The sequence below is a fragment of the Clavibacter capsici genome (assembly GCF_001280205.1).
Taxonomy (GTDB): domain Bacteria; phylum Actinomycetota; class Actinomycetes; order Actinomycetales; family Microbacteriaceae; genus Clavibacter; species Clavibacter capsici.
Genome location: NZ_CP012573.1, coordinates 1,186,584 through 1,243,316 on the forward strand (window position 1 = coordinate 1,186,584; position 56,733 = coordinate 1,243,316).

The window sequence follows — 56,733 nt, forward strand, 5'->3', positions numbered from 1 at the left end:
GCTCGAGCACGCCCAGCGCGCGGGCGCTGCGGGCGGGATCCGGATCCTCCACGAGCAGCTGCAGGGCGAGCCCCGCGAGCAGCGCCTGGAGGTGGTCGGCCTCCGCCTCGGGATCCGCGTCGGGTCGCAGCAGGCCCGCCAGGCGCAGCTGCGCGAGCTGCTCGAGGCACGTCTCGCGCGCGGCGGCGTGCGCGGCGGCGCGCACCTCCCGGAGCCGGGGGTGCGACGCCGCGTCCGCCAGGAGCGCCGCCGTGACCTCGGCCTCGGCCCGTCGCGCGTCGTCGAGGGGGAGGTGCTCGGCGAGGATGCGGACCGCGCGACGCCGGGCGTCCGGATCCTGGCGCCTGCTCCGGATGCGGCCGGCGATGCGCGTCGCGACGAGCGCCGTCGCGTGGGCGACCAGGTCGATCCGGCTGGGGAAGCTGTGCCGCAGCGAGCCGGTGCTGAGGCCGGCCTCGGCGGCGACCGTGCGGACCGAGACGCCGCTCGCGCCGTCGCGGCGGATGACCCGCCACACCGCCTCGGCGAGCTCGTCCTCGCGGCGGGCGTGGTCGATCAGGCGGGGCATGGCGTCACGGTAGCACCGGGATCCGGCGTCCCCGCGGGGGTCCCGGCGAACGCCCGCGGAACGGTAGCGTCGATCGGATGAGCGCCTTCTCGCCGCCCTGCGGCCCGGTCGTCGGCTGGGCGGACGGCGACGTCGTCCGCGCGACCGGCATCCCCTACGCGACCGCCGCCCGCTTCCAGCCGCCCGTCACGCACCCGGACTGGACCGAGCCCCGCGACGCGCGCGACTGGGCGCCCGCCTGTCCGCAGCTGCCCCTTCCGGAGCTCGACGACGTGCTCGGGACCTTCGACCACCTGGCCGTCGACGAGGACTGCCTCCGCGTCTCGGTGACGATGCCGCGCGACGTGCGGCCGGACGACGCGCTCCCGGTGATGGTGTGGATCCACGGCGGCTCCTACGTCTCGGGCGCGGGCGACGTGCCGATCATGGATCCCGCCGCCCTCGTGGCGGAGCAGCGCGTGGTGGTCGTGACGGTCACCTACCGCCTGGGGCTCCTCGGCTACCTGGGCGACGGCGGCGACCGGCCCGCGAACCTCGGCCTCCTCGACCAGCTGGTGGCCCTCCGCTGGGTCGCCCGCAACATCCGCGCGTTCGGCGGCGACCCCGATCGCGTGACCGCGTTCGGCCAGTCGGCGGGCGGCGACGCGGTCGCGCACCTCCTGGCCGTGCCCGAGGCGGCGGGGCTGTTCCGGCGCGCGATCATCCAGAGCGCGCCGCTCGGCATCTCCCGCGGGCGGCGGCGGATGGCGGCGGCGATGGCGCGCGCGTCCCGCGGGCTCACCGCCCGGATGCCCGTGGAGGAGGTGCTCGCCCGGCAGCCCGAGGTCGAGCGCGTCGCGGCGCCGTACGGGCTCATTGGGGCGATGCCCTTCGGCACCCAGTACGGGCACGCGCCGCTGCCGCCCGAGTCCGGGCTCGACGCGGCGTGGGACCGGGCCGCGCCCGGCGTCGACGTGCTCATCGGCAACACGGCGGAGGAGGCGCGGCTGTTCCTGCCGGGGATCCCGTGGCTCGCGCGCCTCACCGGACTGCCCGTCGTCGGCGCGCTCGTGCGGCGGGCTTCGGTCGCGGCGGTCACCGGCATCATCTACGGCGTCCCCGGCCGCCGCTTCGCCCGTCGTCACGCGCGCGCCGGCGGCACCGCGCACCGCTACGTCATCCGCTGGTCGGCGCCCGGCAGCCCGTTCGGCTCCGCCCACACGGTGGACCTGCCGCTGCTCTTCGGCGACGAGGAGGCGTGGCGCGGCGCCGGGCTCCTCGCGGGCGCCGACTGGGACGTGATCCAGCGCGACGCCCGCCGGGTGCGGCAGGTCTGGGGCGACTTCGCGCGCGGGCGGATCCCGACGCGTCAGCTGGTCCCGGGGGTGCTGGAGCTGCGGCGCGTGCGCGGCTAGGCGCCCGCTGCGTCCGGCGCCACCCGCTCGGGGCCGTGCCGTGCCGCTGGTGCGGGTGCCCCCTCGGGCAGGCTGGACGGGTCCGCATCCGGACGCCGCCCGACCCCGAGCCGCCCACCAGGAGCCCCGTGTCCCCGTCGAAGCCGTCCCGCACCGCCCGCGAGCGTCGAGCGACGATGGCCTTGACGGGAGTCCTCATCGCGGTCGTCCTCGTCTTCTCGACGGTGGCCTCGCTGCGCGCCGGCGTCCCGCTGTGGGCGTTCCTGGTGCTCACGGCCGCGGGCATCGTGCTGGCGCTCGTCATCTACGCCGTGAGGAGCGGCGGGATCCGCCTGCTCCTGGCGTTCGGCGTGCTCGCCGCCGCGTTCGCCCTCAACGCCTCGCCGATCGCGGGCGGCTCGATCCCGTTCGTCGCGGGCGCGTTCGTCGGCGCCTTCCTGTCCCGGGACGAGTGGCCGTGGCGTCGGACGCCGGAGGAGCGGCTGCGCGAGCGCCAGCCGCGGTCGCTCGCGAGCATCGGGCCGTGGACGGGATCCGGCATGACGGCGACGCTCGCGGACGTGCCGATCGGACGGCGCGGGGAGACGGAGACCGGCGTGCTGCTCGAGGCCGGCGAGGTGTCGCAGCGGTTCCGCGTCGACGAGCTGCACGGCGTCGCGACCGGTCGCGGTGGCATGGCGGAGTCGGTCGACGCCGACCGGCCTGAGGTGCCCGGCGGCACGGTCTACCTCATCCGCGTCGACACCGCGTCGTCCGACTCCATCATCGGCGAGGTGCTCGTCGGCCTCCCCGGCGACGCGCTCGCGCTCGTGCCCGTCGGCGATCCCATGCCCGGCCCCGCGGCCGTGCTCACGGGATCCGACGCCGCGTCGTTCCGGGCGTGGGCGCTGGCGATCCCGGCGCCCTGAGCCGAGGACGCCTCAGAGCAGCCCGGCGATCGTCCGCGCGACCACGTCCGGATCCGTCACCGGCACCATGTGCGCGCGAGGATCCCGTGCACGAGCCCCCAGGTCAGCCCGCTGCCGCCGAGGCCCGCCTCCAGGACGACGAGGTCGGAGCCGTCGCCCGCGACCATGGTCCGCAGGAGGCGGCCGTCCAGCGTGCTGACCGTCACCTCGCGCCCGAGGGGCCCGGCGGTCACGCCAGCACGGGCCACGGCGGCGGTGTGCGGTCGTCGGTCGCGAGGAGGCCGGCCAGCCAGTCGTCCTCGCGGCCGTCGCGCCCCATCGCGCCGAGGCGGGCGACCCCCTCGAAGCGGAAGCCGCGCGCGCGCGACGGCGGCGGATCCCGTGTTCCCCGCGTACGCGCGCCAGCCGATGCGGGCGAGCCCGAGCCCCGCGGAGGCGTCGAACCCGTGGTCGACGACGGCCGCCGCGGCCTCGCGCATGATCCCGCGACCGCGCGCGTGCGGCGCGAGCCAGTACCCGATCTCCGCCGCGCCGTCCGCGATGCCGTGGAGCCCGACGGTGCCGACGAGCGCGTCGCCCTCGAGCACGGCCCAGGTGAGGCGCTCGCCCGAGGCCCAGCCGTCCGCGCAGGAGTCCGCCACGTAGGAGACCGCGTCCACGCGCGCGTACGGCACGGGGACGGGCACGTAGCGCTGGATCCCCGGGTCCTGGCACGCGGCGTGGATCGCGTCGACGTCGTCCAGCGCGGGCGGCCGGAGGACGAGGTGCGGGGTGCGGAGGGTCACGGGATCCATCGGGCCACGCTACCCGAACGCGGAGTCTCGAATTCCTCGCACGAGGACAACATGAGCACGACGATAAGCGCATACCCGGTCCCCGATGGGACGTCGAAAGAAGACGAGCAGAGCATTGACACCAGATCATGCGAGGAGGAAGCTCTGCCGCATCATCCACATCGCGGGTACATCTACCCGGGAAAAGAGTTTACGCATGAAGGTAAATCGGCGGCTCATCGCGATGGCTGCCTCCCTCGCCGTAGTAGCGGGCACATTGGTCGCGAGTCCGGCCGTGGCCGCTACGCAGCCCGGCCCGGAGCGTCACCATGCGCCGCCTCTCACAGCGGCGCAGATCGCCTCGGGTGAAGCCGCAGCGGCGAAGATCCGCGGCCTCCGGGACACGATCACCACCGTGCACGGGACAGTGCACTTCGATGCCGACGTCGCAATCGAGAGAGGAGCGCTTCCTCTCACCGTCCGGCAGGTGGCGGTCGGGATAGTCGCTGGCGGAGGCACCGTGTCAGGGATCACCGTCGATGACGACGAGGTCGCTGCTGTCGCTCGCATCATCCTCGATTCGAACTGCGTGGGCGAGACCGATTACTCCACCCAGTGGTTCGGGCATCAGCTGAAGCTGAATTCCTGCGATGCGAATCGCCTCATCGGTGCACTCGCTGCTGGAGCGGGAATTGCCACCGTCGCCGCCATCATCACCTCGGAGACGGGCGTCGGGGGAATAGCGGGTGCCCTCATCGCCGGATTGCTTGCGATCGGTGGTGGCGCGCTCGCATTCTGCGCCGCCGATGGGAACGGTCTGATCGTCGATCAAGGGTGGAATGGTGTTCCGTGGTGCGCCGGACAGTGAATGCGACCCCACATGATGCCTGATCGGAATCCCGGGATCGCCTCGGCGGCGAGAAGAGGAGCGTGGCCTCGATGATGGTTCGACACCGGATCCTCTTCGTCACGACACTCACCGTCACCTCGGGCCTGTTGATCGCCGGTCTCATCGTGCTGGCGACCTCGGGACTCGATGACCTCCGTGGCAGGGGCTTGTGTCTCGCGGCCACGGGTCTCGGCATGATGTATGCCATAGGCCGCGGCGCCTGGCGCCGAGGTCATCGCCGCTGAGCGCGCCGTCCTGCTGAGCCGCCCATGATCGTCCTGACGACCGACGGCCCGCCGCCTCCAGGGAGGCGACGGGCCGTCGGGCGGTCAGCGGATCAGTCGCGGGGCTTGCGACCCCGACGCTCGGGGGCCGCGCCGCGCTCGGCGGCACGGGGGCCGCCGCGGTCGGGGCGGATGTCGATCGGCCGGCCGTTGATCTGCGTGCCCGACAGCCGGTCGAGCTTGTCCTGCGACAGGCCGGCCGGCAGCTCGACGAGCGAGAAGTCGGGGCGGATGTCGATGTGGCCGAAGTCCTCCCGGCTGAAGCCGCCCTCGTTCGCGAGCGCACCGACGATCTGGCGGGGCTCGACGCGGTGGCGGCGCCCGACGTCGATGCGGTACGTGGACATGTTCCCGCTGCCGCGCGCGGGACGGGCACGACGCTCGCCGCGGTCGTCGCCGTCGCGCGACGGGCGGTCGTCCCGGCGCTCGCGCTCGACGCGCGGCGGGCGGAGGTCGTCGGCCGAGAGGAGGAGCGGGGTGTCTCCCTGCGCCACGATGGCGAGCGCGGCGGCCACGTCGGACTCGACGACGTCGTGGTGGGTGACGTAGTGGCCCACGATGTCGCGGAAGGCGTCGAGGCGCTCGCGGTCCTGGAGCGCGGCCGTGATGGCGTCGTCGAAGCGCGTGAGGCGCGTGACGTTCACGTCCTCCGCGCTCGGCATGCGCATCTCGGTGAGCGGCTGGCGCGTGGCCTTCTCGATCGCGGTGAGGAGGCGGCGCTCGCGCGGCGTGACGAAGCTGATCGCCGCGCCGCTGCGTCCCGCGCGACCCGTCCGGCCGATGCGGTGGACGTACGACTCGGTGTCGATGGGGATGTCGTAGTTGACGACGTGGCTGATCCGGTCGACGTCGAGCCCGCGGGCGGCGACGTCGGTGGCGACGAGGATGTCGAGCTTGCCGGACTTCAGCTGGTCGACCGTGCGCTCGCGCTGTGCCTGCGCGACGTCGCCGGAGATGGCCGCCGCCGCGTACCCGCGAGCGCGCAGCTTCTCGGCGAGCGTCTCGGTCTCGTTCTTGGTGCGGACGAACACGATCATGCCCTCGAAGTTCTCGACCTCGAGGATCCGCGTGAGGGCGTCGACCTTCTGCGGGTACGACACCATGAGGTAGCGCTGCGTGGTGTTCGCGGAGGTCGTGGTCTTCGCCTTGACCGTGATCTCCTCGGGGTCCTGCAGGTACTTGCCCGAGATGCGGCGGATCTGCGCGGGCATCGTCGCCGAGAACAGCGCGATCTGCTTCGACTTCGGGGTGTCCGCGAGGATCGTCTCCACGTCCTCCGCGAAGCCCATCTTGAGCATCTCGTCGGCCTCGTCGAGCACGAGGTACTTGAGCTCCGAGAGGTCGAGGGTGCCCTTGTCGAGGTGGTCCATGATCCGGCCGGGGGTGCCGACGACCACGTGCACGCCGCGGCGGAGGGCCGACAGCTGCACGCCGTAGCCCTGGCCGCCGTAGACGGGCAGCACGTGCACGCCGCGCATGCCGGACGCGTAGCGCTCGAACGCCTCGCACACCTGGAGCGCGAGCTCGCGGGTGGGCGCGAGCACGAGGGCCTGCGGCGTCTTCTGGGACACGTCGAGGTTGCTGAGGATGGGCAGCGCGAACGCGGCCGTCTTGCCGGTGCCGGTCTGCGCGACGCCGAGGACGTCGCGGCCGGAGAGGAGGGAGGGGATGGTGGCGGCCTGGATCGCGGAGGGCGTCTCGTAGCCCACGTCCTTGAGGGCCTTGAGGACCTGGTCGGAGAGACCCAGGTCGCTGAAGGTCGTGCGGGGGGCGGCGTCCGCGTCGGGGGTGGATGCGGTGTCGTCAGTGCTCATCCCCCAACGGTAGGGGGTCGGCGGCGCCCGGCGCCCCACGCCGGGCGGGATCCGGGAGATGCGGGACGGGATGCGCGGGTGCCGGGTCAGCGCGGGCGGCGGCCGACGTAGGCCGTGCGGGTGCCGCGGAGGCGGAGGTCGGGGATCCGCGCGAGGGCGTGCGGGCCGTCGGCGTCGAGGAGCGCATCGAGGGCCGCGCGGTCGGCGGCGTCCAGGCGGTCGGCTGAGCGATCCCGCACGCGGGCCAGCCAGGCCCGGGCGTAGGGGAGCGTCGCGGACCCGGCGATCGGATCCGCCGGGTCGGGGTCGATGGGGAACGCGCGCGTCGCGACGTCGACGAGGCCCGCGTCCTCGAGCCACGGCGCCCAGTCGGGATGCGAGGGGCCCCCGGTGCCGCCGTGCGTGACGGCGTCGTCGAGGCGGTCGGCGAGGCCCGGGCGGGCGAGCGCGGGGTCGAGGTCGTCGGGCAGGAAGCGCGGCGGGCCGTCCATCTCGACGACCGCGAGGATCCCGCCGGGCGCGAGGCCGTCGCGGACCCGGGCGAGGAGCCGCGCGGGATCGGCGACCTCGTGCAGCACGAGCGACGCCCAGACGACGTCGGCGGGCGGCAGGGCGGGCCAGCGGTCGTCGAGGTCGGCGCGCACGGGATGGATCCGGTCGGCGAGGCCGTCGACGACGGCGCGCTCGGCGACGCGGGCCAGCATCGCGTCGCTCGCGTCGACCGCGTGCACGTCGGCCCGGCCGAAGCGCCGCGCCAGCGCGACGGTGCCGGTGCCGGTCCCCGCGCCCAGGTCGACGACGACGCGGCCGGCGGTGTCGCGGGCGAGGCGGCGGATCCACGTGGTCACCTCCAGCAGGTGCCGGTGCAGGATCCGGGCGTCGAGGTCGAGCATCATGGCGAGGGACGGGTCGGCGGGGCCGGGGGCGGCGTGGGCGTGAGGGTGGGGCATGCCCCCATGCTCGCGGTGTCGTGCTCGACGCGCATACGATCTTGCCCATGACGCAAGAGACCGACCTCGACGCCCTCGTCCGCCAGCGCATCCGCGGCCTCCGCGAGGCCCGCGGCTGGTCGCTCGACGCGCTCGCCGCGCGCTGCTTCCTCAGCCCGTCGACGCTCAGCCGCATCGAGACGGGGCACAGGCGGATCGCGCTCGACCAGCTCGTGCCCATCGCGCAGGCCCTCGAGACCACGCTCGACGCGCTCATCGAGTCGGGCGACGACGCCGACGTCGTGATCCGCCCGCACGTGGACGAGCAGGCGGGGCGCACCACGTGGGTGCTCTCGCGCGGCGGCAGCTCGTCCGGCGTCTTCGTGGCGAAGATGCGCATGACGCCGACGCGCCCGTTCCCGGTCGACCAGCTCGGCGTGCACCCGGGCCGGGACTGGTTCACGGTGCTGTCCGGCACCGCGCGGTTGCAGCTGGGGGAGCGCACGATCCTCGTGGAGGCGGGCGACGCGGCGGAGTTCTCGACCATGGTGCCGCACGCGATCAGCGCGCACCGCGGCGTCACGGAGGTGCTCACGATCCTCGACCGAGACGGGCAGCGGGCGCACCTGCGGACGCCGGGGCGGGGCGCGCGGACGCGTCCGCGGCGGACGCCCGTGCGGCCGAGGGCGGCGGGGCGGACGGCGGGTCCGGGGAGGGCTAGCCCGCTGCGGGAGGCGTCTCGGGGGCGGGCTCCGCGCCCGGGTCGACCGTCGGGGGGACCTCGGGCGGGACCGTGGGCTGGGGCGGCTCGACCGGGGGCGTCGTGGGCTCGACCGGCGGGTCCACGGGCGGGTCGACGGGCGGATCCACCGGGGTGGGCGTCGTCGGGTCGGGCGCGGGGACCGTCGGCGGGGTGGTGGGGTCGGTCGGCGTCGTGGGAGCGGGCGAGCTGGGGGAGCCGTCGTCGCCGCCGTCGTCGCCGGATCCGCCGTTCCCGGTTCCCGGCGGCGTGCCCGGGTCCGTGGATCCGCCGCCGCTGCTGCCGCTGCCGCCGCCCGTGCCGGGGCCCGGGGTGTACGGCCCGGTGCCCGGCCGCGTGCCGGGCCGTGCCGGGACGCCGGGGGCCTTCGGGACGACCGGCAGGGCGATGCGGTCGGGAGCGGGGGTGGCGAGCGTGAGGGTCACCGTCGTGCCGGGGGCGACGCGCGTGCCGGCGGCCGGATCCTGGCTCGCGACGATGCCGACGTCCTGGCGCACGAGCGCGCCGCCCCCGGTGCCGGCGAACGCGATGCCGAAGCCGGCGGCCGCGAGCGTGTCGCCCGCGTCGACGGCACGCATGCGGACGACGTCGACCATCTCCACCAGGCCGTCGGCGGAGACGGGGAGCGGGTTCGCGGGATCGGTGGAGACGGGCACGGGCCGGGCGTCGGAGATCTCGATGGCGTCGGGGTCGGCGACCGTGTCGCGTGCGGTGTCGGGGAGGGCCGCGGCCACGGCGCCGGTCGCGATGAGCGCGAGCGCGAGGCCGGCCGCGACGCCGCCGGTCGCGCGCGTGCGGATGCCGGGGATCCACGCGGCGCCGTTGCGGACCAGCGGGACGAGGCCGGCGATGAGCGCGACCGCGCCGAGCGCGATGAGGAGGCCGGGGATCCCGGCGATGACGGCGGCGGCGACGACGAGCACCGCGGCGACCGCGAGGGCCGCCCACGGCCACGTGCTGCGACCGCGGAGGGCGGGCGCGGTGGTCGTGGTGCGCGGGGTCGGGGCGGACGCCGCGGTGGACGCGGCGCGGGGCGGCGCGGGGACGGCGTCGCGGGGCGCGAGGGCGCCGGCCACCGAGGCCGGCGCGGACGCGGGGCGTCGTCGGGGCGCCCGCGGGCGGGGCGGCGGGGGATCCCGGCGGCGGCACGGGCGTGCCGGTGGGCGGCGCGAGCGGGTAGCCGGCGGGCGGGACCACGGGCGATCCCGTGGGCGGCGCGAGCGGCGGACCGACGGGCGGCGCGTCCGCGGGCGGTGCGTCGGCGGGGGTCTCGGCGGCGGATCCCGCGGGCGTCGCCGGAGCGGCGTCCGCGGCGGCGTCCGCGGCGGCGGGCGCGTAGCCCGCGGGGAGCGGGGACTCCGTGATGAGGCTCGGCTCGGGCGTCGACGACGCGCGGCCCGGGAACACGCGACGGCCGGACACGAGCGCCGTCCAGCGCGACCCGTCCCAGAAGCGCTGGTCGCCCGCGCCGTCGCCGTACCAGCCGGGCTCGTCGGACGACGGCGTGATCGACGTCGGGGACGCGGGCGGCGGGGTCGACGACATGGTGCTCCTCAGGTGGAGAAAAGTCTCCTCCGCTCACAGTAGGCGGCGGTCCCGCGGCCGGGAAGCCCGCACGCGTCGCCGGGGCGGCCCGCGCCACCCCCAGTCAGGGGCGCGGCGCGAGGTCCACCGCGACGCTCCGCGTGCCGGCGTGGCGGAAGCCGTCGGCGCTGCCGGCGAAGGCGACGCAGGTCGGATCCCCCGGGAGCGGGGCGACGACGACGGGGACGGCCGCGCGGGGAGCGACGAGGGCGGTGGGGGCGACGGACACGGGCACGGGATCCTCCTGATCTCCCCGCCCGGGCGGGCGGTGCACCCAGGCTCGCGGACGGGGATCCGGCGCGCGTCCTCCTCGCGGCCCCCGGCCCTCCTCCCGCGGCACGAGATGCGGAGGGCCGAGAGGACAGGCCGCGGCTCAGGCGACGGTGAGCCGGTACCCGCGCTTGATGACGGTCTGGATGATGCCGCCGTCGGGCAGCGACCGCCGCAGCCGCGAGATGGCGACGTCGACCGCGTGGTCGTCGAGCACCTCCGGCGTGGCGCGGGCGAGGACCCGGCGGGGCACGGTCGCGCCCTCGGCCGACACGAGCGCCCGGAACAGCGCGAGCGGGACGGGGCTGAGGGTGAGGCGCTCGCCGTCGATAACCACGAGGCGGCCGCGGAGCTCGACGGTGCCGTGCTGCGTGGCGACGCGCGCGACCCCGGACTCCTCCAGGTGCGCGCACACGAGCCGGATCAGAGCGCCCATGCGGAAGCGGTCGGGCGTGATCGGGAGGATCCCCGCCTCCACGAGCGGCGCCGCGGTCACCGGGCCGACGGCCGCCGCGACCACCATCGTGCGCAGCGCCTCCTGCAGGTCCTCGAGCCGGCCGGCCGCGTCCGCCGTGGTGAACAGGGCCTCGACGGCGGGCGCGCTCGTGAAGGTGACCGCGTCGATCCCGCCGGTGCACACCGCCTCGACGAGTCGCAGCACCCGCGCCGAGTCCTCGTGCACCGTCCAGCGGTACGGCGCGACCGTGAGCACGCGGGCGCCGGCGGCCTCCAGGCGGGCGAGCTGCACCGGATCCGTGAAGCCGTGCAGCTGCACCGCCACCGTCGCCCCGTCGACGTCGCCCCGGAGCACCAGGTCGACGAGCGACGTGGTGGTCTCGCGCTCGCTCATGCCGTGGTCGTCGAGGGAGGCGGCGCGGATGGCGCCGCGCGCCTTGGGGCCGCGGACCAGGATCCGCGCCTCGGCGAGGACCTCGGTCAGCTCGTCGCCGATGCCGGCGGCATCGGCCGCCTCGAACCAGCGGCGGATGCCGTAGGAGGTGGTCGCGAGCAGGATCCCGGGACGGGCCCGGATGATCGCCCGGGTCTCGGCCTCGAGCGCGGAGTCGTCGCTCACGCCGGTCATGCGGATCGTGGGGGCGTGCATCACGTCGGCGCCGCGGCGCTCGAACGCGGCGATGAGGTCCTCGGAGCGCCGGTCGGAGGTGACGGCGATGCGGAAGCCCTCGAGCTGGTCGGGGCGGAAGCCCGGTTCGGCGCCCGGGTCGGCCGCGGCGGCCGCAGCCGCGGCGGATCCGGCGGCAGGAGCGGGCAGGGCGTCGGATCCGGTCATGGCGGCCACTCCCTCGGCGGTCACGGCGTCGCCCGTGCCCGGCGCTCATCCTCCCATGGCGCGTGTCCCGCGGCCGCGGCCTCCTCGGCCCAGCCGGGGACCCGCACCACCTCGCCCACGACGATCACCGCGGGCGAGCGCGGGGCGACCGTGCCGAGGATCCCGGCGACGCCCCCGACGGTGGTGATCGTGGTGCGCTGGTCGATGGCGTAGCCGCGCTCGACGATCGCGAGCGGCATGTCGACGCGCATGCCGTGGCGCTGGAGGCCCGCCGCGAGGTGGGGGAGCGTGTTGACGCCCATGAGCACGACGAGCGTGCCGCCGAGCCCCACGAGGTGCCCGAGCTCCTCCTCGGAGAAGGGCACGTGGCCGGAGACGACCGTGAACGCGCGGCTCACCTCCCGGTGGGTGACGGGGATCCCGGCGGCGGCGGGCACCGCGACCGCGCTCGTGACGCCCGGCACGACGGTCACGGGCACGCCCGCGGCGCGGCACGCGATGACCTCCTCGCCGCCGCGCCCGAAGACGAACGGGTCGCCGCCCTTGAGGCGGACGACCCGGAGGCCGCGGGACGCGTGCTCCACGAGCAGCTCCTCGATCCGGCGCTGCGGCACCGCGTGGTGGCCGGGGGTCTTGCCGACGTCGACGAGCTCCGCGCCGGGGGCGAAGGCGGCCACGTCGTCGGTGGGGCCGAGGCGGTCGTGCAGCACGACGTCGGCCTCGGCGAGGGCGGCGCGCGCGGCGACGGTCATGAGGCCCGGATCCCCCGGGCCGCCGCCCACGAGGGTCACGTGCCCGAGCGGCGTCGGCGCGGTGCCCTCCCGCACCTGGAACCAGACGCGCTCGGCCCGGCAGGCCTCGGCGACGGCGGCGCGGCGGACCGGATCGCCCTCCACCCAGAGCACGAGGTCGGGCAGCGGCCGGCCGTCGAGGGCCGCGGCGTCGAGCGCGGCGCCCGCGGCGTGGTCGGGCACGAGCTCCACGTCGGCGCCGTCCGCGGCGAGGGCCGCGGTGATCCGGCGGGTGGCGGCCGGACCACCCACCACGACGACGCGGCGGCCCTGGACATCGAGGGGGATCGACACGGCTCACACCTTCCGGACGGGGATGGACGGTCCCGACAGCATGACGGATCCGTCGCGCTCCTCCGGGAAGGCGGGCCGCCGCTGGCCGCGCTCCTCGACGCGGGCGAGCGACGGGTCGGGGGTGGTCGGCGCGTTGACGAACGAGCGGAAGCGGCGCAGCCGGTCGGGGTCCGCGAGCGTCGCCGCCCACTCGTCCTCGTAGCCGTCGACCTGCAGCGCCATCGCCTGCTCGAGCTCCGCGGCGATGCCGAGCGCGTCCTCCACGACCACCCGGTGCACGTGCTCCAGGCCGCCCTCGAGCTCCTCCTGCCAGCGGGCCGTGCGCTGCAGCCGCTCGGCCGTGCGCACGTAGTACATGAGGTACCGGTCGATGTAGCGGATGAGGGTCTCGTCGTCGAGGTCCTTGGCGAGCAGCTGCCCGTGGGCGGGCGTGAAGCCGCCGTTGCCGCCGACGTAGAGGTTCCAGCCGGTCTCGGTCGCTATCACGCCGATGTCCTTGGCGCGCGCCTCCGCGCACTCGCGCGCGCAGCCGGAGACGCCCATCTTGAACTTGTGCGGCGATCGCACCCCGCGGTAGCGCAGCTCCAGGTGGACGGCCATGGCGACGGCGTCCTGCACGCCGTAGCGGCACCACGTGGATCCGACGCACGACTTCACGTTGCGGAGCGCCTTGCCGTACGCCTGGCCGGACTCGAAGCCGGCGTCGACGAGGATCCGCCAGATCTCGGGCAGCTGCTCCAGCCGGGCGCCGAACATGTCGATGCGCTGCCCGCCGGTGATCTTCGTGTAGAGGTCGTACCGCTCCGCCACCTCCGCGATGACCTTGAGCTTCGCGGGCGTGATCTCGCCGCCGGGGATGCGCGGGACGACCGAGTAGGTGCCGTCCTTCTGCATGTTGGCGAGCGCGCGGTCGTTGGTGTCCTGCAGCGGTCCCTGGCCGGCGTCGAGGATGTAGCCCTTCGTCTGGGTGGCGAGCACGGACGCCACCACGGGCTTGCAGACGTCGCAGCCGAGGCCGGAGCCCAGGCGCTCGAGGACCTGCGCGGCGGAGGTGAGCCCGAGGATACGCACGGTCTCGAACAGCTCGCTGCGGCTCATGCCGAAGTGCTCGCAGAGGGCGCGCGACACCTCGACGCCGGCGGCCTCGAGCTCGGTGTCGAGGATCTTCTTCACGAGCGGCACGCACGACCCGCACTGGGTACCGGCGCGGCTGCACGCCTTGAGCTCGCCGAGGTCGGTGCAGCCGGGGGCGCCGTCGGATCCGCGGATCGCGTGGCGGACGTCGCCCGCGCTCACGTCGTTGCAGGAGCAGACCTGCACGTCGTCGGGGAGGTCGGTCGCGGCGGGCGGCTCGGCGCCGGCGGCCGAGAGGTAGGCGCCGGGCTCGGATCCCAGCTCGCGGCCGAGCATCGGACGGAGCGCGCTGTACGGGGCCGCGTCGCCGACGAAGACGCCGCCGAGGAGGGTCCTGGCGTCGTCGCTCATCACGATCTTCTGGTACAGCCCGCGGGCCGGATCCGCGTAGACGACCTCGAGCGCGCCCTCCGCGCGGCCCATCGCGTCGCCGAAGGACGCCACCTCGACGCCCGCGAGCTTGAGCTTCGTGGCGTCGTCGATCCCGGGGAAGACGGCCTCGCCGCCCGTGATCCGGTCGGCCACGGTCTCCGCCATGGCGTTCGCGGGAGCGACGAGGCCCACGCACACGCCGTCGACCGCCGCGACCTCGCCGATCGCCCAGACGTGCGGGGCCGAGGTGCGGCACGCCTCGTCGATCGCGACGCCGCCGCGCGGGCCGAGCTCGAGCCCGGCGTCGCGCGCCAGCTCGTCGCGCGGCGTGATCCCGATGGAGAACACGACGACGTCGGCGGAGATCGTGCGGCCGTCGGTGAGCTCCACGCCGGTGACGCGGCCGGTCGGCGTCGTGAGGATCCGGGTGGGCCGGACCCCCAGGTGCAGCTCGATGCCGTGCCCGCGGATGATCCGGCCGAGCGCCTGCCCGGCGCCCTCGTCGAGCTGGGACGACATGAGCCAGCGCCCCGAGTGCACGACCGCCGAGCGCGAGCCCAGCGCGTGCACGCCGCCCGCGGCCTCGAGCCCGAGGAGCCCGCCGCCGACCGTGACCACGTTCGCGGGCCGCCCGTTCCGCTCGCGGAGGCGCTCGATCTCGGCCACGAGGTCGGCGACGTCGGCGAGCGTCCGGTACACGCACCCCGCCGCGGCGCCCTCGATGGGCGGCACGGTCGCGGAGGACCCCGTCGCGAGCACGAGCTCGTCGTAGGGGAGAACCGAACCGTCGTCGAGCGCCACCGTGCGCGCCGCCGGGTCGATGCGGGTCGCGAGACGGCCGGGCCGGCAGTCGAGCGCGACGTGGTCCCAGAACGCGGCCTCGCCGAGCGTCAGGTCGACCTCGCCGGCGAGGCGCTTCGAGAGCTGCACGCGGTCGTACGGGAGGTGCGGCTCGTCGCCGACCACGGTGATCCGGAGGTTGGGCGACGACGCGTCCGCGCGGGCCGCGAGCGACTCGGCGAGCCGGTGGGCCGCGGGGCCGCCGCCCACGACGACGACGCGGCGGACCCCGTCGGCGCCCGTGGTCGGGGACGCGGACGCGCCCGTCGGGACGGCGTGCGGGTCGGGCGGCGTGGCAGCTGGTGCGCTCATGACGGACCTCCTCCTCGGGTGTCCTCTCACGCTAGGGAGGGCCCGTTTCGGGGCCGTTGCCCCCGTGTCACGCCGTGTGACGCGCGCCTCACGCCGATCCCGGACGGCCGAGAGGTCTTCGTTACGCCGCCGTCACGGCGACGGTCGGAGACCGAAACACCGCGTCCCTAGCGTGGCCGACACGAGCCGCCCGGATCCGCGACGGGCCGCATCCACCGCACCACCGAGCACCCACCGCGAGGAGACCGCATGACCATGACGGAGGTCGCCGCGTCCGAGGCCGGCACGACGTCGACGGGCCCCTGGCTCGCCGTCTGCCGGCTCGACCAGCTGGAGCCGCTCTGGGGCGAGGCCGCGCTCGTCGGCGGCGAGCAGGTCGCGCTCCTCCGCCTGCCGGACGGGAGCGTGCGGGCCGTCGACCACGCGGATCCCGCGACCGGCGCCTTCGTGATGGCCCGCGGCATCGTCGGATCCCGCGGCGGCCGCACCACGATCGCCTCGCCGCTGCACAAGGACGTCTTCGACCTCGACTCGGGGGAGTGCCTGACGACGCCCGCCCTGCGGCTGCCCGTGTGGCGGAGCCGCGTGCGCGACGGCGTCGTGGAGGTGGCCCGCTCGGCGGCGCTCGTCGCGGCGTCGCACGGCACCTCGGATCCGGCCGGCCGCCGCGCGGTGACCGCGCTCGTGCAGGCCGTGCGGGAGGCCCGGCCCGACCTCCGCGTCGTGGACGCGCACGTCGACGTGCAGCAGCCCGACGTGCCCGCCGCCATGGACGCGCTCGACGACCCGTCACGCGCGGTCGTCGTGGTGCCGCTGCTCCTCAGCGCGGGCTACCACGTGCACGTCGACCTCGCCGAGGCCGCCGCCGACGCCGCGCCGCGCGAGGTGCGCGTGACGGGCGCGCTCGGGCCGGATCCGCGCCTCGCGACCGTGCTCGCCCGCCGCCTCCGCGAGGCCGGCCTCCGGGACGGCGACCGCGTCGTGCTGGCGGCCGCCGGATCCAGCGACGCGGGCGCCGTCGCCGACTGCCACGCCGTGGGCGGGATGCTCGCGGCGGAGCTCGGGCGCGAGGTCGTCACGTCGTTCATCTCGGCCGCGCGACCGCGCGTGCCCGCGGCCGTCCGCGCCGAGCGGGAGGCCCACCCGGGATCCCGCGTCGTCGTGGCCACCTACCTCCTCGCCCCCGGGTACTTCGCCACCCTCGCCGAGCGCGCGGGAGGGGATGCCACGAGCGCCCCGCTCCTCGTCGACGGCGAGGCGCCGCCCGCGGAGCTCGTCGACATCGTCGTCGAGCTGCACGAGTCGGCGGCCGTGCCCGTGCGCTGACCGCGCCCGGCCGACGCCGCCACCGCCCGCACCCCGGGCGCCGGCCATCCCGCTGCGCCCGCGGCCCCGCCTTCCCGCATCCGTCCTGCACGTCCCGCTCGACCACGACCAGGAGACCCGACATGACCGAACTCCTCCCGCCCGCGACCGAGCGCACCGCGCCCGCTCCCGCGCAGCCCGTCGCGCCGCCTGCCGCCGCGCCCGCCGCCCGCACCGTCGACGCGCACGGCGCCTCCGCCCCCGGGCTCACCTTCCGCGATGGCGCCGTCATCGACGGCTGGGACCCCGAGGACGCGACGCAGTGGGAGGGCGGCGGCTCCCGCATCGCCGCCCGCAACCTGCGCTGGTCGATCCTCGCCGAGTTCCTCGGGTTCGTCGTCTGGCAGCTGTGGTCGATCGTCGTGGTCCAGCTGCCGGCCGCGGGCTTCGACCTCTCCACGGGCCAGGTGTTCTGGCTCATCTCGATCCCGAGCCTCGTCGGCGCGACCCTCCGCTTCCCCTACACGTTCATGGTGCCGCGCTTCGGCGGCCGCAACTGGACGGTGATCTCGGCGCTCCTGCTGCTCATCCCCACGATCGCGCTCGCGGTGTGCGTCGGGAACCCGGACACCCCGTTCGGCGTGCTGCTCCTCGTGGCGGCGCTCGCGGGGTTCGGCGGCGGGAACTTCGCGAGCTCCATGTCGAACATCACCTACTTCTACCCGCAGAGCCGGAAGGGCTGGGCGCTCGGCCTCAACGCCGCGGGCGGCAACCTCGGCGCGTCGGTGGCGCAGCTCGTCGTGCCGCTCGTGATCACGGTGGGCGCGGCGGCCACGCTCGACCTGCCGCTCGCCGGCTGGATCTGGGTGCCGCTCATCCTCGTCGCCGCGTTCGGCGCGTGGCGGCGCATGGACAACCTGTCGCACGCGAAGGCCGACCTCACGGCGTCGCTCGCGGCGCTGAAGGAGCCGCACCTGTGGATCCTCGCGTTCCTCTACGTGGGCACCTTCGGCTCGTTCATCGGGTTCGCCGGCGTCTTCCCGAAGCTCATCTCCGACGAGTTCCCCGAGCTGTCGACCTTCGCGGTCGGCTCGGCGACGCTGTCGCTCGCGTTCCTCGGGTCGCTCATGGGATCCGTCGCCCGGCCGATCGGCGGCCGCCTCGCCGACCGGCACGGCGGCGCCGCGGTCACCATGGGCGCGTTCGTGGTGATGGGCCTCGCGGTGGTCGCGGTGATCATCACCCTCCCGCTCGGCAGCTTCCCGCTCTTCCTCGCGCTCCTCCTCGTGCTCTTCACGGCGAGCGGCATGGGCAACGGCGCGACGTACCGCATGATCCCCGCGGTGTTCGCGCTCCGCTCGGGCACCGCGCGCGCGGGCCGCTCGTCGGGCGACGTGGGCACGCAGCGGAAGACGGCGGCGGCGCTCGGCCTGATCTCCGGTCTCGGCGCGTACGGCGGCTTCATCATCCCGCAGGCGCTCAGCCTCTCGAAGACGGAGACGGGCGGCTACACGACCGGCCTCGGCGGGTTCGTCGTCGCCTACGCGCTGATGCTCGCGGTGACCGGGCTCGTCTACCTGCGGGCGGGCGGGATCCGCCGCGGGACCGCCGCCGGCGCGCGCGTCTGATGCCGGCGGTCGCCGAGGCGGGACCCGGCGCGGACGGCGGCACGGCCGCGGGCACGCGCGGGCACTGCCCGTACTGCGCGCTGCAGTGCGCGATGACGCTGACGCCGACGGGGGCGGGCGCCGCCGCCGGGGCCGCGTCGCCCGCCGGGCCCGTGCTGGAGGTGGCCGGCCGGGACTTCCCCACGAACCGCGGCGGGCTCTGCCGCAAGGGCTGGACGAGCGCGGAGGTGCTCACGGCGGCGGGCCGGCTCACGCACCCGCTCGTGCGGGACGCGTCCGGCGAGCTCGTCCGCGCCACGTGGGACGCGGCGCTCGACCTGGTCGCCGACAGCCTCCGCGACAGTCGCGCGCGGTTCGGCGTGGACTCCGTGGGCGTGTTCGGCGGCGGCGGGCTCACCAACGAGAAGGCGTACCAGCTCGGGAAGTTCGCGCGGATCGCGCTCGGCACCTCCAGGATCGACTACAACGGCCGGTTCTGCATGTCGTCGGCCGCCGCGGCCGGCAACCGCGCGTTCGGCGTCGACCGCGGCCTGCCGTTCCCCGTCGCCGACCTCGACGGCGCGTCGACGATCCTGCTGCTCGGCTCCAACGTCGCCGCGACCATGCCGCCGTTCATCGGCCACCTCGGCGGGGCGCGGGCCGCGGGCGGGCTCGTGGTGGTGGATCCGCGCCGCTCGGCCACGGCGCACCTCGCGGACGACGGGCAGGGGATCCACCTGCAGCCCGCGCCCGGGACCGACCTCGTGCTGCTGCTCGGCCTCATCCACGTCGTGCTCGCGGAGGGGCTCGCCGACGACGCGTACGTGGCCGCGCGCACCACGGGCCTCGACGCCGTGCGCCGGAGCGCCAACGCGTGGTGGCCGGAGCGCGTGCAGCAGGTGACGGGCGTCCCGGTCGCGGAGCTGCGCCGGGTGGCGCGGCGGCTCGCGGACGGACGCGGGACCTTCATCCTCACCGGCCGCGGCGTCGAGCAGCACGTCGACGGCACGGACACCGCGACGGCCGCCATCGACCTCGCGCTCCTGCTGGGGCTCCCGGGCCGGCCCGGATCCGGCTACGGCACCCTCACCGGCCAGGGCAACGGGCAGGGCGGGCGCGAGCACGGGCAGAAGTGCGACCAGCTGCCCGGCTACCGTCGGATCACCGACCCGGCCGCCCGCGCGCACGTCGCCGCGGTGTGGGGCGTCGACCCGGACACCATCCCCGGGCCCGGCGTGCCCGCGGTCGAGCTGCTCGGCGAGCTGGGGGAGCCCGGCGGGATCCGCTGCCTCCTCGTGCACGGATCCAACGTCGTCGTCTCCGCGCCCGACGTCACCGCCGTCCGCCGCGGCCTCGCGCGCCTCGACCTGCTCGTGGTGTGCGACCTCGTGCTCTCCGAGACCGCCGCGCTCGCCGACGTGGTCCTGCCCGTCACGCAGTGGGCCGAGGAGGAGGGCACCACGACCTCGCTCGAGGGCCGCGTGATCCGCCGCCGCCGCGCGATCGACCCGCCGCCGGAGGTGCGGAGCGAGCTCGAGGTGCTGGCGGAGCTCGCCCGGCGGCTCGGCGCGCCCTCCACCTGGCCGACCGACCCCGCCGTCGTGTTCGACGAGCTCGGGCGGGCGTCCGCGGGCGGGATCGCCGACTACTCGGGGCTCAGCCACGCGCTGCTCGACGACGACCAGGTCGCGGGCTTCTGGCCGTACCCGGCCGGATCCACGGGCACGCCGCGCCTCTTCGCCGACCGCTTCGCGCACCCCGACGGACGCGCGCGGCTCGTGGCCGTGACGCCGCGGGACGTGACCGCGGCCGATCCGGCGCCCGTCGGCGGCGCGCTCACCCTCGTCACCGGGCGGCTGCTCGAGCACTACCAGTCGGGCGCGCAGACGCGGCGGGTGCCCGAGCTGCAGGGCGCGCAGCCCGTGGCCCGGCTGCAGATCCACCCGGCCGCGGCCGTCCGGCTCGGCATCGTGCACGGCGCGCCCGTCGCGGTCCGGAACGCGCGCGGCGAGGTGCGGGCGGTCGCGGAGGTGACCGCGGGGATCCGGCACGACACGGTATTCCTGCCCTTCCACTACGCGGGATCCGAGTGCGCGAACCTGCTGACGGCCTCCTCGGTGGATCCCGTCTCGGCCATGCCCGAGTTCAAGCGCACGGCCGTGACGGTGCGTGCGCTCGCGACGCGGACGGACGCGGAGGCGGAGCGTGGCTGAGGCGGGGGACGGCGTGATCCGCGTGCTGGTCGTCGGCCACGGACCCGTCGCCGCGCGCCTCGTCGAGGGCCTCCTGCCGGCGGTGCGGGCGGGGATCCTCGCGGTCGTCGTCGTGGGCGCGGAGGACGGCGACCCGTACAACCGCGTGCTCGTCGCCGAGCACGCGGTGGGCCGCGCCGACCGAGAGCGCCTCGAGGTGGCCGACACGGCCGCGGCGGAGGCGGCCGGCGTGCGGGTGCTGCGGCACGACGCGGTGGTCACGATCGACCGCGGGCGCCGGGTCGCGACCCTGCACTCCGGCGAGGCGCTCGCGTACGACCGGCTCGTGCTGGCCACCGGCGCCCGCGCGCACGTGCCGCCCATGGACGGGCTCGAGGCGTCCCGGCACGCGCGCGGCGACGCCCCGCGGGATCCCGACGCGCTCGACCACGGGCGGCGTCCCCTCCCCGCGGGCGTCGTCGCGCTCCGCGACCTGCGGGACGCGCGCACGGTGCTCGCGGCCGTCCGGGCCGGACGGCGCATCGTCGTGCTCGGCGCGGGCGTGCTCGGCATGGAGCTGGCGCTCGCCGCGGCGGAGCAGGGGGCGGACGTCGTCGCCGTGCACCACGGCGACGTCCCCATGGCGCGCAACCTCGACCGCGGCGGAGGCCGCACCCTCAGCCACGCGGCCGATGCGGCGGGCGTCGCGATGGCCGCCCACGCCCGGGCCGAGGGCGTGCTGCTGCACGACCGCGGGACGGATGACGAGCGCTTCCAGGCGCTGCTGCTCGCGGACGGCGGGCGGATCGACGGCGACCTCCTCGTGCTGTCCTGCGGCGTCACGGCGCGCGACGAGCTGGCATCCGCCGCGGGCCTCGCGGTCGGGCGCGGCGTGCTCGTGGACGCCGGGCTCCGCAGCTGGACCGACCCGGCCGTCTTCGCGATCGGGGACTGCGCGCACGTCGCGGCGCCGGGATCCACGCGGGCCGACGGCCAGGTGCCGGGCGGGCCCTCCGGCCTCATCGGACCGGGCTGGCGGCAGGCCGACGCGCTCGCGGGGCTGCTCGCGGCGGAGGCGGAGGCCCGGCACGGGCGGGCGGCGGGATCCGCGGGCGGGCGCCCGCAGGCGACGCCCGACGCGCCGGCCGGCCCCGGCCCCGGCCCCGGCGGCGACGCCGGGCGTCCGCCCGTCGTGATGCTCAAGGCTGAGGGGGTCGACGTGGTCGCGGGCGGCGACGTGACCGCCGAGCCGTGGGACGACCCGCCCCCGCGGCGCCGCCGCCCCGGTCGTGCGCACGCCGCGTCCTGCGCCGCGGACGAGCCCGCGCCGGGCGCCGTGCCCGCCCCGCGCGAGGTGGCCGTGTGGACCGACCCGGCGCGCGGCGCGTACGTCAAGACCGTGACGCGCGACGGGATCCTCGTGGGCTTCGTCAGCGTCGGCATGCCGCGTGCGGGCGCCGAGCTCACGCTCCTGTTCGAGCGCCGCGGCGAGCTCCCGGCTGACCGCTCGGTGCTCCTCCGCCTCGACGCGGCCGACGCCGGGTCCCTGCCCACGGGGGATCCACTCGCGCCCGACGCGACCGTCTGCTGGTGCAACGGGGTCACCGCCGGCACGATCGCCGAGGCCGCCGCGGACGGCGCCGGCACGGTCGAGGAGATCGGCGCGTGCACGCGGGCGGGCACGGGGTGCGGCACGTGCCGGGGGCGGATCCAGGAGGTGCTCGCCTCCGCGGGCGGCCGGGCGGCGGCGCTGCTCTAGGGGAGCGGGCACGCCGACCCGGGCCGCGGACCGCGCGACGGCTCAGCCGGGCAGCGGGATCGCGCGCACGGCGTCCCCGGCCGGCGTGCCCGCCGACGGCACGACGGCGAGCGCATCCGCCGCGGCGAGACCGCGCAGCATGCCGGGTCCCTGCGCCGCGACCGGCACGAGCCGGCCGTCTTCGTCGAGGGCGCACGCGACGAGCCGGGTCGCGGATCCGCCGCCGGGCAGGTCGGCCGCCGCGGTCCACCGCGGCAGCGCGGGCACGGCGCGACCGGCGAGGCCGTCGGCGAGCGGCGGCGCGAACGACAGCAGGCACGCGATGGCGGCGAGCGGGTTGCCGGGCATGCAGAGGACCGCGCGGCCGTCGGGGAGCTCGGCGAGCATCACCGGGTGGCCGGGGCGCATGCGCACGGCGTCGACCAGGAGGCGGGCGCCGAGCCCGTCGAGGGCGGCGCGCACGTGGTCGGCGGGGCCGCGGGAGCTGCCGCCGGTGGTCACAACGAGCGGGGCGACGGCGCGGGCGAGCGCGTCGCGCGTGGCGCGGGGGTCGTCGGGGACGCGGGTCGCGGATCCGGCGGCGAGGCCGCACGCCGCGAGCAGGGCGGGGAGCGCGGGGCCGATGGCGTCGCGCACACGGCCGGGCGCGGGCACGCCGCGCGCGACGACCTCGTCGCCGAGGTGGATCACGTCGGCCGCGGCGGGCGCGGCCACCCGCAGCAGGTCGTGGCCTGCGGCGGCCGCCAGCCCGAGGCGGGCGGCGGTGAGCCGGGTGCCCGCGCGCAGCAGCACGTCGCCGCGCCGCGCCTCCTCGCCCGCGGGCCGGATCTCCGCGCCGGCACGCGCGCCGCCCGCGGGCGCGAGCGCGTTGACCCGGAGGATCCCGCCCGCGACGTCGCCGTGCTCGCTGCGGAGGACGCCCGCGGTCGCCGGCGGGACGGGCGCGCCCGTCGCGATGGGCCGGGCGTCACCCGGGCCGAGGGCGATCGCGGCGGGCGCGTGGCCCGCGAGCACGGGCGCGCCGACGCGCCAGGGTCCGTGGCCGGCGGATCCGACGGCCCAGCCGTCCATCGCCGAGACCGCGGTGCCGGGGAGGTCCGCGCGGGCGCGGAGGTCGTCGGCGAGGATCCGGCCGCCCGCGGCATCGAGGGCGACGGGCTCCGCGGCCGAAGGGAGCCCGTCGCGCAGCCGCGCGCCGAGCAGGTGCGCCGCGGCGCGGGCGTCGTCCCAGGGCGCGTCGCGGAGGGAGGCGGGCGGCGCGTCCGTCGGGGCGGCCGTCCCGGTCGCCGCGGCGGAGGGGGTCACGCGCGCCCGCCCAGGTCGGATTCGGGGACGGCCGGCACCTCGTCGGCGCGCAGCAGGTCGTCGCCGCCCACCGCGCTGCCGTCGGCGGCGACCGGGCCGACGGGATCCCGCAGGTGGTCGATCTCGGCCGTGATCTCCGCCGCGAGCCGCCGGGCGTCCGCCGCCCCGCCGCCCGCGCGGCCGACGGCGAGCCCCAGCAGGAACGTCGTGAGGGGCGCGGCCGGCCGGGCGATCCCGTGCGCGGCGTCGCGCGCGAGGTCGAGCACGAGGGAGACGTCCACCTCCTGCGCGGGCAGCTCGAGGAGGGCGGCGACGCGGTCGACCCAGTGCTCGAGGACCGCGGGATCCGTGGGCACGGCGGGCGCGGCGGGCGCGGCCGGGCCGGACGTCGGGGCGGCGGGGGAGGCGTCAGCGGGCATCGGTGATCCTGTCGTCGGGGAGGCGGAGCCCGTGGGCGTCCGCGTCGGCGGGCGTGTCGACGTCGGCGCAGAGGCGGGCGGGGAGGTCGGCGTGGGCGACGCGGTCCGCGTCGAGGGCGGCGACGACGCGGCGGAGCGACGCGCCGTCGAGCCCGGTCGCCGCGTCGACCGCGTCGAGCGCGGCCCGGAGCGGCGCCGCGCGGTAGAGGGCGAGGAGCGGCTGGGCGCGGCCTGCGGGGTCGCGGGCGAGGATCGCGTCCCGGCCGTCGGCGTGGGCGGCGTCGTGCCGGAGCGGCAGGAGGGCCGCGACCGCCTCGGGGGCGCGGGCGAGGTCGGCAGCCAGCACGAGGATCCAGGCGGTCGGCGCCGCGCGCGCGAGGTCGCGGACCCCGGCGGCGAGGGCCGCGGCGGGGCCGCCGTGCGCAGGGTCCTCGTCGACCAGCCGCGCGGATCCGGCCGCCCGCCGCTGCGCGTCCGTCGCCCCGCCCGGCCGGTTGCCCGCCCCGACGACGACGACGCGCGCGCACCCGGACGCGGCGCGCACCGCGTCCGCGAGGAGCGACGTGCCGTCGTCGGCGCGGACGAGCGCGGTCTTGTCGATGCCGCCGAGCCGCCGCGCGCGGCCGCCCGCGAGGATGACGGCGGCCGTGTCCGCGGCGTGGAGGGCCCCCGTCGTGCCCGGCTCGCCGCGAGCGGGGCGAGGAGGGCGGGCAGGGCGCGCGGGCACGGCGCGCACGTCGGTCGCTCCTCGGCTCACGGGTCCTCCGGCCTGCCGCGCCCGGTGTCCGGGCCCTCATCGCCTGTCCCCGCCGACGCTAGCCCCCCGGCGTTTCCGGCGCGTTGCGCGAGCGCGTCGCGCCGTTGCCGCGACCTCTCACGTGCCGGACGCGCACGAGAGGCGAGCGGGATCCGCTCAGCGCGCGTCGCCCGCCTCGCGCCGGCCGAGCGCCACGTCCTCCGCGTCGATCATCATGAGCACGGCGCGCACGGCGAGCTCCGGGTAGCGGCCCTCGCGACGGGCGGCGAGCACGGCGGTCCGCTCGGCGTCGATCATGCGGCGCCGGACGCGGTCGTGCGTCAGCCGCTCGGCGGTCGTCTCGGGCAGCGCGTCGTCGAGCGGCCCGTCGTCGCCGTCCTCCGGCGCGAGGTCGCGCGCCGCGAGCCCGGCCGCGCGCGCCTCGTCGAGCAGGCGGTCGCGATCGGAGCGCTCCTGGTCGTCGGCGGAGTGGCCGAGGCGCAGGCGGCGGATGATCGTCGGCAATGCGAGCCCGCCCACGAGCGTCCCGGCCACCATCACGAAGGCGAGGAACTGCAGCAGCTCCCGCTCCGGCGTCTCCTCGGGGAGGAGGAACGCGGCCGCCAGCGTCACCACGCCGCGGACGCCCGCCGACGACACGGCCGTCACCGTCCGCCAGTTCCAGGTGCGGGCGCGGAGCCTCGCCGGCCCGTGGTCGAAGAGCACCTTGGAAGCCGCCACCGACGCGAAGCGCGCGGCCGTGAGCACCACGAGCAGCAGGATCGACAGCCCCGCGATCCGCCAGCCGTCCAGGCTCGACTCCGGCAGCCCCCGCACGATGCCGGCGAGGCTCAGCCCGATGAGGAGGAAGACGGCGTTCTCCAGCAGGAACTGGATCGTCCGCCAGTTCACCGACTCGGCGATGCGCGCCTCGGGCGACTGGATGAGCGGCGCCCGGTAGCCGAGCACGAGGCCCGCGGCGACGACCGCGAGCACGCCGGATCCACCCAGCTCCTGCGCCGGGATGAACGCGACGTACGGGATCGCGAGCGACAGGCTCGTGTCGAGCACGGCGGAGCGCAGGAAGCGGCGCACCGCGGAGAAGAGGAACGCGACGCCGAGCCCGATCGCGACCCCGAGGAGCACCGCGACCGCGAAGCCGCCCGCCACGTCTACCGGGTGCACGACGCCCACGATCGCCGCGATGGCCGTGTTCAGCGCGACCAGCGCGGTCGCGTCGTTGAGGAGGCTCTCCGTCTCGAGGATCGACATCACGCGCCGGGGGAGCCGCACCCGCCCGGCGACCGCCGAGACGGCGACCGCGTCGGTGGGCGCCACGACCGCGCCGAGCGCGAGCGCCGCGGCGAGCCCCACCGCGGGCACGAGCGCCCACAGCGCGAGCCCGAAGACCAGCAGGGTCACCACGACCACGCCCACCGAGAGCACCACGATGCTGTCGCGCCGGGCGCGGATGTCGGTCAGCGGCGTGCGGATCGCGGCCGCGAACAGCAGCGGCGGCAGCAGCCCGTAGAGCACGGCGTCCGGCTCGATCTCGATCTGCGGCACGCCGGGCACGAACGACGCGACCGCGCCCACCGCCACGAGCGCGACGGGAGCCGACCAGCCCGCGCGGCCGGCGATGCCGGACACCGCCACGGTGACGACGACGAAGGAGACGACCCAGGCGATGATCTCGGGCATGCGCGGCTTCCGATCGTGGGGGCGGGAGGGAGGTCGTGCGGGTACGGGTCAGTCGGCGCGGATCCGCGCGCGGGCCGCGTCGAGGTCCCGCGCGTCGAGCCCGTGGCCGCCGGGCCGCACGCGCGACACGACGTCGGACCCGCGGGCGGCGGCCTCGCGCACCGTGCGCTCCACGTCGACGAGCGGCGCCATCGTGTCCGCGTCGCCGTTGAGCAGCGTGATCCGCGTGCCCGTGAGGTCGGCGGGCGGCTCCCGGTCGCCGAGCGGCCAGCGCGCGGAGAAGGCGATCGTCTCCGGCACGGCCGCCGGATGCAGCAGCGTGGTCGCCAGCGCCATGTTCGCCCCGTTCGAGAACCCGACAGCGAGGATCTCCCGGTCCCCCAGAGCGTAGGCCGACCGGGCCGCGGCGACCAGGTCGGCGAGCTCGGCCGCGCGCGCCACCACGTCGTCGACGTCGAAGACGCCCTCCGCGTGGCGGCGGAACCAGCGGGCCGCGGATCCCTCGCGCACGCTCCCGCGCGGCGCCAGCACGGGCTGCCCGGGCGCCACGAGCCGCGCGAGCTCGAGGCCCTGCCGCTCGTCGGCGCCCGTGCCGTGCAGGCCGAGGATGACGGGACCGGCGTCCGCTCCCGGCTCGAACGCGTGGGGCGTGCGGTCGAGGATCCCGCTCACGCCGCGGTCCCGTCGGAGGGGACGGGCCCGTCGTCCGGCAGGCGCAGCGGCGGGACCGCGGCCTCGATGTCGGCGCGGCTGGGCTCGAGCCACGGCGGGAGGCGCAGGCTGCGGCCGAGCTCGAGCAGCGGCTCGTCGACGTCGAAGCCGGGGGTGTCCGTGGCGATCTCGAACAGCACGCCACCGGGCTCGCGGAAGTAGACGGAGGTGAAGTACTGCCGGTCGAGGATCTGCGTCACGTGGTGCCCGCGGTCGGCCAGCTCGTCGCGCCACTCCTGCTGCCGGGCGCGGTCGGGCACGCGGAAGGCGACGTGGTGCACGGTGCCGCCCGCGGTGAGGCCCTGCTGCGCGCCCGGGTCGGCGACGAGGTCGACGAGGGAGCCCGGCCCGCCGTCGCCCGCGGCGAAGCGGAAGCGGCCGTCGCGCTCGTCCACGAGCCGGAGCCCCAGGTCGTCCACGAGCACGGAGGCGGTGCCCGCGGGATCCCGCACGGTGAGCACCGAGGAGTGCTGGCCGCGGATCGCGTGCTCGGCGGGCACGTCGGCCGAGTCCCACGGCGCGCGCGGGTCGTCGACGGAGGAGGCGACGAGGTCGATCTGCAGGCCGTCGGGGTCGCGGAGGGAGAGGCGCTCCTCCGCGGATCCGGTCGACGAGATCGACGGGGCGACGCCCACGTCGCGCAGGTGCTCGGCCCACCAGCCGAGGCTCCCGGCGGGCACCGAGAACGCGGTCGTCGTGGACTGCCCGGCGCCGACGCGTCCCGCGGGCACGCCCTTCCACGGGAAGAAGGTGAGGAGCGATCCGGGCCGGCCCTCGGTGTCGCCGTAGTAGAGGTGGTAGCTGCCGGGGCTGTCGAAGTTCACCGTGCGCTTGACGAGCCGGAGGCCCATCGCGCGCACGTAGAAGTCGACGTTCCGCTGCGGGTCGCCGCCGATGGCGGTGACGTGGTGCAGTCCCTGGGTGCTGGCGGTCATGAGGCGCTCCTTCCGCGCGGCCCGGTCGGGCCATGTCCATGCAAACGCATAGTACTCGGGATCATTCCCACCCCTACCCTGGATCGACGAGGGGGACGCCCATGGACCTGCGCTGGCTGAGCGCGCCGGATGACGAGGTCGCGGAGGCGATGCGCACGGTGCGCACCAGCGCCCGCCCGTCGTGGGTCCCGTCGCGCCGTAAGGTCCTGGCGCACGTCAACGACTCGCTGATCCTCTGGTTCGTCTGCCTTGTCCTCATGTACTTCGGCATCGTCACCGACGGCGCGGGCGACGGGACGGTCACGCCCGCGACGATCGCGGGGCTCGCCGGCGCCGCCGTGGTCCTCGCCGTCTGGCTGCTGGGAGCCCGCCTCCTGCACCGCTGGGCAGCCCGGCCGCCGTCGCCGCGCGCCCGGGGACGGGAGTGGCGGCAGCACCTGACGGCCCTCGCCAACGGCTTCGCGCCGCAGCCGAGCGGCGGCCGCACCTTCCGCGCGCTCATCACCGAGGACGCGGGCGGCGTGCTCATCGTGCCGCGCTTCCGTGCCGCGGGCGTCGAGTTCGGCAACGTCGTGCGGAAGCGCGCGCGGCGCAGCGGATGGAGCTACGTGGCGGTGGAGCTGCCCGTGCCGCTCCCGCACCTGCTGCTCGACGCGACCGCGGACGACGCGCGCGGCGGCGACCTCCCGGCGAGCGTGCGCCGCGGCCAGCGCCTCTCCCTCGAGGGCGACTTCGACCGGCACTTCCGCCTGTACGCGCCCGCGGAGTACGAGCGCGACGCCCTGTACCTGCTCACGCCCGACGTCATGGCGGCGCTCGTCGACGACGCGGCGGACTTCGACGTCGAGATGGTCGACAGCACGCTCGTGTTCTTCCGCCGGGAGCTCGCCGACTTCGCCGAGGCCGGGCCGTGGGAGGCGACCGGGCGGATCCTCGACGGCGTCGCCGCCCGCATCCGGCGCCGCGCGACGCGGTACCGCGACGAGCGCGTGCTGCTCGGCGACGGCGGTGGGGCGGCGCCGCTGCGGGCCGACCTCGACGAGCAGCCGCCGGATCCGCGCGCCCCGCGCATCGCCGCCGACGGCCGCCGCCTCGACGTCCGCGACCGCCGCACGGGCTGCCTCGGCGCCCTCGGCTGGTTCGCCTGGATCGCGTTCCGCGCCGCGCTGATCCTCGTGCCCGCGGTCTTCGCCTTCGCGGGCTTCATGTCGATCGTCGACGGGCGCTGACCGGCGCTGACCGGCGCTGACGGGCGGAGGCGCGTGACGTGGCCGAGGAGTCAGCCGGATGCGTCAGGGCCTCGCGCCCGACCGATCCGCCCGCCGCAGCGTCAGGGCGTCGAGGGTAGGGCGTCGGTCGAGGAGGCGCCGGAGCGCTCCGATGGCGGCGTCGAGCTCGGGCCCGTCGAGCGCCCCGCCGATCGCGTCGTGCACGGCGGCCTCGGCGGCGCGCACGTCGGCCACGCGGCCGCGGCCCTCGTCGGTCAGGCGGAGCACCACGCTTCGGCGGCTGCGCGGATCCGGGTCGCGATGGACGAGGCCCCGGCGCACGAGCGCGTCGACGAGGCGGCTGGGCGACCCGGCCTCGCAGACGAGCCGCGCGCCGAGGGCGGCCAGGCTGATCCCGGGGGCATCGTCGAGCACGACGACCGCCTCCGCCTGCGCGGGCGTCAACCCGGTCGGGGCGAGCGCGGCGGCGTAGGCCCGCGCACCCTCCCGCTGCGCCCCGAGGATCAGGTAGCGCAGCTCCTCCGCGGGGCTCACGCGGTGCCCGCCGCCACCGCCCCGACGCCGACCTCGGCGCGCACGAACGCGTCCACCGCGGCGGCGTACTCCTCGGGGTGCGTGAACCGGAGCATGTGCCCGGTGCCGGGGATCACGAGCTCGCGGGCGTGCGGCAGGCCGTCGCGGAGCGCGGCCGCGGCGGCCGGACCGACGAGCCGGTCGTCATCGGGCGTGAGGAGGAGCGTCGGCACCTCGATCCGCGCCAGCCGCGTCCGGACGTCGAACCCGGCCACCGCGCGCACCCGGGCCGCGTACGCCGCGGCGGGCGTGTGCGCGCGGAACAGCTCCCGGTAGTCGCGACGCGTCCGCGGATGCGGGGCCGTCGGGTCGAGCCGGGACGCGAGCTGCGACGCGTGGAAGCGGAGGATCCCCTGCTCGTAGGCGACGCGCGGCACCCGGTCGGCGAGGCCCGCGGCGCGCGTCTTCCACGCGGGGGTCGGATCCGCCGCGAAGCCGCCCGAGAGCACGAGGCCGGCGAGCCCCGGAGGCCGACGCAGCGCGAGCGCGAGGCTCACGACCGCGCCGAAGGAGTCGCCGACGAGCACGTACCGCCGCAGGTCGGCGACCGCGTCCTCGAGGGCGTCGGCCGTCTCGTCGACCGTCGCGGCGTCGTCGGGGAGGCGCAGCGTGCGGACGGGATAGGGGGCGAGGGCGGTGAGCGGCGCGAAGTCCCAGGGCGCGCCGGAGAAGCAGGGGACGCCGACGAGCACCGGCGGAGACGAGATCGATGACATGTCATCAATCTACGGAGGGGCCGTGCCGGACGGCAGCCCCCGATCGGGCGACGCGCCTCAGCCCCCGACGGACCGCCGCACCAGCTCCGCCACGCGCTCCTCGTTCGCGGGATCCACGGCCGTGAGCGCGTACGAGGTCGCCCACATGGTGCCCTCGTCGAGCTGCGCCGGGTCCTGGAAGCCGAGCGTCGAGTACCGGGTGCCGAACTTGGATCCCGGCTGGAAGAACACGACGGGCTTGCCGTCCGCGTCGGCGTATGCCGGGAAGCCGTACCAGGTCTTGGGCGAGAGGCCCGGCGCGTGCTCGAGCACGATGCCGTGCAGCCACTCGGCGATCGCGCGCTCCTCGGGCGGCATCGCGGCGTGCGCGTCGAGCACGCCCTGCAGCGCGGCGGCCTGCTTGTCGGCGGCCTTCTGCGCCTTCGCCTCCTCGCGCAGCTCCTTCGCGCGCTGCTTCATCGCCGCGCGCTCGTCCTTCGTGAATCCGCCGTCGTCCGTCATGTCCGCTCCTGGATGGTGGGTCTCCGGCGAGCGTGGCAGCAGCGCGGGGCCGGCACAAGGTGTCGGCCGCCTGCGCGCGTGCGGACGAGCCCCCGGGACGGCGTACCGTCGGAGCATGAGCACCCACGAGCAGGACCAGCCCATCATGGACGGCGCCACCGAGGCCACCGCGGACGAGAAGCGCGCCGGGCTCGCCGAGCAGGTCGCCTACGACCACCGCGACCGCGGATCCGAGGCGATGGCCGCCGAGCTCGACCGCCGCACCGAGGACTCCGGCCTCGGCGACGGTCCGGCCGACCCGGCCGCCACGCAGGCGACCTCCACCGGTCGCGACGGCGTCGACGGCGAGGCCGACGCCGAGGTCGACGGACCGCACCCCGCCTGATCCCGTCGACACGCCCGCGAGGAGCCGCCCGGAATGCCCGGGCGGCTCCTCGCGGTTGGGGGAGGGGATGACCGAGATCCGAGAGACCCCCGCCCGCACGCCCGCCCCCGCCGTCACGCCGCGCTCCGACGGCACCGGCCGCACGGCCCTCGTGGTCGGCGCCACCGGCATCAGCGGATCCGCGCTGGTCGACCAGCTCACCGCCGAGGGCTGGGACGTCCTCGCCCTCAGTCGCCGCGCCGGCGCCGACCGCCCGGGCGTCCGCTGGATCAGCGCCGACCTGCGCTCCGCCGACGACCTCCGCCGCGCGCTCGCGGGCGAGCAGCCGACCCACGTGTTCTTCACGGCGTGGTCGCGCCAGGCCACCGAGCAGGAGAACATCGACGTCAACGGCGGCATGGTGCGCGACCTGCTGGCTGCCCTCGACGGCGCGCCCGTCGATCACGCGGCACTCGTCACCGGCCTCAAGCACTACCTCGGCCCGTTCGAGGCGTACGGCCAGGGCGCGATGCCCGACACCCCGTTCCACGAGGAGGAGCCGCGCCTCGACGCCCCGAACTTCTACTACGCGCAGGAGGACGAGCTCTTCGCCGCCGCCTCCCGCCAGGGCTTCGCCTGGTCGGTGCACCGCTCGCACACGGTGATCGGCCACGCGGTCGGCAACCAGATGAACATGGGCCTCACCCTCGCGGTGTACGGATCGATCTGCCGCGACCTCGGCCTGCCCTTCGTCTTCCCGGGCAGCGCGACCCAGTGGGACGGCCTCACCGACGTCACCGACGCCACCGTGCTCGCCGACCAGATGATCTGGGCGGCCACCTCCGAGGCCGGTCGCGACGAGGCGTTCAACGTCGTCAACGGGGACGTCTTCCGCTGGCGCTGGATGTGGCCGCGCCTCGCCGCCTTCTTCGGCGTCGAGCCCGTCGGCTTCGAGGACGCCCCGCGGCCCCTCGAGCAGCAGATGGCGGGCTACGAGGACGAGTGGGCGCGCATCGCCCGCGAGGCCGGGCTGGCCGAGTCCGACCTGGCCCGCATCGCGTCCTGGTGGCACACGGACGCCGACCTCGGCCGCGACATCGAGGTCGTCACCGACATCAGCAAGAGCCGGCTCGCCGGCTTCGACACGCACCACCGGACGCTCGACAGCTTCCTGGGGCTGTTCGAGCGCTACCGCGCGGAGGGGCTCATCCCGCGCTGACCGGCGCCGCCGGGCGGCCGTACGCGAGGCGGCGGATCGCCCACTCGGCGGGACCGGCGCGGCCGGCGCGCTCGAGCGCCACGGCGACGCCGACGGTGACGAGCCACACGCCGATCGCGACCAGCGCGATCCGGGCCGTCCCCGCGCCCACGCCGAGCCCGAGCGACCACGGCTCCAGGAGGATCGCGAACAGCACCGACTGCAGCAGGTAGCAGGTCATCGAGCGGCGTCCCACGGCGACCAGCGCGCCGAGCACCGGCCCGGGCGCCGGATCCCCGCGGCGGGCCCGCGCGGCGACGGCCCAGCCGACGATGCCCAGCAGCCCGAGCGCGCCCGCGACGCCCGTCGCGCCGTGCAGCACGCCGAGCAGGTACAGCGCGACGGGATCCGCGTCGAGCGCGCCCACGGCCGCGAGCACGAGCGGCAGCGCGCCGAGCACGCTGACGGGCATCCCGACGAGCGCGAGGCGGCGGAGCAGCGGCAGGTGCGCGGCCGGCTCCTCGAGCACGCGACGGCGGCCGAGCAGGATCCCGATCGCGGCCAGCGGGACGAGCGCGCCCACCGTCACGGGCGTCGCCACCAGCAGCGCGGTGAGGGCCAGGGCGCGGCTCGCGAGGTCGCCGAGGAACGAGCCGTCGCCGCCGAAGAGCGAGCCGGCCCCGTCGTCGCCCGCGAGGCCGTCCAGGCCCGCGGAGGCGAGGAACACGATCGCGGTCGCCCATGCCAGCACGCGGTACGCGCGGTCGCTCGCGCGGTGCAGGGCGGCGAGCGCGAGCCCGAGGATCCCGTACGACAGCAGGATGTCGCCCTCGAACAGCAGCACCACGTGCAGCGCCCCGAACACCATGAGCCACAGGCTCCGACGCAGGAGCAGCCGTCGGGCGCGCGGCCCGTCCACGCCCGCGGCGGCCTGCCGGCGGAGGATGACCGCGAAGCCGTACGCGAAGAGCATCGTGAACAGCGGGAAGGCGCGGTTGTCGACGAGCGTGCCCACGAGCGCGTCAGCCACGTGGTCGAGCGGCGTGCCGTCCGTCGGTCGGGCGAGCGGTCCCGTCGGCCGGTCGGCGATGAAGTAGACCGAGTTGGCGAGCGCGATGCCGAGCAGCGCGATCCCGCGGAGCAGGTCGGGCGCGAGGCTGCGCTCCGCCGCGGAGGTCGGGCCGGCGTAGCCGACGGGCGCAGGGGATGCGGGGAGCGGGGTCACGGATCCAGCCTGCCCGCCCGGGAACCAGCCCGCCAGCGCGCGCGGGAGCGGCATCCACCGATCGGCCGATGCCGGGGATCGACCGCTCGGCCGTTCCGCTCCCGCGCGCCGCCCGCCACGCTGGACCCATGACATCAGCAGCCGTCGAGGAGCACGTGAGCGTGCGCGACCTCGAGAAGACCTACGGCACGACCACCGCCCTCCGGGGCGTCAGCTTCGACATCCACCGCGGCGAGACGTTCGCGCTCCTCGGGCCGAACGGCGCGGGCAAGTCGACGACCATCGAGATCCTCGAGGGCTACCGGCTGCGCACCGGCGGATCCGCGACCGTGCTGGGCGTCGACCCCGCGACGGGCGGCCGCGCCTGGCGCGCCCGCATCGGCATGGTGCTCCAGTCGAGCTCCGAGAGCGGCGCGATGACCGTGCGCGAGCAGGTCGCGCACTTCGCCGCGATGTACCCGCGGTCGCGGGACGTCGACGCCACCATCGAGGCCGTCGGCCTCACCGAGAAGGCCGGCACCCTGCTGCGCGCGCTCTCGGGCGGCCAGCGCCGACGGGTGGACGTGGCCCTCGGGATCATCGGACGCCCCGAGCTGCTCTTCCTCGACGAGCCGACCACGGGCTTCGACCCCGAGGCGCGGCACCGGTTCTGGGACCTCGTGCGCGAGCTCAAGGCGGAGGGCACGACGATCCTCCTCACCACGCACTACCTCGACGAGGCGGCGCAGCTGGGCGACCGGGCCGCGGTCATCGCGGGCGGCCGGCTCGTGGCGATCGGCCGGCTCGACGAGATCGGGGGAGAGGAGGCGCGGATCCCGCGGGTGCTGTGGCGCGACGACGACGGATCCCACGAGGAGCGCACCCCGACGCCCGGCGCCTTCGTGTCCCGGCTCTCGGCGGCGACGCCCGGCGGCGAGCCGCAGGACCTCCGCATCGTCCGGCCCAGCCTCGAGGACGTGTACCTCGGGCTGCTCGCGGAGGCGGGGTCCGCGCCGACCCCCACCGCGGCTCCGGCCTCCTCCGAGGAGGTGGCGGCATGACCGCCGTCCGCCCCGCGCGTCCCGCCGCGGACCGCGCCCCGTCGCTCCCCGGCGTCGTGCCCCTCGGGATCCACCGGGTCCGCTACGAGGTCCGCCGCTACTTCCGCCAGACCGACACGATCATCTTCACGTTCCTCTTCCCGGTCATCATGCTGTCGATCTTCTCGGTCGCCTTCGGGTCGTCCGGCAACCTCGGCACCGCGCCCGACGGGTCCGGCGGCGTCAGCGCCGCCGCCTACTACCTGCCGGGCATGATCGCGGCCGGCATCCTCCTCTCGGGCGTGCAGAACCTCGCGGTCGACATCGCGATGGAGCGCAGCGACGGCACGCTCAAGCGGCTCGCCGGATCCCCGCTGCCCGTGCTCTCGTACTTCATCGGCAAGGGCGGCCAGGTCATCGTCACCTCGCTGCTCCAGATGGTCGTGCTGCTGCTCGTCGCCCGGTTCGCGTTCGGGGTGGAGCTGCCGACCGACGCCGGCCGCTGGGCCACGTTCGCGTGGGTCTACGCGCTCGGGATCACCTCGTCCGCCGTCCTCGGCATCGCGCTCAGCCGCATCCCGCGCTCGGGCGCCTCGGCCACCGCGGTCATCACGCCGATCGTCCTCGTGCTGCAGTTCATCAGCGGCGTCTACCTCACCTTCACGATGCTGCCCACCTGGCTCCAGGACGTCGCGGCCTTCCTGCCGCTGAAGTGGATGGCGCAGGGCATGCGCGCCGTCTTCCTGCCGGACGCGCTCGCATCCGTCGAGCGCGGCGGAACGTGGGACCTCGCCGGCGTCGCGGTCGTGCTCGCCATCTGGCTGGTCGGCGGCACCATCGCCGCGGTCGCGACCTTCCGCTGGATCCGCCGGGACTCGTGAGCATGCGCGACCGGTCGGCGGCTGGCAGGCTCGGGGCATGATCCCCACCCGCTGGGTCCACGTCGCGTACGCCGTGACGATGGCGCTCCTCGTCGCGCTCGCCGTGACCGGGCTCGACGACCCGACGCCCGCCCTCGCCGCCGTCGGGGTCATGGCCGCGCTGTACCTCCTGGCGGGCCGGCCGGCGCTCGTCGCGTCCGCTGCGGCGGCGCCGCACGACCCGGTGCGGCCGGAGCCCTCGGCCGTCGTCTTCCTCGTGCTCGCGATCCCGGCGGCCACCTGGGGCGTCGCGACCCTGTCGTCGTTCGCGGTCGTGCAGTGCGTGCTGTGCCCCATGGTCTGGTTCCTCCTGCCGCGGATCCGCGACGCCGTCCTCGGCACGCTCGTGCTCACGGGATCCGTCGCCGTGGGCTTCGTCATCGGCTTCGGCGACCTGCCCGGCGCGCTCCCGACCATGGCGGTGTCGCAGGGGCTGAGCCTCGGCGGGAGCATCGCGCTCGGCCTGTGGATCACGCGCATCGACGACCTCAGCCGCGAGCGCCTCGAGCTGCTCGACGGGCTGCGGGCCGCGCAGGCGCAGGTCGAGGAGCTCGGCCGCGCGGCCGGGGCGGCCCGCGAGCGGGAGCGGCTGTCCGCGGACATCCACGACACGGTCGCGCAGGACCTCACGGGCGTCGTGATGCTCGCCCAGCGCGGCCGACGCGAGCTCCGCGGCGGCGGCGACGCCGAGGCGCTCGACCGCACCCTAGCCCTCCTCGAGGACAGCGCGCGCGACGCGCTCACCCAGACCCGCGCGATCGTCGCCGCCACCGCGCCGGTCGAGCTGACCGACGGGCTCGGCCCCGCGCTCGCCCGGCTGGGCGCCCGCCTGGCCCGCGAGACCGGGATCCCCGTCGAGGTGCGAGCCGATCCCGCCATAGGTCCCGTGGACCGCGACGCCGAGGTGGTCCTCCTCCGCTGCGCCCAGGAGGGCCTCGCGAACGTGCGCCGCCACGCGGGCGCGTCCGGCGTGGAGCTGAGGCTCGCGAGCGACGGCGCCGACGTCGTCCTCGCCATCCGCGACGACGGCCGCGGGTTCGACCCCGACCGCGCGTCCGCGGGCTACGGGATCGACGGGATGCGCCGCCGCCTCGCCGCCGCCGCCGGGCGCCTCGACGTCGCCACCGGGCCCGGCGGGACCACGCTCACCGCGCGGATCCCCGCCCGCGCCCCCGCGGCCGGTGCCGCAGCCGACCCCGCAGCGCCCGCCGTGACCCCGCCCGCCGCGACCCCGCCCGCCGTCGCGACGGCGGCCCGCGCGTGACCGCCCCGCGGATCCGCGTCGCCGTCGTCGACGACCACCCCGTCGTCCGCGCCGGCCTCGCCGCCCTGCTCGCCTCCGCCGACGACCTCGAGGTGGTCGGCCAGGCCGCCGACGGCGAGGCCGCGGTCGCGCTCGTCCGCGCCGAGCGCCCCGACGTCGTGCTCATGGACCTCCGCATGCCCGTCCTCGACGGCGCCGGCGCGACCGCCCGGCTCCGCGAGGAGGCGCCGGGCGTGCGCGTCCTGGTGCTCACGACCTACGAGACCGACGCGAGCATCCTCACCGCCATCGAGGCGGGCGCGAGCGGCTACCTGCTGAAGGCGGCGCCCGAGGAGGAGATCCTCGCGGGCGTCCGCGCGGTGGCCCGCGGCGACGTCGCCCTCGCGCCGGCCATCGCCGCCTCGCTCGTCCGGCAGGTCGCGCGTCCGGCGGCCGCCCCGCCCGCGGCCCCGACGCCGACCCTCAGCCCGCGTGAGACGGAGGTCCTCGCGCTCGTCGCCGCGGGCCGCACGAACGCGCGCATCGCCCTCGAGCTGCACGTGACGCCCGCGACCGTGAAGACCCACCTGCTGCACGTGTTCGAGAAGCTCGGCGTCGGCGACCGCACCCGCGCGGTCACGCTCGCGATGGAGCTCGGCCTCCTGCCGCCCGCGACGCCGCGGTAACGCTCGCGATGGAGCTCGGCCTCCTGCCGCCCGCGACGCCGCGGTAACGCTTGGATAACGTCTCCCGGAAGCCGTATCGGCGCCTGCGGAAATGGATATGTTCTGACCGACGACGAAAGCACGGATCCCCGCCCACGCGCCGATCCGACGGCCGTCGCCCCGCACCACATCCCGCACACCACCACAGCAGAACCCGACCCGAGGACGCGTCGGCGCACCACGACGGCCCCCGCGAGGACGCGACGGCCAGGTGCCCCCCACGCCCCGGACGGGCCACCCGAGAGGACCGGCCGACATGGCATCCGGACACAACGCACGAAAGATCAGCTCCCTCCTCCTCCTCGCCGGCGTCGCCGTCGGCATGACCGCCTGCGCACCGCAGGGCGCGACGAACACCGGCTCCGGCGGTGACGCGGCATCCGGCGGCACCGAGTGCAACGTGGGCATCTCGATGCCGACCCGCAGCCTCGAGCGCTGGATCAACGACGGCGAGGGCCTCAAGTCCAAGCTCGAGGGCGACGACTGCACCGTCGACCTCCAGTACGCCGACAACAAGACCGACGCCCAGATCAGCCAGATCCAGAACCAGGTCGCCGGCGGCGCCAAGATCCTCGTGGTCGCGGCCGTCGACGGCAAGACGCTGGGCCCCGCCCTCGAGGACGCGAAGAGCCAGGGCGTCACCGTCATCGCCTACGACCGCCTCATCAACGGCACCGACGCCGTCGACTACTACGCCACCTTCGACAACTACAAGGTCGGCCAGCTCCAGGGCGAGTTCATCAAGGACCAGCTGAAGCTCGACGAGGCCGCGGGCCCGTTCACCATGGAGCCCTTCGCGGGCAGCCCCGACGACAACAACGCCGGCTTCTTCTTCGGCGGCGCGTGGGACGTCCTCCAGCCCTACGTCGCGAGCGGCAAGCTGACGGTGCCCTCGGGCAAGTCGCCGGCCACGAGCGCCGACTGGCAGTCCATCGGCATCCTCGGCTGGGGATCCGACGACGCGCAGGCCGAGATGGACAACCGCCTGCAGTCGTTCTACACGGGCGGCCAGAAGGTCCAGGTCGTGCTCTCGCCCAACGACAGCCTCGCGCTCGGCATCGAGGCGTCGCTCTCCAGCGCCGGCTACGCGCCCGGCGCCGACTGGCCCGTCATCACCGGCCAGGACGCCGACAAGGCCAACGTCCAGGCGATCCTCCAGGACAAGCAGTCCATGACCGTCTGGAAGGACACGCGGGCGCTCGGCGACCAGGTCCAGAAGATGATCGGCGAGATCGTGAAGGGCGACGAGGTCACGGTCAACGACACCAAGACGTACGACAACGGCAACAAGGTCGTCCCGTCCTACCTCCTCGACCCGCAGGTGGTCGTGAAGGACGACGTGCAGAAGACGCTCGTCGACTCCGGCTTCCTCAAGGCCTCCGACGTCGGCCTGTAGCCCGACCCGCGGCCGACGGGCGCCCGGCACCACGCCGGGCGCCCGTCGGCCGCGCATCCGTCTCCACCCGGCGCGCGTCGATCCGACGCGCGCCACCGACCCGAACGGGAACCAGGAGCCACAGGAATGAACGACGTCATCCTCCAGATGACCGGCATCGTCAAGGAGTTCACCGGCGTGCGCGCCCTCGACGGCGTGGACGTCACCGTCCGACGTGGCGAGGTGCACGCCATCTGCGGCGAGAACGGCGCGGGCAAGTCGACGCTGATGAAGGTGCTCAGCGGCGTCTACCCGCACGGCACGTACGAGGGCACCATCACCATCGACGGCCGCGAGGTCCGCTACGGATCCATCAACGACAGCGAGCGCGACGGGGTGGTCATCATCCACCAGGAGCTCGCGCTCAGCCCCTACCTCTCCATCGCGGAGAACATCTTCCTCGGCAACGAGATGTCGCGCGGCGGCGTGATCGACTGGAACAGGACCAACCTCGAGGCGGTCAAGCTCCTGAAGCGCGTGGGCCTCGACGAGAACCCGGCCACGCGCGTGCTCGAGCTCGGCGTGGGCAAGCAGCAGCTCGTGGAGATCGCGAAGGCGCTCTCCAAGGAGGTGAAGCTCCTGATCCTCGACGAGCCGACCGCCGCCCTCAACGACGACGACTCGGCGCACCTGCTCGGCCTCATCGGCCAGCTGCGCGACCAGGGCATCACGAGCATCATCATCAGCCACAAGCTCAACGAGATCCGGGCCATCGCGGACGACGTCACCGTCATCCGCGACGGCAGGACCATCGAGACGTTCCCGGTCACCGACTCGGACGAGATCGAGACGCGCATCATCCGCGCCATGGTCGGCCGGCCGCTCGACGCGCAGTTCCCGCCGCGCGACCCGCGCATCGGCGCGGAGAAGCTGCGGGTGGAGAACTGGACCGTGCACCACCCGGTGGACGTCGACCGCGTCGTCGTCGACGACGCGTGCTTCACGGTCCGCGCCGGCGAGGTCGTGGGCTTCGCGGGCCTCATGGGCGCCGGCCGCACCGAGCTCGCCATGAGCATCTTCGGGCGCTCCTACGGCACCGGCATCACCGGCCGGATCTTCAAGGACGGCCAGGAGATCCGCACCCGCACCGTGAGCGAGGCCATCAAGAACGGCATCGCCTACGCGACCGAGGACCGGAAGCGCTACGGGCTGAACCTCATCGGCAGCATCACGGTGAACGTCTCCGCCGCGGCGCTCTCCAAGCTCGTCAAGCTCGGCGTGATCGACCGGCACCGCGAGTACGCGGTCGCCGACGACTACCGCAAGAAGATGAACATCAAGACGCCCGACGTCTCGGGGGTCGTCGGCAAGCTGTCCGGCGGCAACCAGCAGAAGGTCGTCCTCAGCAAGTGGATCTACTCGGGTCCCGACGTCCTCATCCTCGACGAGCCCACCCGCGGCATCGACGTGGGGGCGAAGTACGAGATCTACAGCATCATCAACCAGCTCGCGGCCGAGGGGAAGGCGGTCATCGTCATCTCCTCCGAGCTGCCGGAGCTCATCGGCCTCTCGGACCGGATCTACACGATCGCCGAGGGCCGGCTCACCGCGGAGGTCGCCCGGGCCGACGCCACCCAGGAGGAGCTGATGCGGCACATGACCGCCAGCCGGAAGTCAGGAGCGCAGAAGTGACCGTCGTACCCGAGCAGGCCACCGCGCCGAACGTGCCCACGCCGGACGGCGTGAAGAAGCGCCCGCGTCGGCGCATCGACCTCCGCCAGTACGGGATCCTCGCGGCGCTCGCCGTCATCATCCTGCTGTTCCAGGTCCTCACCGAGGGGCGGCTGCTCTACCCGGGCAACGTCGCGAACCTCATCCAGCAGAACGCGTACGTGCTGATCCTCGCGATGGGCATGGTCATCGTGATCATCGCGGGCCACATCGACCTGTCGGTGGGCTCGGTCGTCGCGACGGTCGGAGCCGTGGCCGCGCTGAGCATGAACGAGTGGGGGCTGCCGTGGGGGACCGCGGTCGTCCTGTCGCTCGTGGTCGGCGCGCTGATCGGCGCGTGGCAGGGCTTCTGGGTCGCGTTCGTCGGGATCCCGGCGTTCATCGTCACGCTCGCGGGCATGCTCGTGTTCCGCGGCGTCGCGCTCGTACTCCTCACCGGCGGCACGATCTCGGGCCTGCCGGCGGGCTTCAACTCCATCGGATCCGGCAACCTGCCGACCACGGGCGCACCCGACCTCCTCACGCTGGGGATCGGCGCGCTCGTGTCGGTCGCGCTCGTGGTGCAGCAGCTGCGCACCCGCGCCACGCTCCGCAAGCTCGAGCTGCCGCGCGAGCGGGCGGTCTCCTTCTGGATCCGCACCGTCATCGCGGTCTTCGCGATCATGTACCTCTGCTACCTGCTGGCGTACAACCGCGGGACGCCGATCATCCTGATCATCCTGGCGACCCTCGTGCTGCTCTACTCGTTCCTGCTGACGCGCACGGTGTTCGGACGGCACGTGTACGCGATGGGCGGCAACCTGTTCGCCGCGATGATGTCGGGGGTCAAGACCCGCTGGGTCAACTTCTTCATCTTCGTGAACATGGGACTGCTCGCCGGGCTCGCGGGCGTCGTCAGCACGGCGCGCGCCGGATCCGCGGTGGCCTCGGCCGGCCAGAGCTTCGAGCTCGACGCCATCGCCGCGGTGTTCATCGGCGGCGCGGCCGTGCAGGGCGGCGTCGGCACGGTCGTCGGCGCGGTCATCGGCGGCCTCGTGATGGGCGTGCTCAACCAGGGCCTGTCGATCCTGTCGGTGGACGCGGCGTGGCAGCAGGTCATCAAGGGCCTGGTGCTGCTCCTCGCGGTCGCCTTCGACGTCTACAGCAAGCGGCGCTCCGGGCGCTGACCCGCGACGCACGACGACGGCCCGGCGGCTCCCCTCGAGGGAGCAGCCGGGCCGTCCGTCGTGAGGGAGGGCGGGCGGTCCGCGGATTCAGCCGCGGTGGCGTCCCCGCGGACGCGGGGTGCTCGCGACAGGTGCCGCGTCGACGCCCGGGTGCGTGGGATCCTGGCGCTCCGCCTCGGCGACACCCGCGGCCATCGCGTCGGAGTGCACGTGGTCGCCCTCCGCCACGACGTCCTCGGCGGCCGACGCGCTGCGCCTCCGCCTCGTCTGCACGGCGCCCGTGATGATCGTGACCGCCGCGTAGCAGAGGAGCGCGACCGCGGCGGCCGGGATGATCCAGCTCCGGGCCTGTCCGTTGACGGCCTGGTTCGCCCAGCCGACGAGCGGCACCGAGTACCAGACCTCGCCCTGGATCTGCGCGGGCGTCACGGGCAGCGAGTCGGGCGACGCGTTGTTGTCGCCCTGGAAGGTGAAGGAGCGCGTGCCGTCCGAGGCGGACGCGATGGCGGTGATGCGGTGGGTGATGACCGCGGGGTCGCCCGAGCGGATCTGGTACGTCGCGACATCGCCCACCTCGAGCGCGTCAGGATCCACGGGGCGCACCACGATGAGCGTGCCGGGCGGCAGCGTCGGCTCCATCGACTGGGTGAGGATCGTCAGCGGCACGGATCCGGACACCTTGGGCACCACGAGCAGCACGGCCGCGAGCGCGATGACGAGCAGCAGGATCCCGACGCTGAGGCCGACGGCCGCCGAGCGGGCCAGCTGCGTGATGCCGCCGCGGGGCGTGGTGCCGGCTTCGAGCTCCACCGGCGCGAGGTCGTCCGCGGGTCGGCCGAGGGCGTCGGCGTGCCGCGCGCGACGGCGGGCGAGGGGGAGGCGGGGCATGGCGTGGGGTCCGGGTCGGGGCGGGTGGTGGGGGTCAGGAGCAGCGGAAGCCGCGGGCGCCGCTCTGCTCGAAGGCGACGACGGTGCCGTTCGCGACCTGGCGGACCTTCTGGCCGTTGCCGTCGAGGAGGTCGACCGACACGGGCACCGTGCCGTCGGCCGCGAGCGTGGACGGCACCTGGTCGCGGGTGATGGCGGCCTTGCCGTAGGAGCCCTGCGACGTGGCGATGCGCGTGCCGTTGACCATGACGCCGTAGTTCGAGTCGGACGGGGCGACGGAGGTGTCCCAGGCGACGAACACGTACCAGTTGCCGTCGGTCGGCTCGCAGCGGAACCCGCCGGTGACGGTGGGGCCCGCGGCGGTCTGCGTGGCGGAGGTCGAGGCGCGGCCCGTCCAGGAGCCCGAGCCGAGGACCACGCCGAGCGTGCCCGTGACGGACGCGGATCCGCTCGTGGGGAACCCCGACGCGGTGGTGCGCACGCACCAGGTCGACCTCGCGCCGCCCGCGAGGGTGCCGGAGACGGTGGGGGGCGACGCCCAGGTGCCGGAGACGGACCCGGAGCCGACGGACGAGGTGGCGGAGCAGCTCGACGCGGTGGTGCTCCAGGCGACGACCTTCGTGCCGCTGGCCAGAGCGCGGTCGGCGTCCGCCGACGCGGTCGCGGACACGGTGCCGGTCCAGGGCGACGTGGCGGTGCCCGTGTTGGTGACGACGACCGTCGCCGTGCGGCTCGGGCTGCTGGAGCTGACGGCGCCGGCGAGCTGGTCGAAGCCCGTGCTCGTGACGGCGACCGTCGCGGCGCGGACCGACGTGGCGGTGGTGGTGCTGGATCCCCAGAGGGCGTATCCGGCGGTGCTGCCCGCGCCCACGAGGAGGACGGTGAGGCCCACGAGGAGCGCGGCGCGGCTGCGGCCGATGCGGCGCCGCGTCCGGCTCACGGCTTCACCTGCGTGCCGGTGAGGGCGAAGGTGAGCTGGCCGGTGGACCCCTGCACGCTCTGCGGCGCGTCCCGGTCGAGGACGACCTCGGAGCAGACGACGGCCGATGCGCCGGGCTGGATGCGGACGAAGTCGCTGGAGGTGGTGAGCTGCCCGGGGCGTCCGGACCACGTGGTCGCGCCCGAGACGCAGGCCGACGTGGAGGCGACCGGGCCGATGCGCACGGAGAGCTCGCCGAGGAAGGCGCTGTTCGATGAGGTGCCACGGGTGGATACGGCCACGTCCAAGGGTACCGTCCCCGTGTTCTTCGCGGTGAAGGTGCCGATGGCGCCCTGCCCGGGGAGGAGGCGCGAGGAGTCGAGCGCCGACTGCTGCGTGACGACGAGGCCGCTGGTGCCGCTCGTGACGCCCGCCGGCTGCGCGCTCGCGGATCCGTTCCAGAGGGCGTAGCTGCCGCCGGTGGCGGCGAGCGAGGCGACGAGCACCGCGGTGAGGAGGCCGATGGTGAGCCAGGCGGCGCGGAGGGGGCTGCGCCGGGCGGGCTGCGTCGAGCGGCGGCCGTGGACGGGACGGGCGGCGGCGGAGCGACGGCCGCGAGCAGGACGGGGGGCGGGTGCCTGCCTCGTGCTCATGTCGTGTCGCTTCCGGTTCGTGTGGCGGGTGGTGCAGGGGAGGGGGGTGGAGCCCCCTCCCCGCGGGTGACGTCACCGCGGGGAGGGGAGACCGGGGACTAGATCGCGCGCTGGGTGAGCATGAAGGCGAGCTTGTCGAAGGAGAGCGAGCCGTTCTGGCCGGTCGTCGCGTCGGAGGGGAAGGTGACCGTCAGGACGACGTTGACCTTGGAGGCGGACGTGGAGGGCTTGACCGTGAACGTGTTCGCGGCGCTGGCGGGGGTGATGCTGGCGTCCTTCGAGGTGACGTCGAGCTTCGTGGTGATGGCCGCCTTGAGCGCCGCGTCGCCCGTGATGGAGACGGGGTTGTAGGTGAGGTCCGCGGCGAGCGAGTCGCCGGTCGCCGTGACGGTCAGCGCGCTCGTGTACTGGAGGACGTTGCCCGGGACGATGCGGTAGGTGGCGGGGTCGATGACCTTGCTGCCGCCGTTGGTGATGTCGGTCCAGACGCCCGCGGTGTCGGCGGAGATGGCCAGGTTGCCGGAGGAGACGCTGGAGGCGGCGACCGTCGCGTTGGCGTTCCACAGCGCGAAGCTGCCGGCGCCGCCGAGGAGGAGGACGATTCCGGCGGCACCTGCGACGGCACCGGAGACGATCTTGTTCATGGGGTTCCTGTTCTCTCGCGCGGTGTGCCGCGCATGTTCGTGGGGGAGGCGTCGGGTGGGTGTCCCGCCGGTCGGCTCCGGTCCCGTACGGGGCGCTTCAGCGGCGCCCCGCGGTGTCGTACCGGTGTTCCTTCGACGAACACCACTCTGACGGAGCGGTCTCAAGCCATCCGCTGGGCAACCGCAAGTCCGGCCGAGCTTTGCCGCAAGCCCGTCCCGGGTTCTGCTCAAGCGTCCGGATCCTGGCCGCGTGGGGCCGTCGCGGCGCCTCCGCGACCTCCTCGCATGTCGTCCGGTCTAGGCTCGGGCCACGACGTCCTCCGGCGGCGCGTACGGGAGGGGATCGCATGACGACTCCCGCACGCCCGTCCCGCACCGTCCTCTCCGCCCGGGACGACCAGAGGCGCCGCGGCTCCTCCCGCGCGCAGGTGCCGTTCCTCCTCAGCGTCGCGGTCGTCGCGGTCATCGTCGCCGTCGTCGAGCCGGAGGTGCACGGCGATCCCTGGTACCTGGCCTCGCTCGTCGTCGTGGGCGCCGTCTCCCTGCTCTGCGTGGGCCTCACCGTGAGCCGCACGCCCTCCGGCGTCCTCATGGTCGTGCCGGCGGTCGACCTCCTCGCGGTGGCCGCCCTGCGCGACGCGACGGCCGCCACCTTCCCCGCGGCGGCCCTCCTCGTGATCTTCCCGCTGCTCTGGCTGGTCTTCGCCTTCCCGTCCGGCGGGGTCGCGGTGGCCGTGGCGGGTGCGCTCGTCATCAGCCTCTTCCCGGTGATCCGCGACGGCGGGCTCCCCGCCACCTCCACCGCGTGGGCCGACCTCGTCGGCGCGCCCCTCCTCACCGCGCTGCTGGTCGCGGCGGCGGCCCAGGCGGCGGCCTCGCAGCGGACCGACCGGCGCGAGCTGGCCGAGGCGACCGAGACCCAGGCGCGGCTGCTCGCCGAGTCCCGCGACCAGACGGAGACCTTCCGCGACGTCGCCGACGCGGTCGACGTCGGGATCGTCTTCTTCGACGGGGCCGACCGGCCCGTGCTGCGCAACGCCGCGGTCCGCTCCCTCCTCGAGCTCGCGGGCTACGACCCGGCGACGGGTCGGGCGTCCCACGTGTACGGATCCGACCGCGTCACGCCGGTCGCCCGCGACGGCAAGATCCTCATGGAGGCGCTGTACGCCGACAAGGTGCACGGCCCGGTCTACTGGGTGGGGGAGCCGGGCGACCAGCGCGCCCTCGTCCTGTCGGTGCGCACCATCGGCCGCCGCGAGGGGCAGCGGACCGGCACCGTCCTCGGCGCCTACGACGTCACCGACCTCGCGCAGGCCGTCCAGGTGCGCGACGAGTTCCTGGCCACCGTCTCGCACGAGCTGCGCACGCCGCTCACGAGCATCGTCGGCTACCTCGACCTCCTCGACGAGCTGCACGACCCCGTGCACATGGGCATCGCGGGCGAGCTCGCGGTCATCCAGCGGAACGTCGAGCAGCTGTCGGCCATCATCGGGTCGCTCCTCGACGGCGCCGACCAGGCCCCGGCCCTCCGCCGTGGATCCGTCGACCTCACCGCGCTCGTCGAGGGCGCCGCGGCCCGCGCCGCCGGACGCGCATCCGAGCGGGGGCTCGCGCTCGACGCCCGCGTCGCCCCGGGCGTCGTGCTCGACGGCGACGCCGACCGGCTGACGCAGGTCGTGGAGGCCCTCCTCTCCAACGCGATCGTCTTCACCCCGACCGGCCGCATCCACGTGGTGCTCGAGCGCGAGGGCGACGACGCGGTCCTCTCCGTCGTCGACACCGGCGTCGGCCTCAGCGAGGAGGACCAGCGGCACGTCTTCGACCGCTTCTTCCGCGCGCAGTCGGCCCGGGACGGCGCGGTGCCCGGCCTCGGGCTCGGCCTCTCCATCGCCGAGCGCACGATCACCGCGCACGGCGGATCCGTCCGCATCTCCAGCCGGCTGGGGCACGGCACGCGCGTGGTCGTCGCCCTCCCGGTCGGATCGCCGCCCTACCCCTCCCCATAGCCGATGACAAGACCCGATCGCGAATCGGCGTATCGGAGGGGGTCCGCCTAGACTCAGCCGGTCGCTCGCGGGACCCCTGCGGGCGCGGCACCACGTCATCGAGCCCACAGGAGCCCATCCCCTCCATGACCTCCACGCGCACGTCCGCAGAACGCCTCCTCGACCGTCTCATCCCGAAGCGACGGACCAACGCCGACGGCACCCGGCCACCCCGTCGCGACCACTCCGACCACCGCCTCCTCGAGGCGAGGTTCACGGGATCCGTCGACCTGTACGAGCCCGAGCACCCGAAGATCGACCGCCTCGTCTTCGGCGTCACCGCCGTCCTCGCGGTCGGCTTCGTCGTCTGGGGCATCGTCAGCACCGACGGCCTCGCCTCCATCTCGGGCGCGGCGCAGACCTGGGTCATCGAGAAGACCGGCTGGCTCTTCGTGCTCGCCGCGAGCTTCTTCGTGATCTTCGTGCTCTGGCTCGCCGCCAGCCGCTACGGCCGCATCAAGCTCGGCGCCGACGACGAGAAGCCGCAGTTCAAGACGGTCTCGTGGATCGCCATGATGTTCAGCGCGGGCATGGGCATCGGCCTGATGTTCTTCGGCGCGGCCGAGCCGCTCAGCCACTTCGTCACCCCGCCGCCCGGCACCACGCAGCCGGAGTCGGAGGCGGCCATCCGCACGGCCATGGCCACCGCCATGTTCCACTGGGGCCTGCACCCCTGGGCCATCTACGCGGTCGCGGGCATCGCGATCGGCTACGGCACCTTCCGCAAGGGGCGCAAGCAGCTCTTCTCCTCCATCTTCCAGCCGCTGCTCGGCACGAAGCGCACCGAGGGCTGGGCCGGACGCGTCATCGACATGCTCGCGATCTTCGCCACGCTCTTCGGCTCGGCGGCCTCGCTCGGCATCGGCGCGACGCAGATCGGCGCGGGCCTCGAGTTCAACGGCTGGGTCCCGGAGGCCACCGCGCCGCTCCTCATCGGCATCATCGTCGTGCTGACGATCGCGTTCATCTTCTCGGCCGTCTCGGGCATCGCCCGCGGCATCCAGTGGCTGTCGAACATCAACATGGTGCTGGCCGTCGTGCTCGCCGTCTTCGTGTTCGTCGTCGGCCCGACGCTGCTGATCCTGAACCTCATCCCCGCCACGCTCGGCGCGTACCTCGGCGACATGACCGAGATGGCGTCGCGCACCGCGGCGACCGGCGGCGACGAGATGAGCTCGTGGCTCGCCAGCTGGAGCGTCTTCTACTGGGCGTGGTGGATCTCGTGGACGCCGTTCGTCGGCATGTTCATCGCCCGCATCAGCCGCGGCCGCACCATCCGCGAGTTCGTGGTCGGCGTGCTCCTCGCGCCGAGCATCGTGGCCCTCATCTGGTTCTCGATCTTCGGCGGCTCCGCTATCCACGCGCAGCAGACCGACGGCGACATGACCATCGACGGCGCCGTGGTCAGCGACAACACGCTGTTCCAGCTGCTCAACCACTACCCGCTCGCGAGCGTGAGCACCGTCCTCGTGATGCTGCTCGTCGGCATCTTCTTCGTGTCGGGCGCCGACAGCGCGTCCATCGTGATGGGGACCCTGTCGCAGCGCGGCGCGCTGCACCCGAGCCGCAAGGTCGTCGTCTTCTGGGGCGTCGTTATGGGCGCGGTCGCGGCGATCATGCTCGCCATCGGCGGGGGAGGCACGGAGGCCCTCACCGGCCTGCAGAACCTCACGGTCGTGGCGTCGCTGCCGTTCGTGCTCGTGATGCTCGTCGCCTGCTACGCCCTCTGGAGCGAGCTGCGCACGGATCCGCTCATCGTGCGCCGCCAGGTCGCGGTCGAGATGATGCGCGACGCCGTCGTCAACGGCGTCGAGCAGCACGGCGACCACTTCCAGCTCTCGGTCGACCCGGTCGACCCCGAGGAGGCCGCCCTCCGCGAGCCCCTCGGCGACGAGGACGAGGCCCGGCGCTCCTGACGCCCGGAGCCCCATGACGATGCCGACCCGCGCCCCGCGCGCGGGTCGGCATCGTCGTCTCCGGGGCGGCCGCCGTCCCGGGGCGCCCCCGGGACGGTCGCGGGACCCGCGCGTGGGTAGGGTGACCATGATGACGACCTCCACCCCCGCCTCCGCTCCCGCACCCTCGCCCACCGACGGGTCAGGCCGTCGCGCCGCCGTCGTCTACAACCCCATCAAGGTCGACCTCGAGTCGCTGAAGGCGAAGGTCGCGCAGGCCTCGGGTGCCGCGGGCTGGGAGGAGACGCTCTGGTTCGAGACCAGCGAGGACGACCCGGGCAAGGGCGCCGCCCAGGAGGCCCTCTCGCACGACGTCGACATGGTCATCGCGGCCGGCGGCGACGGCACCGTGCGCGCGGTCGCCGAGGGCATGTCCGGATCCGGCGTCGCGCTGGGACTCCTCCCGTCGGGCACCGGCAACCTCCTCGCCCGCAACCTCAAGCTCACGCTCAACGACGTCGACCACTCGCTCGAGGCCGCGTTCTCCGGGCACGACCGGAAGGTCGACCTCGCGGCCATCGAGATCCTGCGCGAGGACGAGACGCGGGACAAGCACGTGTTCGTCGTCATGGCGGGCGTGGGCATCGACGCGAAGATGCTCGCCAACACCGACTCGGAGCTGAAGAAGAAGGTCGGCTGGCTCGCCTACGTCGACGCGATCTTCAAGGCGCTCCGCGACCGCGACCAGCTCCGCCTGCGCTACCGCCTCGACGGACGCAGCACGCACCGCCGCCGCGCGCACACCCTCATCGTGGGCAACTGCGGCTCGCTGCCCGCCAACATCCTGCTGCTGCCGGACGCCGCGGTCGACGACGGGATCCTCGACGTGGTGCTCATGCGCCCCGAGGGCCTGTTCGGCTGGCTCCAGATCTGGGTCAAGGTCGCATGGGAGAACGGCGTCGTCCGGCGCACCGCCGCGGGCCGCCGCCTCATGGGACCCGAGAAGGAGGTCCGTGCCCTCGAGTACCGCACGGCGGAGGAGGTCGTGGTCCGGCTCGAGAAGGAGGAGGAGATCGAGCTCGACGGCGATCCCTTCGGCCGGGCGATCGGCTTCCGCATCCAGGTGCTGCCCGGCGGCCTCACGGTGCGGGTTCCGCAGGACTCCTGACCCCGTCCCCGCCGCGCCTGTCGGCGGTCCGTGCGAGGGTCGCGGCATGATCCGCACCCTCGCCGTCTCCGGCTACCGCTCCGTCCGCGACCTGGTCCTGCCGCTCACGGGCCTCGACGTCGTCACGGGCGCGAACGGCAGCGGCAAGTCCAACGTCCACCGGGCGCTGCGCCTCATCGCCGACATGGCCCAGGGCGGCGCGGTCGGCGCGCTCGCGCGCGAGGGCGGCCTCGAGGCCGTGCTCTGGGCGGGGCCCGAGGGCCTCAGCCAGGCGATGCGCGACGGCGAGCACGAGGTGCAGGGCACGATGCGGAAGGGCCCCATCGCGCTCCGGCTGGGCTTCGCGGGCGACGAGCTCGGATACCTCGTCGACCTCGGCATCCCCCAGCGGGACCCGTCCGCCATGCCGCCGACCATGTTCGGGCGGGATCCGGAGATCAAGCGCGAGCTGGTCTTCAGCGGTCCGGTGCCGCGTCCCCGCTCCCTCCTGCTGGAGCGCCGCTGGCAGGACGTGCGCGTCCGCGACGAGGCCGACGGCTGGATGCACGTGCCGGCCCCGGTGCCGCCCCACCTCAGCGTGCTCAGCGAGGTGGCCGACGCCGTCACGAGCCCCGACGCGATGATCCTCCGGCGGCGCATGAGCGGCTGGCGCTTCTACGACCACCTCCGCACCGACGTCGACGCCCCCGCCCGCAGGCCGCGCGTCGGCACGCGCACTCCCGTCCTCGCGAGCGACGGGTCCGACCTCGCAGCCGCGGTGCAGACCATCCGCGAGTGGGGTGACGGCGACGCGCTCGACGCCCTGGTCGACCGGGCGTTCCCCGGGTCGACCATCGTCGTCCGCTCCCAGGACGGCGTCCTGTCGCTCGGCCTGCGGCAGCCCGGCATCCTCCGCGTCCTCGACGCCGCCGAGCTCTCCGACGGGACCCTCCGGATGCTCATGCTCACGGCCGCCCTGCTCACCACGGAACCGCCCGAGCTCATGGTGCTCAACGAGCCGGAGACGAGCCTCCACCAGGATCTGCTGCCCGCCCTCGGCGAGCTCATCGCCGCGGCGTCGCGGAACGTGCAGATCCTCGTGGTGACGCACGCGCCGGGCCTGGCCGCGGCCGTGTCGGAGCACGCGGAGCCGGGGGAGCTCGTGCTGGAGAAGCCGCACGGCGAGACGGTCCTCCACGGGCAGGGGCTCCTCAGCGCGCCGTCGTGGGACTGGGGCAGGCGCTAGCCGCGGCGCGTGGCGCGCGGATGCCCCCGCACACGACGACGCCTCCCGGTCGCGGCCCCGGAGGGCGGCGCGATCGGGAGGCGTCAGGTGGTGCGGGTGCGGCGGATCAGCGTCCGAAGGCGGCGGATGCGGGGCAGTCGAACGGGTCGCCGCCGGCCGAGAGGCCCACGCGGTTGAGGTACGCGATGACGATGCCGTACGAGGCCAGCAGCGTGGTCTCGGTGTACGGGATGTTGTGCGTCGCGCAGTACTCCTTGGCGATGACCTGGGCCTTCTTGAGCGCGGGCCTCGGCATGTTCGGGAAGAGGTGGTGCTCGATCTGGTAGTTGAGGCCGCCCATGTAGATGTCGGTCAGCCAGGTGCTCCGGATGTTGCGGCTGGTGAGGACCTGGCGGCGGAGGAAGTCGACCTTGGAGTCCTTCGGCAGGACGGGCATGCCCTTGTGGTTGGGGGCGAAGGAGGCGCCCATGTAGACGCCGAAGACCGCCAGCTGGACGCCGACGAAGGCGAACGCCATGCCGAGGGGCAGGAAGAAGAAGACGACCGCGAGGTAGGCGATGATCCGGGTGGAGAGCATCGAGATCTCGAGCCAGCGCTTGTCGACCTTGCCACGACCGAAGACGGTGCGGAAGCCGTGCACGTGGAGGTTCAGGCCCTCGAACATGAGGATGGGGAAGAACGCGTAGCCCTGGTGGCGGGTGAACCAGCCGTACAGGCCCTTGGCGCGGGAGGCGTCCTCCGGGGTGAAGGAGATGACGTCCCGCTCGATGTCCGGGTCCTTGCCCATGACGTTCGGGTTGGCGTGGTGGCGGGAGTGCTTCGTCATCCACCAGGAGTAGCTGATCCCGACGAAGAGGTTGGCGAGCGTGCGGCCCGCGACGTCGTTGGCCTTGCCCGACTCGAACACCTGGCGGTGCGAGGCCTCGTGGGCGAGGAAGGCGAACTGGGTGAAGATGATGCCGAGCCCGGCGGCGATGAGCAGCTGGAACCAGCTGTCGCCGAGGAGCACGAAGCCGACGCCGAGGCCGACGAGGGCCGCCGTGATGCCGGCGAACATGAGCGCGTAGAACCCGACGCGGCGCTCCAGGAGCCCTGCCTCGCGGACGGTGTTGAGCAGGCCCGAGTACGCGGTGGTGGGGTTCGATCCACCGCCGCGCTTGGGCTTGGTCAGGACGATGCGGGGAGGGGCGGAGGTGTCGGTGTCTGTCATGTGCCTGCTCACTCGAAGGTCGGGGCCTCTCGGCCTGGGGGAGCGGTCCGTCTCACGGGACCAGGGTGCAGCGCCGTGATCCGCATGACGCCCCGGCTGCCGGGGATCAGGGGCGACCGAGTCCTTACCCTGCCATGTCGCGAGGCGCCGTGGGCTGGGAAAGCGTCGGTGCGTCGCGGCTCGCCGGTCGCGTGTAATGTTCGTCGCCGCCCGCCCCGCGGTTCGGTCCCGATCCGCTGTCGGAGGCCCACGCGTCCATTCCGGACGCGGCATGCACGCGCCGGAGACGGGGCGGATCCCCTCCCGTCCGAGTCGCTAGGGAACGATGACGGCGCGGCCGCGGACCGTGCCCGCCGCGAGCGCCGCGTACGCGTCCGGGCCGTCGGCGAGCGCATAGCGCTGGGTCTCGACGGTCACCTGGCCCGAGCGCGCGAGGTCGAGGACCTCGATCAGCTCGGAGCGGCTGCCCCAGTAGGGGATGCGCACGGCGGCGTCGAACGCGATGGTCCCGAAGCCGACCTCGACGGTGCCGCCGCCGATGCCGACGATCGTCACGTCGCCGGCGGGCTCCACGACCTCCAAGGCCGTCGCCATGGTGGGCGCTGCGCCGACGAAGTCGAAGACGGCCTGCACGCCGCGTCCCCCGGTGATCGCGCGGATGCCGTCGGCGGCGTCGGCGTCGCTGATCACCGTGTGGTGGGCGCCCACGTGCCGGGCGAGCTCGAGCTTCTCGTCGTTCACGTCGAGCGCGATGACGGTGGCGCCGCTGAGGGCGCGGAGGATCTGGATCCCGACATGCCCCAGGCCGCCCGTGCCGATGACGACGGCGAACGTGCCGGCGCCGAGCTTCGGCAGCGAGGTCTTGATGGCGTGGTACGGGGTGAGGCCCGCGTCGGTGAGCGAGACGTTCGCGACGGGGTCGAGGTCGCCGAGCGGCACGAGGTGGCGCGGGTCGTCGACGATCATGTACTCGGCCATGGCGCCGGGCGCGCCGAGCCCGGGAGGCTGGATCCCCTCTGCCGCGGCGTTCTCGCAGTAGTTCTCACGGCCCTCGGCGCACGCGTGGCAGCGCCCGCAGCCCCACGGGCCGTAGACCGCGACGGCGTCGCCGACGGCGAGGTGCTCGACGCCCGCGCCCAGCTCCTCCACGACGCCCGCGCCCTCGTGGCCGAGGGTCAGGGGGAGCGGGTAGCCGGCGGCGCGGTACTCCTCCTCCGAGAGGCCCATCACGTACTCGTCCGAGTGGCACACGCCGGCGGCGGTGACGCGGAGGAGGACCTGACCGGGGCCGGGGGTCGGCTTCTCGATCTCGACGACCTCGGGGTGGGATCCGATGCGGGTGTACTGGAGCGCCTTCATGCCCTCCATCGTATTCCCCGCTCGGGGGAACTTGCTGGACGCGCGCGGGTCAGGGCAGGCGGCTGCCGTGCGGGGGATCCGCGCGCGGTGCCTGCATGCGTTCGGCCTCGGGGAGGGCGAGCTCGGCGTCGGCGGCGTCGCGGAGGAGGGCCATGCGGCCGGCGAGGCGGCACATCGAGTGCACGGTGGTGGCGCCCATGACGAAGAAGAGGGGGACGAAGAGCATCTGCAGGGGCGCACTCCCCGCCAGCAGCATGACCGGAACGGCGACGAGTGCCGCGGTGCCCAGGATGAGCACCGCGGGGACGCCGACCGCCCCGGAAGCGATGCCACGGCGGGACTCCACCGCGACCCGCTCAGCGGTGCCGGGTGCGAGCGCGACCCGACCGCGGGCGTCCACGGACCGATCGAGCAGCGCGGCGTCCCGCCAGTGCGGGTGCGCCCCCGTCGCGGAACCCAGGCGGCGTGACGCGCCCGACAGCCAGGCGGCGAGGATGATCGAACAGGCGAGGGCGCCGATGACGAGCCCGAGAGCGGCGGCGAGCGCCGTCTCGCCGCCGTGGGCGTCGTCCATGCCGAGGAACAGGGCGCGGAACAGCAGGGCGGTCGCGAGGCCGACGACCGCGGCGACGCCGAGCGCCAGGAGACGGCGGCGCGGCGTGATCACCTCGGCGATCCACGCGGCGATGGCGCGGGCGCCGATGCGGACCAGCTCGCGCTCCCCGTGGCCGGGGTAGTCGGGACCGGCGGTGGCGGCGGTCGTCTCGTCGGCGGTCATGCGGGCCTCCCGGTCCGGGGCCGGACGTCGTCCCCCGTCCATCCGCCCGGGCGGATGCGCCCCTCACGGACCGGCGGGCGTCCCCCGTCCGGGGCGCGGGGCGCGAGGCGCGTCGTCCGGACGGCGGGCGCTGGACGCGTGTCGGCGGCGCCTGAGATGCTCGCGGCATGACCGCAGCGCAGCCCTCATCCGCGACCCCGTCCGATCCCGCGCCCGACGACGTCGCCGTGCGCGACGACCTGATCCGCCACCTCCGCCTCGCGCGCGAGGCCCTCGTCTGGAAGCTCGAGGGCCTGGGGGAGCACGACGTCCGCCGCCCGCTCGTGCCGACCGGATCCAACCTGCTCGGGCTCGTGAAGCACGCCGCGGGCGTCGAGGCCGGCTACCTGGGGTTCGTCTTCGGCCGGCCGTTCCCCGAGCGCCTCGCCTGGATGGAGCAGGACGCGCCGCCGAACGCCGACATGCGCGCCGCCGTCGACGAGTCGCGCGCCGACATCGTGGGGCTCTCGGAGCGGGTCGGCGCGCACGCCGAGGCGACGCTCCGGGCGCTCCCGCTCGACGCGGCGGGCACGGTGCCGTGGTGGCCGGGCGGATCCGGGAACGTCACGCTCCAGCGCGTCGCCGTGCACCTCGTCGCCGAGCTGAACCGGCACGCGGGGCACGCCGACGTGCTGCGCGAGCTCGTCGACGGTGCGGTCGGACTGCGCGCGGGGAACGGCAACCTGCCCGACGGCGACGCCGCGTTCTGGCGGGCCGAGCACGCGGAGACCGCGCGGATCGCCCGCGCGGCGGCGGGGCTGCCGCCGGTCGCCTGACCGCGGAGCCCCGCCTCGTGCGGACCGCGTCCGCTACCGGCGCGCGAACCGCAGGGTCGCGATCTCGAACGGCCGCAGCGTGAGCGCGATCCCGTCGGCCGACGCCTGCGCGTCCGCCTGCGCGTCCGCGTCCGCGCCCTCGAGGGGCCGCTCGAGCAGGTCGGTGCGGATCGCCGCGCCGAGCCCGGCCGCCGGATCCACCTGCACCACCGCGCGCTCCCGCCCGCCGCGCGCCTCGTACAGCCGCACGACGAGGTCGCCCGAGCGGTCCTCCGCGAGCTTCACGGCCTCGATCACCACGGCCGCGGACGACGAGGTGACGAGCGGCGCGACGCCGTGGTCGCCCGCGACCTCGCGCACCGGCAGGTTGAGCCGGTACCCGGCGTCCGCCGCGTCGAGCACGTCGGGGGCGACGCGCACGGCGGAGCGCAGCACGTGCCGGCCCTGGTCGGCGTGCGGGTCGGGGAACACGGGCGCCCGCAGGAGCGACTGGCGCACGAGGGTCGCGCTGCCGCCGTCCGGGCGGGGGATCCGCGTCACGTCGTGCCCGTACGTCGCGTCGTTCGCCACCGCCACCCCGAAGCCGGGCTCGCCGACGTGCACCCAGCGGTGCGCGACCGTCTCGAAGCGCGCCGTCTCCCAGGAGGTGTTCGCGTGCGTCACGCGCTGCACGTGCCCGAACTGCACCTCGGACGCGGCGCGGTCGGCGTGCACGTCCAGCGGGAACGCGAGCTTGAGGAGCTTCTGCCGCTCGTGCCAGTCGACGTCGGTGACGACCTGCAGCTCCGGCTCGCCGGCCGGCAGCGTCCACGTCTGCGTGACGCGGGAGGCGCCGAACGCGCGCTCGACCACGAGGGCCGCGCCGTCGATCCGCACGGATGCGACGTCGGTGAGGTCGGTGCGGTTGCGGCGGTAGGCGTCGTCGATGTCCCATGCGTCCCACTGGTTCGGGGTGTCGCGGAACAGCTGGAGGAGGCCGAGCCGCTGGCCGGGGGCGACGAGGTCGCGGCCCGACGCGGCGTCGACGAGCGAGGAGACCGTGCCGTCGGCGTCGAACCGCGCGCGCACGAGGCCGTTGTCGATGACCCAGCCGTCGCCGTCCGCGACGGGCGCGGGGGAGCCGTCGGCAGGATCCACGACCCGGGCGGACAGCGCGCCGACGCCCGCCGCGTCCACGGGCGCCGCGTTGAACGCGATGCGCCGGTCGCCGGATCCCGCGAGCGCGGACTGCGCCGCGGCGACGAGCTCCCGCAGCCGGCCCTGCACGCGCGC

General features: G+C 75.2%; 50 protein-coding genes and 2 pseudogenes (2 of these 52 running past the window's edge). 24 read left to right on the top strand and 28 right to left on the bottom strand.

Annotation, left to right across the window (positions count from 1 at the left end; genetic code table 11):
- A protein-coding gene (locus AES38_RS05650; protein WP_053774151.1) for a TetR/AcrR family transcriptional regulator crosses the window boundary here: on the bottom strand, positions 1 to 568 show its 5' portion. 59 nt of this gene lie to the left of the window's left edge; 568 of the gene's 627 nt are visible here — the first part of the coding sequence; the start codon lies at positions 566 to 568; the stop codon falls past the left edge of the window.
- Between the two features lie 77 nt (positions 569 to 645).
- On the opposite strand from AES38_RS05650, the gene AES38_RS05655 reads away from it, so the two are divergent.
- Together AES38_RS05655 and AES38_RS05660 are read left to right on the top strand one after the other, a co-directional pair.
- A complete protein-coding gene (locus tag AES38_RS05655) occupies positions 646 to 1,962 on the top strand; it encodes a carboxylesterase family protein (protein WP_053774152.1) in 1,317 nt (438 codons plus the stop codon).
- A gap of 176 nt (positions 1,963 to 2,138) precedes the next feature.
- Positions 2,139 to 2,870 (top strand): hypothetical protein, encoded by a 732-nt coding sequence (locus tag AES38_RS05660; protein WP_053775687.1) that lies wholly within the window; start codon positions 2,139 to 2,141, stop codon positions 2,868 to 2,870.
- 56 nt (positions 2,871 to 2,926) lie between these two features.
- Here the strand turns inward: AES38_RS05660 and AES38_RS15810 are convergent, their stop codons facing one another.
- Both AES38_RS15810 and AES38_RS05665 read right to left on the bottom strand, forming a co-directional pair.
- On the bottom strand, positions 2,927 to 3,103 hold the full coding sequence (locus tag AES38_RS15810; RefSeq protein WP_157883511.1) for a hypothetical protein: 177 nt from the start codon (positions 3,101 to 3,103) through the stop codon (positions 2,927 to 2,929).
- Positions 3,100 to 3,664, bottom strand: a pseudogene (locus AES38_RS05665) (GNAT family N-acetyltransferase). Before AES38_RS05665 ends, AES38_RS15810 begins: the two are co-directional and overlap by 4 nt.
- Before the next feature lie 196 nt (positions 3,665 to 3,860).
- Between AES38_RS05665 and AES38_RS05670 the strand changes: the two are divergent.
- Both AES38_RS05670 and AES38_RS05675 read left to right on the top strand, forming a co-directional pair.
- Positions 3,861 to 4,511 carry a hypothetical protein gene (locus AES38_RS05670; protein WP_053774153.1) on the top strand — a complete coding sequence of 217 codons (651 nt, stop codon included), beginning with the start codon at positions 3,861 to 3,863 and terminating at the stop codon, positions 4,509 to 4,511.
- 71 nt (positions 4,512 to 4,582) lie between these two features.
- Entirely contained in the window at positions 4,583 to 4,777 is a 195-nt protein-coding gene (locus tag AES38_RS05675) for a hypothetical protein (protein ID WP_053774154.1), read from the top strand.
- 92 nt (positions 4,778 to 4,869) lie between these two features.
- On the opposite strand, the gene AES38_RS05680 is transcribed toward AES38_RS05675, so the two are convergent.
- Entirely contained in the window at positions 4,870 to 6,630 is a 1,761-nt protein-coding gene (locus AES38_RS05680) for a DEAD/DEAH box helicase (RefSeq protein ID WP_053774155.1), read from the bottom strand.
- A gap of 86 nt (positions 6,631 to 6,716) precedes the next feature.
- On the bottom strand, positions 6,717 to 7,580 hold the full coding sequence (locus AES38_RS05685; RefSeq protein WP_053774156.1) for a class I SAM-dependent methyltransferase: 864 nt from the start codon (positions 7,578 to 7,580) through the stop codon (positions 6,717 to 6,719).
- 47 nt (positions 7,581 to 7,627) lie between these two features.
- Here AES38_RS05685 and AES38_RS15435 point away from each other — a divergent pair.
- Positions 7,628 to 8,200 (top strand): annotated as a pseudogene (locus AES38_RS15435) (helix-turn-helix domain-containing protein); the annotation flags it as partial.
- 76 nt (positions 8,201 to 8,276) lie between these two features.
- Here AES38_RS15435 and AES38_RS16485 read toward each other — a convergent pair.
- The 5 genes from AES38_RS16485 to nirB all read right to left on the bottom strand — a co-directional run bounded on the left by AES38_RS16485 (position 8,277) and on the right by nirB (position 15,207).
- On the bottom strand, positions 8,277 to 9,395 hold the full coding sequence (locus AES38_RS16485) for a PASTA domain-containing protein (protein WP_306453491.1): 1,119 nt from the start codon (positions 9,393 to 9,395) through the stop codon (positions 8,277 to 8,279).
- Between the two features lie 572 nt (positions 9,396 to 9,967).
- The gene (locus AES38_RS15815) at positions 9,968 to 10,132 is read right to left on the bottom strand and encodes a hypothetical protein (protein ID WP_157883512.1); all 165 of its coding nucleotides are present in this window, start codon (positions 10,130 to 10,132) and stop codon (positions 9,968 to 9,970) included.
- Positions 10,133 to 10,276: 144 nt separating this feature from the next.
- Positions 10,277 to 11,464, bottom strand: a complete 1,188-nt coding sequence (locus AES38_RS05695; protein ID WP_053775688.1) for a uroporphyrinogen-III synthase — start codon at positions 11,462 to 11,464, stop codon at positions 10,277 to 10,279.
- Between the two features lie 20 nt (positions 11,465 to 11,484).
- A complete protein-coding gene (gene cobA / locus AES38_RS05700) occupies positions 11,485 to 12,549 on the bottom strand; it encodes a uroporphyrinogen-III C-methyltransferase (protein WP_053774157.1) in 1,065 nt (354 codons plus the stop codon).
- Positions 12,550 to 12,552: 3 nt separating this feature from the next.
- The gene (gene nirB, locus AES38_RS05705; protein ID WP_081001849.1) at positions 12,553 to 15,207 is read right to left on the bottom strand and encodes a nitrite reductase large subunit NirB; all 2,655 of its coding nucleotides are present in this window, start codon (positions 15,205 to 15,207) and stop codon (positions 12,553 to 12,555) included.
- Positions 15,208 to 15,456: 249 nt separating this feature from the next.
- On the opposite strand from nirB, the gene nirD reads away from it, so the two are divergent.
- The 4 genes from nirD to AES38_RS05725 all read left to right on the top strand — a co-directional run bounded on the left by nirD (position 15,457) and on the right by AES38_RS05725 (position 22,070).
- Complete coding sequence (nirD, locus tag AES38_RS05710; protein WP_081001850.1) at positions 15,457 to 16,533, top strand: nitrite reductase small subunit NirD; 1,077 nt, start codon at positions 15,457 to 15,459, stop codon at positions 16,531 to 16,533.
- A 122-nt stretch (positions 16,534 to 16,655) separates the two neighbouring features.
- Positions 16,656 to 18,140 (top strand): MFS transporter, encoded by a 1,485-nt coding sequence (locus AES38_RS05715; RefSeq protein ID WP_072174618.1) that lies wholly within the window; start codon positions 16,656 to 16,658, stop codon positions 18,138 to 18,140.
- Positions 18,140 to 20,332: a molybdopterin oxidoreductase family protein gene (locus AES38_RS05720; RefSeq protein ID WP_072174619.1), complete on the top strand. Its 2,193-nt coding sequence runs from the start codon at positions 18,140 to 18,142 to the stop codon at positions 20,330 to 20,332. Before AES38_RS05715 ends, AES38_RS05720 begins: the two co-directional genes overlap by 1 nt.
- Positions 20,325 to 22,070, top strand: coding sequence for an FAD-dependent oxidoreductase (locus AES38_RS05725; RefSeq protein ID WP_053774158.1), 1,746 nt, complete (start codon positions 20,325 to 20,327; stop codon positions 22,068 to 22,070). Before AES38_RS05720 ends, AES38_RS05725 begins: the two co-directional genes overlap by 8 nt.
- 42 nt (positions 22,071 to 22,112) lie before the next feature.
- On the opposite strand, the gene AES38_RS05730 is transcribed toward AES38_RS05725, so the two are convergent.
- The 6 genes from AES38_RS05730 to AES38_RS05755 form a co-directional block, all read right to left on the bottom strand.
- On the bottom strand, positions 22,113 to 23,375 hold the full coding sequence (locus tag AES38_RS05730) for a molybdopterin-binding protein (RefSeq protein ID WP_053774159.1): 1,263 nt from the start codon (positions 23,373 to 23,375) through the stop codon (positions 22,113 to 22,115).
- A complete protein-coding gene (locus AES38_RS16105) occupies positions 23,372 to 23,794 on the bottom strand; it encodes a DUF6457 domain-containing protein (RefSeq protein ID WP_072174620.1) in 423 nt (140 codons plus the stop codon). The genes AES38_RS05730 and AES38_RS16105 overlap by 4 nt, the downstream gene beginning before the upstream one ends.
- Positions 23,784 to 24,551, bottom strand: a complete 768-nt coding sequence (gene mobA, locus AES38_RS05740) for a molybdenum cofactor guanylyltransferase (RefSeq protein ID WP_081001851.1) — start codon at positions 24,549 to 24,551, stop codon at positions 23,784 to 23,786. Before mobA ends, AES38_RS16105 begins: the two co-directional genes overlap by 11 nt.
- Positions 24,552 to 24,707: 156 nt before the next feature.
- A complete protein-coding gene (locus AES38_RS05745; RefSeq protein ID WP_053774161.1) occupies positions 24,708 to 26,231 on the bottom strand; it encodes a cation:proton antiporter in 1,524 nt (507 codons plus the stop codon).
- A gap of 48 nt (positions 26,232 to 26,279) precedes the next feature.
- Positions 26,280 to 26,903, bottom strand: a complete 624-nt coding sequence (locus AES38_RS05750) for an alpha/beta hydrolase (RefSeq protein ID WP_081001852.1) — start codon at positions 26,901 to 26,903, stop codon at positions 26,280 to 26,282.
- Positions 26,900 to 27,877 carry a ring-cleaving dioxygenase gene (locus AES38_RS05755; protein WP_053774162.1) on the bottom strand — a complete coding sequence of 326 codons (978 nt, stop codon included), beginning with the start codon at positions 27,875 to 27,877 and terminating at the stop codon, positions 26,900 to 26,902. Before AES38_RS05755 ends, AES38_RS05750 begins: the two co-directional genes overlap by 4 nt.
- 101 nt (positions 27,878 to 27,978) lie before the next feature.
- Between AES38_RS05755 and AES38_RS05760 the strand changes: the two genes are divergently transcribed.
- A complete protein-coding gene (locus AES38_RS05760; RefSeq protein WP_053774163.1) occupies positions 27,979 to 29,106 on the top strand; it encodes a hypothetical protein in 1,128 nt (375 codons plus the stop codon).
- Positions 29,107 to 29,169: 63 nt separating this feature from the next.
- Here the strand turns inward: AES38_RS05760 and AES38_RS05765 are convergent, their stop codons facing one another.
- From AES38_RS05765 to AES38_RS05775, 3 genes are read right to left on the bottom strand one after another with little or no spacing between them, the layout of a single operon-like run.
- Positions 29,170 to 29,640: a MarR family winged helix-turn-helix transcriptional regulator gene (locus tag AES38_RS05765; protein ID WP_053774164.1), complete on the bottom strand. Its 471-nt coding sequence runs from the start codon at positions 29,638 to 29,640 to the stop codon at positions 29,170 to 29,172.
- Positions 29,637 to 30,395, bottom strand: coding sequence for an alpha/beta fold hydrolase (locus AES38_RS05770; RefSeq protein WP_053774165.1), 759 nt, complete (start codon positions 30,393 to 30,395; stop codon positions 29,637 to 29,639). Before AES38_RS05770 ends, AES38_RS05765 begins: the two co-directional genes overlap by 4 nt.
- Before the next feature lie 57 nt (positions 30,396 to 30,452).
- A complete protein-coding gene (locus AES38_RS05775; RefSeq protein WP_053774166.1) occupies positions 30,453 to 30,896 on the bottom strand; it encodes an iron chaperone in 444 nt (147 codons plus the stop codon).
- Between the two features lie 115 nt (positions 30,897 to 31,011).
- Here AES38_RS05775 and AES38_RS05780 point away from each other — a divergent pair, with 115 nt between their 5' ends.
- A complete protein-coding gene (locus AES38_RS05780; RefSeq protein ID WP_053774167.1) occupies positions 31,012 to 31,281 on the top strand; it encodes a hypothetical protein in 270 nt (89 codons plus the stop codon).
- A gap of 67 nt (positions 31,282 to 31,348) precedes the next feature.
- Positions 31,349 to 32,479, top strand: coding sequence for an SDR family oxidoreductase (locus AES38_RS05785; RefSeq protein ID WP_053774168.1), 1,131 nt, complete (start codon positions 31,349 to 31,351; stop codon positions 32,477 to 32,479).
- Here the strand turns inward: AES38_RS05785 and AES38_RS05790 are convergent.
- Entirely contained in the window at positions 32,466 to 33,683 is a 1,218-nt protein-coding gene (locus tag AES38_RS05790) for a DUF418 domain-containing protein (RefSeq protein ID WP_053775693.1), read from the bottom strand. The genes AES38_RS05785 and AES38_RS05790 overlap by 14 nt on opposite strands.
- Before the next feature lie 128 nt (positions 33,684 to 33,811).
- On the opposite strand from AES38_RS05790, the gene AES38_RS05795 reads away from it, so the two are divergent.
- From AES38_RS05795 to mmsB, 7 genes are all read left to right on the top strand, one after another.
- Positions 33,812 to 34,723 (top strand): ABC transporter ATP-binding protein, encoded by a 912-nt coding sequence (locus AES38_RS05795; protein ID WP_053775694.1) that lies wholly within the window; start codon positions 33,812 to 33,814, stop codon positions 34,721 to 34,723.
- A complete protein-coding gene (locus AES38_RS05800) occupies positions 34,720 to 35,583 on the top strand; it encodes an ABC transporter permease (RefSeq protein WP_053774169.1) in 864 nt (287 codons plus the stop codon). Before AES38_RS05795 ends, AES38_RS05800 begins: the two co-directional genes overlap by 4 nt.
- 37 nt (positions 35,584 to 35,620) lie before the next feature.
- Positions 35,621 to 36,886, top strand: a complete 1,266-nt coding sequence (locus AES38_RS05805) for a sensor histidine kinase (protein WP_053774170.1) — start codon at positions 35,621 to 35,623, stop codon at positions 36,884 to 36,886.
- Entirely contained in the window at positions 36,883 to 37,551 is a 669-nt protein-coding gene (locus AES38_RS05810; RefSeq protein ID WP_053774171.1) for a response regulator transcription factor, read from the top strand. The genes AES38_RS05805 and AES38_RS05810 overlap by 4 nt, the downstream gene beginning before the upstream one ends.
- A gap of 295 nt (positions 37,552 to 37,846) precedes the next feature.
- Positions 37,847 to 38,986, top strand: coding sequence for a substrate-binding domain-containing protein (locus tag AES38_RS05815; protein WP_053774172.1), 1,140 nt, complete (start codon positions 37,847 to 37,849; stop codon positions 38,984 to 38,986).
- 126 nt (positions 38,987 to 39,112) lie between these two features.
- Positions 39,113 to 40,657: a multiple monosaccharide ABC transporter ATP-binding protein gene (gene mmsA, locus AES38_RS05820; RefSeq protein WP_053774173.1), complete on the top strand. Its 1,545-nt coding sequence runs from the start codon at positions 39,113 to 39,115 to the stop codon at positions 40,655 to 40,657.
- Positions 40,654 to 41,862, top strand: coding sequence for a multiple monosaccharide ABC transporter permease (gene mmsB / locus AES38_RS05825; RefSeq protein ID WP_053774174.1), 1,209 nt, complete (start codon positions 40,654 to 40,656; stop codon positions 41,860 to 41,862). The genes mmsA and mmsB overlap by 4 nt, the downstream gene beginning before the upstream one ends.
- 87 nt (positions 41,863 to 41,949) lie before the next feature.
- Here the strand turns inward: mmsB and AES38_RS05830 are convergent, their stop codons facing one another.
- The 4 genes from AES38_RS05830 to AES38_RS05845 form a co-directional block, all read right to left on the bottom strand.
- On the bottom strand, positions 41,950 to 42,750 hold the full coding sequence (locus tag AES38_RS05830; RefSeq protein WP_053774175.1) for a signal peptidase I: 801 nt from the start codon (positions 42,748 to 42,750) through the stop codon (positions 41,950 to 41,952).
- A 34-nt stretch (positions 42,751 to 42,784) separates the two neighbouring features.
- Positions 42,785 to 43,690 carry a hypothetical protein gene (locus tag AES38_RS05835; RefSeq protein WP_053774176.1) on the bottom strand — a complete coding sequence of 302 codons (906 nt, stop codon included), beginning with the start codon at positions 43,688 to 43,690 and terminating at the stop codon, positions 42,785 to 42,787.
- Positions 43,687 to 44,322 carry a TasA family protein gene (locus tag AES38_RS05840; RefSeq protein ID WP_053774177.1) on the bottom strand — a complete coding sequence of 212 codons (636 nt, stop codon included), beginning with the start codon at positions 44,320 to 44,322 and terminating at the stop codon, positions 43,687 to 43,689. The genes AES38_RS05835 and AES38_RS05840 overlap by 4 nt, the downstream gene beginning before the upstream one ends.
- A 98-nt stretch (positions 44,323 to 44,420) precedes the next feature.
- Positions 44,421 to 44,966, bottom strand: a complete 546-nt coding sequence (locus AES38_RS05845) for an alternate-type signal peptide domain-containing protein (RefSeq protein WP_053774178.1) — start codon at positions 44,964 to 44,966, stop codon at positions 44,421 to 44,423.
- Between the two features lie 347 nt (positions 44,967 to 45,313).
- Here AES38_RS05845 and AES38_RS05850 point away from each other — a divergent pair, with 347 nt between their 5' ends.
- From AES38_RS05850 to AES38_RS05865, 4 genes are all read left to right on the top strand, one after another.
- Positions 45,314 to 46,972 carry a sensor histidine kinase gene (locus tag AES38_RS05850; RefSeq protein ID WP_053774179.1) on the top strand — a complete coding sequence of 553 codons (1,659 nt, stop codon included), beginning with the start codon at positions 45,314 to 45,316 and terminating at the stop codon, positions 46,970 to 46,972.
- Between the two features lie 125 nt (positions 46,973 to 47,097).
- On the top strand, positions 47,098 to 48,927 hold the full coding sequence (locus AES38_RS05855) for a BCCT family transporter (RefSeq protein ID WP_053774180.1): 1,830 nt from the start codon (positions 47,098 to 47,100) through the stop codon (positions 48,925 to 48,927).
- A 130-nt stretch (positions 48,928 to 49,057) separates the two neighbouring features.
- The gene (locus AES38_RS05860; RefSeq protein ID WP_053775695.1) at positions 49,058 to 50,074 is read left to right on the top strand and encodes a diacylglycerol/lipid kinase family protein; all 1,017 of its coding nucleotides are present in this window, start codon (positions 49,058 to 49,060) and stop codon (positions 50,072 to 50,074) included.
- 46 nt (positions 50,075 to 50,120) lie between these two features.
- Positions 50,121 to 51,299, top strand: a complete 1,179-nt coding sequence (locus AES38_RS05865; RefSeq protein WP_053774181.1) for an AAA family ATPase — start codon at positions 50,121 to 50,123, stop codon at positions 51,297 to 51,299.
- A 106-nt stretch (positions 51,300 to 51,405) separates the two neighbouring features.
- On the opposite strand, the gene AES38_RS05870 is transcribed toward AES38_RS05865, so the two are convergent.
- From AES38_RS05870 to AES38_RS05880, 3 genes are all read right to left on the bottom strand, one after another.
- Positions 51,406 to 52,509: a fatty acid desaturase family protein gene (locus AES38_RS05870; RefSeq protein ID WP_053774182.1), complete on the bottom strand. Its 1,104-nt coding sequence runs from the start codon at positions 52,507 to 52,509 to the stop codon at positions 51,406 to 51,408.
- Between the two features lie 315 nt (positions 52,510 to 52,824).
- The gene (locus AES38_RS05875; RefSeq protein WP_053774183.1) at positions 52,825 to 53,868 is read right to left on the bottom strand and encodes an NAD(P)-dependent alcohol dehydrogenase; all 1,044 of its coding nucleotides are present in this window, start codon (positions 53,866 to 53,868) and stop codon (positions 52,825 to 52,827) included.
- A gap of 49 nt (positions 53,869 to 53,917) precedes the next feature.
- A complete protein-coding gene (locus AES38_RS05880; RefSeq protein WP_053774184.1) occupies positions 53,918 to 54,646 on the bottom strand; it encodes a hypothetical protein in 729 nt (242 codons plus the stop codon).
- Positions 54,647 to 54,813: 167 nt separating this feature from the next.
- On the opposite strand from AES38_RS05880, the gene AES38_RS05885 reads away from it, so the two are divergent.
- Positions 54,814 to 55,461 (top strand): DinB family protein, encoded by a 648-nt coding sequence (locus AES38_RS05885; protein ID WP_053774185.1) that lies wholly within the window; start codon positions 54,814 to 54,816, stop codon positions 55,459 to 55,461.
- A gap of 33 nt (positions 55,462 to 55,494) precedes the next feature.
- Here AES38_RS05885 and AES38_RS05890 read toward each other — a convergent pair whose 3' ends face one another.
- Positions 55,495 to 56,733: the 3' portion of an alpha-mannosidase gene (locus AES38_RS05890; RefSeq protein ID WP_256998878.1), read on the bottom strand. It continues 1,722 nt past the right edge of the window; the window shows 1,239 of its 2,961 coding nt (coding positions 1,723–2,961); its start codon lies off the right edge, out of view — the gene reads right to left on this strand; its stop codon occupies positions 55,495 to 55,497.

Coding starts and splice junctions, on each gene's coding strand:
- AES38_RS05655 (WP_053774152.1), top strand. CDS start 646: ATGAGCGCCTTCTCGCCGCCCTGCGGCCCGGTCGTCGGCTGGGCGGAC.
- AES38_RS05660 (WP_053775687.1), top strand. CDS start 2,139: ATGGCCTTGACGGGAGTCCTCATCGCGGTCGTCCTCGTCTTCTCGACG.
- AES38_RS05670 (WP_053774153.1), top strand. CDS start 3,861: ATGAAGGTAAATCGGCGGCTCATCGCGATGGCTGCCTCCCTCGCCGTA.
- AES38_RS05675 (WP_053774154.1), top strand. CDS start 4,583: ATGATGGTTCGACACCGGATCCTCTTCGTCACGACACTCACCGTCACC.
- AES38_RS05680 (WP_053774155.1), bottom strand. CDS start 6,630: ATGAGCACTGACGACACCGCATCCACCCCCGACGCGGACGCCGCCCCC.
- AES38_RS05685 (WP_053774156.1), bottom strand. CDS start 7,580: ATGCCCCACCCTCACGCCCACGCCGCCCCCGGCCCCGCCGACCCGTCC.
- AES38_RS05695 (WP_053775688.1), bottom strand. CDS start 11,464: ATGACCGGATCCGACGCCCTGCCCGCTCCTGCCGCCGGATCCGCCGCG.
- nirB (WP_081001849.1), bottom strand. CDS start 15,207: ATGAGCGCACCAGCTGCCACGCCGCCCGACCCGCACGCCGTCCCGACG.
- nirD (WP_081001850.1), top strand. CDS start 15,457: ATGACCATGACGGAGGTCGCCGCGTCCGAGGCCGGCACGACGTCGACG.
- AES38_RS05715 (WP_072174618.1), top strand. CDS start 16,656: ATGACCGAACTCCTCCCGCCCGCGACCGAGCGCACCGCGCCCGCTCCC.
- AES38_RS05720 (WP_072174619.1), top strand. CDS start 18,140: ATGCCGGCGGTCGCCGAGGCGGGACCCGGCGCGGACGGCGGCACGGCC.
- AES38_RS16105 (WP_072174620.1), bottom strand. CDS start 23,794: ATGCCCGCTGACGCCTCCCCCGCCGCCCCGACGTCCGGCCCGGCCGCG.
- AES38_RS05745 (WP_053774161.1), bottom strand. CDS start 26,231: ATGCCCGAGATCATCGCCTGGGTCGTCTCCTTCGTCGTCGTCACCGTG.
- AES38_RS05755 (WP_053774162.1), bottom strand. CDS start 27,877: ATGACCGCCAGCACCCAGGGACTGCACCACGTCACCGCCATCGGCGGC.
- AES38_RS05760 (WP_053774163.1), top strand. CDS start 27,979: ATGGACCTGCGCTGGCTGAGCGCGCCGGATGACGAGGTCGCGGAGGCG.
- AES38_RS05770 (WP_053774165.1), bottom strand. CDS start 30,395: ATGTCATCGATCTCGTCTCCGCCGGTGCTCGTCGGCGTCCCCTGCTTC.
- AES38_RS05775 (WP_053774166.1), bottom strand. CDS start 30,896: ATGACGGACGACGGCGGATTCACGAAGGACGAGCGCGCGGCGATGAAG.
- AES38_RS05780 (WP_053774167.1), top strand. CDS start 31,012: ATGAGCACCCACGAGCAGGACCAGCCCATCATGGACGGCGCCACCGAG.
- AES38_RS05785 (WP_053774168.1), top strand. CDS start 31,349: ATGACCGAGATCCGAGAGACCCCCGCCCGCACGCCCGCCCCCGCCGTC.
- AES38_RS05795 (WP_053775694.1), top strand. CDS start 33,812: ATGACATCAGCAGCCGTCGAGGAGCACGTGAGCGTGCGCGACCTCGAG.
- AES38_RS05800 (WP_053774169.1), top strand. CDS start 34,720: ATGACCGCCGTCCGCCCCGCGCGTCCCGCCGCGGACCGCGCCCCGTCG.
- AES38_RS05805 (WP_053774170.1), top strand. CDS start 35,621: ATGATCCCCACCCGCTGGGTCCACGTCGCGTACGCCGTGACGATGGCG.
- AES38_RS05815 (WP_053774172.1), top strand. CDS start 37,847: ATGGCATCCGGACACAACGCACGAAAGATCAGCTCCCTCCTCCTCCTC.
- mmsA (WP_053774173.1), top strand. CDS start 39,113: ATGAACGACGTCATCCTCCAGATGACCGGCATCGTCAAGGAGTTCACC.
- AES38_RS05830 (WP_053774175.1), bottom strand. CDS start 42,750: ATGCCCCGCCTCCCCCTCGCCCGCCGTCGCGCGCGGCACGCCGACGCC.
- AES38_RS05840 (WP_053774177.1), bottom strand. CDS start 44,322: ATGAGCACGAGGCAGGCACCCGCCCCCCGTCCTGCTCGCGGCCGTCGC.
- AES38_RS05845 (WP_053774178.1), bottom strand. CDS start 44,966: ATGAACAAGATCGTCTCCGGTGCCGTCGCAGGTGCCGCCGGAATCGTC.
- AES38_RS05850 (WP_053774179.1), top strand. CDS start 45,314: ATGACGACTCCCGCACGCCCGTCCCGCACCGTCCTCTCCGCCCGGGAC.
- AES38_RS05855 (WP_053774180.1), top strand. CDS start 47,098: ATGACCTCCACGCGCACGTCCGCAGAACGCCTCCTCGACCGTCTCATC.
- AES38_RS05860 (WP_053775695.1), top strand. CDS start 49,058: ATGACGACCTCCACCCCCGCCTCCGCTCCCGCACCCTCGCCCACCGAC.
- AES38_RS05865 (WP_053774181.1), top strand. CDS start 50,121: ATGATCCGCACCCTCGCCGTCTCCGGCTACCGCTCCGTCCGCGACCTG.
- AES38_RS05870 (WP_053774182.1), bottom strand. CDS start 52,509: ATGACAGACACCGACACCTCCGCCCCTCCCCGCATCGTCCTGACCAAG.
- AES38_RS05875 (WP_053774183.1), bottom strand. CDS start 53,868: ATGAAGGCGCTCCAGTACACCCGCATCGGATCCCACCCCGAGGTCGTC.
- AES38_RS05880 (WP_053774184.1), bottom strand. CDS start 54,646: ATGACCGCCGACGAGACGACCGCCGCCACCGCCGGTCCCGACTACCCC.
- AES38_RS05885 (WP_053774185.1), top strand. CDS start 54,814: ATGACCGCAGCGCAGCCCTCATCCGCGACCCCGTCCGATCCCGCGCCC.